This window comes from Sulfidibacter corallicola (genome assembly GCF_017498545.1).
In the GTDB taxonomy this organism is placed as follows: Bacteria; Acidobacteriota; Holophagae; order Acanthopleuribacterales; family Acanthopleuribacteraceae; genus Sulfidibacter; species Sulfidibacter corallicola.
On the sequence record NZ_CP071793.1, the window covers coordinates 2422198 to 2479868 of the forward strand.

At 67.9% G+C, this 57671-nt stretch carries 7 protein-coding genes (2 of these 7 only partly in view); all 7 read right to left on the reverse strand.

Going from position 1 to position 57671, the window contains the following annotated elements; translation table 11 throughout:
• A protein-coding gene (locus J3U87_RS07210) for a non-ribosomal peptide synthetase (RefSeq protein ID WP_237382361.1) crosses the window boundary here: on the reverse strand, positions 1 to 5480 show its 5' portion. Its footprint begins 6604 nt before the window's first position; only the first 5480 of its 12084 coding nucleotides appear in the window; its start codon is at positions 5478 to 5480; its stop codon lies off the left edge, out of view.
• Positions 5477 to 22246, reverse strand: coding sequence for a non-ribosomal peptide synthetase (locus J3U87_RS07215; RefSeq protein WP_237382362.1), 16770 nt, complete (start codon positions 22244 to 22246; stop codon positions 5477 to 5479). Before J3U87_RS07215 ends, J3U87_RS07210 begins: the two co-directional genes overlap by 4 nt.
• Before the next feature lie 9 nt (positions 22247 to 22255).
• The gene (locus J3U87_RS07220; protein WP_237382363.1) at positions 22256 to 23338 is read right to left on the reverse strand and encodes a TauD/TfdA family dioxygenase; all 1083 of its coding nucleotides are present in this window, start codon (positions 23336 to 23338) and stop codon (positions 22256 to 22258) included.
• 61 nt (positions 23339 to 23399) lie between these two features.
• Entirely contained in the window at positions 23400 to 39464 is a 16065-nt protein-coding gene (locus J3U87_RS07225; RefSeq protein WP_237382364.1) for a non-ribosomal peptide synthetase/type I polyketide synthase, read from the reverse strand.
• 223 nt (positions 39465 to 39687) lie between these two features.
• Positions 39688 to 45078, reverse strand: a complete 5391-nt coding sequence (locus J3U87_RS07230) for a type I polyketide synthase (protein WP_237382365.1) — start codon at positions 45076 to 45078, stop codon at positions 39688 to 39690.
• A 1264-nt stretch (positions 45079 to 46342) separates the two neighbouring features.
• A complete protein-coding gene (locus tag J3U87_RS07235) occupies positions 46343 to 53128 on the reverse strand; it encodes a type I polyketide synthase (protein WP_237382366.1) in 6786 nt (2261 codons plus the stop codon).
• 71 nt (positions 53129 to 53199) lie between these two features.
• Positions 53200 to 57671 carry the end of a type I polyketide synthase gene (locus J3U87_RS07240; protein WP_237382367.1) on the reverse strand. The gene runs 5410 nt beyond the window's last position, so the window shows 4472 of its 9882 coding nt (coding positions 5411–9882); its start codon lies off the right edge, out of view; its stop codon occupies positions 53200 to 53202.

Here is a 57671-nt window from a genome sequence, read left to right on the forward strand (position 1 = left end):
GGCGTCGCGAAGTCCCGTGGCAGCTCGAGGAAGGGCGGCGCATCGGCCAGCGCCCCACGCCAATAATCGAATTGTTCGGCGAGCACCGCATCGGCGAGGTGGCGGCGCTGCCACAACGCGTAATCCGCGTATTGAAGACCCAACTCCGGCAAGGGGTCGGGTTTTTCTTCACGGAACGCCAAGTACAACTCGCGCAATTCGGCCGCCAGCACTTCCAACGACCAACCGTCGGAGACGACGTGGTGCAGCACCAACGCCATCAAGTGACGTCGCACTCCGAGACGAACCAGCACGACGCGCAACAGGTGGTCGCAGGCCAGGTCGAAGGGACGCGCCAAGACTTCGCGCGCCAGCCGAAGCGCTTCCTCGTCGCGTCGCGCCTCGGCGATCGCATCGATGGTCATCAAGGTCACCGGATCGTAACCTTCGGGATCGATCGCCTGGTAGGGTTCTCCGGCTTCGTCGTCCTCGCGGAAGCGCGTCCGCAACGACGCGTGCCGCTCCGTCAGCGCCAGCCAGGCGCGCCGCAGGGCGTCTACGTCCAGTTTGCCGTCCAACCAGAGCAAGACCGGCATGTGGTAGCGCGAAGAGGGTGACTCCAGGCGCTCCAGGAACCAGAGACGTTGTTGGGAAAACGAGAGCGGAATCCGTGCGGGCAGGGGTTCTCGCCCCAGGGCCGGCAGGGACGCCCGCTCCGCCGGTCGCGCCGCGTCGATCCGGCACGCCAGATCTCCCAGGCGCGATGCCTCGAACACCACCTGCAGGGGTAACCGAACCCCGAAAAAGCCACGCACCCGCGCCAGGACCCGCGTCGCCAACAGCGAATGGCCGCCCAGCTCGAAAAATTCCGAATCGCCGTGGACCATGTCGACGCCGAGCACCTCACGCCAGATCCCGGCCAGGATTTCCTCCGTCGGGGACGCGTGGGGCCGCAAAGGCGCCGTCTCCGAAGGGGGCACGGGCTCCGGCAGGGCCCGCCGGTCGACCTTGCCGCTCGGCGTCACCGGCAAGCGGTCCAACATCACGAACAGGGCGGGCACCATGTGTTCCGGCATCGCGGCAGCCAACCGTTTGCGGATCTCCGCGACCCCAAGCCCATCCGCCACGACATAGGCCACCAGCCGCTTTTCGGCGCTCTCGCCATGAACCGCGACCACCGCTTCGCCGACCCCGTCGAGCCGATTCAGCGCCGCCTCGACCTCGCCCAACTCGATGCGGAACCCACGCACCTTGACCTGTTGATCGAGCCGGCCCAGGAATTCGAAGCTTCCGTCGGGCAGCAACCGCGCCTGGTCGCCGGTTCGGTACATGCGCGCACCGGGTCGATCGTCGTAGGGGTCGGGCAAAAATCGTTGGGCCGTCAGCGCGCCGCGATGCAAATACCCGCGCGCCACGCCGAGCCCGCCGACGAACAGCTCACCCGGCACGCCCACCGGCAGCAGCCGCTGGGCTTCGTCCAGGAGATAGAGCCGCGTGGTGGGAATCGGGCCGCCGATGTTGCCGGCGTTGCGGGTGATGTCCTCGGTGGAAACCTGGCGGAAGGATGCGTGCACGGTGATTTCGGTGATGCCGTACATGTTGACGAGAACGACCGCGGGGAAGCGCTCGTGGAACGGGCGCAGCAGGGCCGGCTGCAGGGCCTCCCCACCGAACACCAGGTACCGCAGGGCGCAGTCGTCGTCCAGGGCCGCACACTCGCGAATGAACTGGTAGAACGCGGTCGGGATCTGGCTGAGCACGGTCACCCGCTCGCGCCAGACCAATGCCGCGAAGGCCGCGGTGTCGCGCGCGACATGGCGCGGCACCACCACCACGCGCCCGCCGTAGAACAGGGCGCCGTACATCTCCCAGACCGAGAAATCGAAACAGTAGGAGTGGAACAGGCTCCACACGTCGTCCGGCCCGAAGGCAAAGGGAAGCTTGTCGTTACACATCAAGCGAACCACCTGGCGGTGTTCGACGAGACAGCCCTTGGGTCTCCCGGTGGAGCCGGAGGTGTAGATGCAATAGGCCAGGTTGTGGGGGTCGACCGTGACGTGCGGCGCACTGTCGAACTGGGCCTCGATGTGCGGGGCGTCGCGGTCCAACAGCAACCGGAGCATCTCGCGGTCGGTGGCCAAGTTGGCCTCCGCGTTGGTGACCAGATGGCGCACGCCCGAGTCGGCCAACATCGCGGTCAGCCGTTCTTCGGGATAATCGGGATCGAGGTTGAGGTAGGCACCGCCGGCCTTGAGCACGGCCAGCATGGTCACCACCATCTCGATCGAACGCTCCAGGCACACGGCCACCAAGGTGTCCGGGCCGACACCCATCTCGCGCAGGACATGGGCGATCCGGTTGGCGCGGCGGTCCAGCGTGGCATAGGTCAGGTGCCGGTCGTCACAACTCAGGGCGATGCGTTCCGGCGTCCGCGCCACCTGGGATGCGAACAACCCGTGAATCGTGGCGCCGGAATCGAAGGCGGCTTCGGTCCGGTTCCAGGTCTGCGCTTGCCGCAACCGCTCGGCCTCGTCCAGCAAGGGCACCCGATCCACCAGGGCACTCGGCCGGGCCACCATCTCCCCCAGCAGGCGTTGGAAGTGACCCACCATTTGGGCCATCGTAAAGCTGTAGAAATATTCGCGGTTGAAGACCCAAAAGCCCTCGTAGCCGCCATCGCGATCGGCCTTCAACAACAGGTTCACGTCGTATTTGCCCAGACCGTAATTGGTCTCGTGAACCTGAAGCGTCCCACCACCCAAGGCGTATTCCGGCCAGGGATCCTCTTCCACCTGAAAGAGCACGTCGAACAGGGCCGTGCGGCTCATATCCTTTTCCGGGTTCAGGCGCGTCACCAGCAGGTCGAACGGCATCGCGCCATGGGCCCGAGCGCCGCGTTCGACCGCATCCACCTGACCCAGCAGGTCACCGAACGCGGTCGATTCGTCCAAGAAGAGGCGTAATACCAACAAGTTGGCCAGCGGCGCGATCATCCGGGCGCCGTTCCGGGCGCGTTGGTCATCCAGGGTCCCGACGACGATCTCGCGATGCCCCGCATAGCGCCGCAACAGCGCCGAAAAGGCCGTCAGCAACGCCGCGAACGGCGTGGTGCCACGGCCCTTCGCCCACTCGCGAAGGCGCACCGCCATTTCGGGCTCGATGCGGAACCGCTCGCGGGCCTCGCCATAAACATGGACCCCCGCGCGCGGCCCCACCGTGGGCAGGACCAGCGGTTGCAAGCTGCCGTGGAGACGGTGACGCCAGTAGAACATCTGGCTCTCGAGAACCTCGTCGCCATAGGCGCGCTGGTGGGCGGCGAATTGGCGATAGTCCATCTCCAGAACGGATGGAAGCGCGCCGAGACCGTCGCGGTAGGCGAGCGTCCATTCATCCAGCAGAAGCGCCAGGGAACGGCGATCGACGGCGATGTGGTGCGCGGCCAGCGCCAGCACGGCCATTTGCGGTGCCCCGGTATCGGCGTCCGAAGAGGCGGGATCGACGACCGTCACCACGAAACCCCGCACCAGCGGCGCGGACTCCAGCTCGAAAGTGCGCCGCGTCGCGGCCAGCGCCTCGGCCAACAGTTCCTCGGCAGAGGGTTCACCCGCCAGCGCGATCGATTCGAAGTCGACCTCGGCCCCTTCGACCGGCACCTGGCCGCGCTTGTCGCTTGGGAATCGGGTGCGCAGGCCCTCGTGACGGTCGACCACGCCCTGGAGGGCCGCACCCAGTCGGGCCACATCCAGCCCCGACCCGCGCGGGTCGTCGCTTCGCCACAGGGCCAGCAACGGCACGTTGTGGTACGTGGGATGTCCCACGTAGACGTTGCCGGTCTCGAAGGCATCGATAAACCACAGGCGTTCCTGGTGATACGACAGCGGCGCCAAACCTTCCTCGCGATCGTTCCCCGCTTCCGGCGAAAAGGGCGGTACCGCGACCTCACCGGACAGGACCAATTCGGAGAGCGCCGTTCGAGGCGACGCCACCACGGCCGAGGCCAGACGTGTCAGCCTTTCGACCAGGCGTACGATGGTTTCCTCATGGAACAGATCTTCGCGGTAACACACGAAGCCCCGCACCCCGGTCTCGCTCTCGCGAAAGTAGATGTCCAAATCGGTGCGGGCGCCCAGACCGCTGACGCGATCGCCCTCGAACGGCGTCACTTCCGCCGAGCCCAGCATCGGCTCGTCGCGTCCTTCGCGGGTGTGGGTCAGGATGGTGCGAAACAGCTCGCGATCGCTCCCCGACGCCACCGCTTCCACCACCTTCTCGAATGGCGCTTCGGCGTGGTCCTGAGCCTCGGCCACCACCTGTTGCACGTGATCGACGAGGTCGCTGAAGGTGGTGTGCCACGAGAGCTTGGCCCGCAGGACCAGCGTATTGACGAAGAAACCGATCAACGGCGCGACCTCGGCACGGTCGCGACCGGCGATGGGGGTACCGATCGCCAGGTCGCCGCGCCCGTCGTAGCGGTACAACAGCGCCGCGTAGAGTGCCACCAGGGTCGCGTAGCGCGTGACGCGTCGTTCCCGCGCCAACGCGTCGAGGCCCTCGAAGGTCGCGTCGCTCAGGGAAAACGGCACCACCCGGCCGCGTTGACGGCTGCTGGCGGGCCGTTCGAAATCGTAGGGAAGGGCCAAGTCGGGCCGCGAGCCGGCCAGGGCCCGGCGCCACCAGTGCAGGTGCGGCTCCAGACGATCGGACGTCAGATGATCCACCTGCCAACGCGCGTAATCGGCATACTGAATCGGCAAGGGCGGCAGCGGTGAGGAAGCCCCAGCCGCGTAGGCGTCGTACAGCGCGTTCAATTCCTTGACGAACACGTCGACGGACCAGTGGTCGGCCACGATGTGGTGCATGTTCAGCAGCAGTACGCGATGGTCGGGGGCCAGAACCGCCAGCACCGCGCGAAACAGCGGGCCCTTCGCCAGGTCGAACCTGTGCAACGCTTCGTTTTGTGCCAAGCGCTGGGTCTCGTGTTCGGCCGAGGCCGGCTCGCGATCGCGCAGATCGATGCGATGCAGGACGTCACTCGGTGGCGGCGCCACGCGCTGTACCGGCCTGCCGTCCACCTCGACGAATCGGGTGCGCAACACCGCGTGTCGCGCCACGATGGCGGCCACCGCCCGCGCCAGGGCCTCTTCGTCCAGCGGGCCGCGCAAACGCAAGGCGCCGGTGATGTTGTAGGCCGCGCCGGATTCGCTGAGCCGACTCACGAACCAAAGCCGCGCCTGCGCGAAAGAGAGCGGGGCCCGATCCGCATCCGGTCGCGCCTCGATCGTCTCCCGCGCGGCGCGGAGCCGGCCCAGGTGCGCCACAAGGGCCGGCTTCACCGAACGCAACAGCTCCTTGAGTCGGGCATCCAGGGCTCCCTTGGGTGCACGCAGGCGCAATTGATCGCCTTCCAGCGAGACATGCACGTCGCGGCGACGCAACATCGCCAGAACCTGATCGAGATCGGCCGGTTCCGAGGGCTTCGGAGTGGTATCGTGCGGGCTCATAACAGGAATTCCTCTTCATCGTCGTTCAGCGGTTCATCGGAAGGTTCGGGCGCTTGGGCGGCCCAGGCGCGGGTATCGATCAGTTCGGCCATGTCGCGCAGCACCGGCTCGCGGAACAGGTCGAGCAGGGTCAGCTCCACTCGGAAGTGTTCCTGAATGCGGGCGAAGAGCCGCATGGCCAGCAGCGAATGGCCACCCAGCGCAAAGAAGTGGTCGTCGGCAAAAATCCGGTCGCGCCCCAGCAGGTCGCACCACATGGACGCCAGCTCGGTTTCGGTCCCGGTTCGCGGCGGCGTCCCCTCGGCCCGTGGCGGCTCCGGCAGGGCCCAAGCGCGCAGCGCCTTGCGGTCCACCTTGCCGTTGGGCATCTTGGGCAACACTTCGTGGATCAGGATGGCCGCCGGAACCATGTATTCCGGCAGGACCTTGCGCAAGGCGACCATCATCGCGTCCGGATCCAACGAAAGCCCCAACTCGGGCTGGACGTGGGCCACCAAACGAAGGTCGCCGCCTTGCCCCGCGGCCAGGTCTCGGGTCGCGCCGGCCTCCACCGGGATCGCCAACACCACCGCATCGCTCACGCCGTACAGGGACCGCAGAGCCGTCTCCACTTCGCCCGGTTCGATGCGATAACCGCGTAACTTGAGCTGATGGTCGACGCGGCCCAGGAAATCGAGGCGCCCATCCGCACCCAGCCGCACCCGATCGCCGGTGCGGTACAGTCGTGCACCGGGCTGGGTGCCGAAGCCGTCGGGGACGAAGGCCGCCGCGGTCTTGGCGGGATCGCCGTGGTAACCGCGGGCCAGGCCCGGTCCTCCCAGGTACAGCTCCCCGGGCAATCCCACCGGCACCGGTTGACCATGGGCATCCAAGACGCGCACGGCGACGTGGTCCAACGGCCGCCCGACCGACACCCGTCGCTCGCCGGCGTAGTGGCCACAGTCGAAGACACTGCTCCACACGGTGCCCTCGGTCGGCCCGTACTCGTTGAACAGCCGCACCTGGGGCCAGGCTTGGCGATGGCGCTCGATCAACGCGGGCGGGCATGCCTCGCCGGCCACGATCACGGTATCGAGCGAGGCCCAATCCTCGCGGCCGGCCAGGTCCATCAACACCGCGTACAGCGATGGTAGGCACAGCGTATGGGTGACCTGACGCCGTCGCATCGCGGCCAACAAGGCGTGGACATTGCCCACCTGATCCTCGGTCGGCAGCACCAGCGTACCGCCACCGCACAGGGTGTGGTAGAGCCCCACCACCGAACTGTCGAACGCGATCGGCGAGAGCAGCAGGAAAGCTTCCGGCGGATCGCCGTAGACGTCGTCGCGGGCGGCGTTGGACGCGGCCAGGCTCGCGTGCGAAATCGCCACGCCCTTGGGGCGGCCGGTCGAACCGGAGGTGTAGATCACGTAGGCGCGCGCATCCGCGGGCGGGACCAGACCCGGATTGTCGGCCGCGCCCGGATCGTCGTTGGCTTCCACATCGTCCAGGGCGAAGCAGGCGAGGTCGCCGCCAAGGCGCGTCTCCAGCTCCCTGGTGGTCACCATCAGGGTCGCGCCCGAATCGGCCAGCACGGTCTCGATTCGTTCGCTTGGGTAATTGGGATCCAACGGCACGTAGGCCGCACCCGCCTTCAGAATGCCCAACAGGCCGACCAGGAGTTCCGGCGAGCGCGGCAGGCACAAGGCGACGAGGTCGTCCACGCCCACACCGGCACCGCGCAGGAGGTGGGCCAGGCGATTTGCCGCGGCGTTTAATTCGCCGTAGCGCAGGACGCGATCGCCGATCTGCAGGGCCGGTCGATCGGGATGCGCCGCGGCTCGTGCTTCGAACGAAGCGATGACCCAGGGTTGGGGTTCGGCGGGGGCGCGGGTTGCGCCTTCGCGAGGTGTTTGGCTTTCGTGGATCGATCGTTTCGTTGGGTTCAGCGGGCCGCTGAACCTACCGGGCACCACGCCGCTTTCGGCTTCTCCCCTACTTCCTTCCGATTCGCTTCGGTTCACGGTTTCGGCTTCGCGCTCGTGGGGCTCTCCGCTTTCGTGGACCGATCGCTTCGTTGGGTTCAGCGGGCCGCTGAACCTACCGGGCACCACGCCGCTTTCCGCTTCTCCCCTACTTCCGTCCGATTCGCTTCGGTTCACGGTTTCGGCTTCGCTCCCGTGGGGCTCGCCGCTTTCGTGGATCGATCGCTTCGTTGGGTTCAGCGGGCCGCTGAACCTACCGGGCACCACGCCGCTTTCCGCTTCTCCCCTACTTCCGTCCGATTCGCTTCGGTTCACGGTTTCGGCTTCGCGCTCGTGGGGCTCCCCGCTTTCGTGGATCGATCGCTTCGTTGGGTTCAGCGGGCCGCTGAACCTACCGGGCACCACGCCGCTTTCCGCTTCTCGGGTACTTTCGTTCGATTCGCTTCGTTCGGGGCCGTCACACAGGTTCAGGGCGCTCAGACGGCGTGTGGGCGCCGCCGCCATGGACTTCCACAATGCCTGGAGGTGGGCGATCATACAGGTCATCGAGGACGCGTCGAAGATGTCGGTGTTGTATTCCAGCACCGCGTCCAAGCCGCCACCCGACTCGGACTCGGCGAGCGAAAGCGTCACGTCGAACTTGGTCTCCGCCAACACGCGTTGCACCGGCTCGAATCGCAGGCCCGGCAAGCTCACTTCGCGCATCGGCTGGTTGTGGAACACGAACATCACCTGGAACAGCGGCGCGTGAGCGGGCTGGCGGCGCGGCTGCAGCTCGGCGACCAGGCGTTCGAAGGGCACGCCCTGGTGGGCCAGGGCCTCGAGGCAGGTGCGGCGCACCCGCGTGACCCACTGGCGCACCGAGGGATCGTCTTCGAGGTCGAAACGCAGGGCCAGCGTGTTGACGAAGAAGCCGATGAGGTGTTCCAACCTGGCGTCGTCGCGGTTGGCGACCGGGGTCCCGATGACCACGTCGCGCTGGCCACTCCACCGCGACAGCAGCGCGGCGAACCCACCCAGCAACACCATGAAGAGGGTCGCGCCCTGATCGCGCCCCAAGTCGCGCAGGGGATCTACCAGTTCGGCGCCCAACGGGAAGCGCAGAGCGGCACCGTGGAAACGCTGCACCGGCGGCCGCGGACGATCGACGGGCAGCTCCAACAGGGCCGGCGCGCCGGCGAGGCGGTTCCGCCACCAGTCCACCTCGCGGGCCAGGAAGGCACCGTCCCAGGTGCGCCGCTGCCAGAGCGCGTAATCGGCGTATTGCAGCGGCAAGGGAGCCAGCTCGGGTTCTCGGCCCTGACTGAAGGCCCGGTACAGTTCGGTCACCTCGCGCAACAGCACGCCCATGGACCAGCCGTCGGAAACGATATGCTGCATGGCGAACAGTAGCAGCGAACGGTCCTCCCCGGTGCGGTAGAGCGCGGCGCGAATCGGTCGCTCCTCGGAGAGCGACCAGGGCCGAGCCAGCTCGACCCGCGCTCGTTCCAGTGCGATCGCGGTGTCCACCGGACCCTCGGTAGCCAGGTCGACCACCCGCAGGACCGCGTCCGTGGCACTGGGCGGCGCATCGACGATTTGGTAGGCCACGCCGTCCTCCGCGTCGAACCGCGTGCGCAGCGCCTCGTGCCGGTCGACCAGGGCCTGAAACGCCTGAGCCAGCGCGCGCTCGTCCAGTGCACCCTGGACCTCGAGCATCGCCGGAATCAGGTAGGCGGTGCCCATGTCGTGCAGGCGATGAAGGAAGAACAGACGCTCCTGGGAGAAGGAAAGCGGCAGGCGCGCCGGTCTCGGTTCGTCGTGCGCGATCTCGACGTGTGGCAGGACATGACCCGAGCCCCCCTGATCGGCGACGCGACGGTCGATGAATTCGGCGAAATCCGACAATCGCGGCGCATCGAACACCGCGCCCAAAGCCACCGAAACACCGAAGCGGTCGCGCACACGGGCTGCAAGCTGCACCGCCAGCAAACTGTGGCCTCCCAGGATGAAGAAGTCGTCGTCCACGCCCACCGGCGACAGATTCAACAAGTCTTCCCACAGGCACACCAGTTCGCGTTCGGTCGCAGTGCCGGGAAGCGCGGAAGCCCCCTCGACGCCGCCGCGAATTCCGGGGTGATCCCAGTCCATCGTCACCAACGCCTTGCGATCGATCTTGCGGTTGAGCGTCAGCGGCAGTTGCGCCAGGAAGATCAGGCTGCCGGGAATCATGTAGCTTGGCAGGACCTCGGTTACATGCAGGTAGATCCTCCGCCGGGCGGCGCCGGCCGCAACCGGATCGTCCAGCCAGGAAACGGCGGTGTCGTCGGGAACCATGAAGGCCGCCAGATCGCGTTGGGTGCCCGAGCCGCCGGGCCGAGCCAACACCAGGGCCTGCTTCACGCCGGGATAGGCCATCAAGCGGGCTTCGATCTCGGCCGGTTCCACCCGGAACCCGCGGATCTTGATCTGAGAGTCCATGCGATCGGCGAAGACCAGGTGGCCATCGGCCCGAAAGCGCCCAAGGTCGCCCGTCTTGTAGATGCGATCGTCGGGATCGACGCTCGCCGGGCTGGCCAGGAACCGGGCACGCGTCAGGTCGGGATCGTCCAGGTAACCGGCGGCCAGGTGGGGGCCGCGAATGTGGATCTCGCCCAACTCGTCGACACCGGCCAAGCCCATGGCTCGGTTGAGGACCAGGACCTGAACGCCGTCGCCGGTCCCCCGCCCCAGCGGCAACACGGCTTCCCGGGCCTCGCGGTCTTCGGGATCGCGCGCGTAATCGTCGGGAACCAGGTAGCCGGCCACCGAGCGCTGGGTCTCGGTCGCCCCGTAGAAATTGACGATGCGCACGTCCGGCGCCAATCCACGCAGCGCGGTCACATGGCGGCCCAGAAGGCGGTCGCCGGTCAGGAAGACCCGGCGCAATGCCGGCAGCAACACCGGTTCGCGGTTTTCGGCGAGGATGTGAACCATGGGCGGGGTGACCAGCGCGACGCTGATCTCCCGGGCCCGCATCCAGGCCGCCAACCGATCCGGCCCGAAGTCCTCGGGGCTGGGCACGAACAGCGAAGCGCCCAGACACAGTGGGGTGAAGATGTCGCGCTGCAAGGGGTCGTGGGCGATACCGGACAGCATGCTGAAGCGATCGTCCGGGCGCAGATCGTAGGTGCGCGCGGTCCAGGGCAGAAAGTGGGTGAGCGATCCGTGGCGACCCAGCACGCCCTTCGGCTTTCCGGTCGACCCGGAAGTGAACGTCAGAATGGCGGGATCTTTGGGCCCGATCTCGAGTTCGGGTGGCTGCAGGCCGCTGGTGCAGGGACGGTCGTCCCACTGGCGCGGCAAGCCGTCGTCGGCGATGCGCAGACGGCCGGCAAGCCCGGCCCGATCCAGGTAGGCTTCGAAATCGGCGCCGATCGGGCCGGCCCGATCGAGCTGAATCCAGCCGCGCGCACCGGAAGCCTCCAGGAGATCGATCAGCCGCGAGTCGGGATAGTCGGGGTCGAGCAGGAGATAGACCGCGCCGGCGCGGAAGGTCCCCAGCACCGCAGGTACCACCGAAGCGTCGCGCGCGCCCAAAATGGCCACCACGTCACCCGCCACGATCCCGGTTTCGGCCAGAGCCGCGGCCACCGCCTCGAAGCGCGCCACCAGCTCGGCGTAGCGCCAGTGCTGGTGGTGGCCGATCACGGCCGGTTCGTCGGGCGTTTGCCGCGCCTGACGGGCGACCCACTCCACCACCGAGCCGCGCCAAGTGGCGTCCAGGGCCTTGCCCAGATCGGGCAGGCACACCCGCGCCTCGTCCGTGACCAGACTGAACGCGTCAATCGGCAGTTCGGGCGCCGCCGCGACTTGGGTCAACAGGTGGCGATACTGATCCAACAGGCGCACCATGCGATCGCGATCGAACAGGTCGGCGTTGTACGACAGGTCGAGCTGCAGGCGGTCACCCTCTTGACCGGCGTAGAGCGTCAAATCGAATTTGGCGCCGATGTCCGGCGTCTCGACCACCTCCAGACTCAGGTCAGGAAGGTCCACTTCGGGATCGGGCATGTTCAGCATGTTGAACATGACCTGAAACAGCGAGGTTCGCCCGCGGTCCCGTTTGGGCCGCAAGACTTCCAGCAGTCGTTCGAACGGCACGTCCTGGTTCTCGTAGGCTGCGAGCGTGGTCTCGCGAACGCGCGCCAGCAGCTCCACGAAGCGCGGATTGCCGCGCAGGTCGGTGCGCAGCACCAGGTGATTGAGGAAAAAACCGATGATCGGCTCCAGCTCCCGCAGCCGACGACCGGCGACCGGCGAGCCGATCGCGAAATCGTCCTGGCCGCTGTGGCGCGACAGCAGCAGCTTGAACGTCGCCAGCAGCACCATGAACAAGCTGGCTCCCTCGCGGCGCGACAACGCCTTGAGATCGGTGGTCAGCTCGGCGGACAGCAGCAAGCCTTGACGGGCGCCGCGGAACGAGAGGCGCGGCGGGCGGGGTCGATCGGTAGGCAGGGCCAGGACCGGGATGCCGTCGCCGAGGCGATCCTTCCAATAGGCGAGCTGGCGTTCCACCACGTTCCCCTGCAACCACGCCCGTTGCCAAACCGCGAAATCGGCGTAGGCCACGGAAGGCATGGGTAACTGGGGCGGCTTGCCGGCTCGGGCCGCGCGGTACAGTTCCATCAGGTCGCGGACCAACACGCCCATCGACCAGCCGTCGCCGACGATATGGTGCAGGTTGAGCAGCAGGCCGTGTTGCCCATCGCCCATCGCAACCAGGATCGCGCGGAACAAGGGGCCTCGCTCGAGATCGAAGGTGACCAGCGAGGTGGAGCGCACCAAATCGCGCCAGGCCGCCTCGCGCGACGCCGCCTCATGTCGACTCAGGTCGCGCATTTCGAGGTGGCCGGTCGTGGGTGTCAGGATGCGCTGGCAAATTTCGTCGTCCACCGACACGAAGATGGTGCGCAGCGACTCGTGGCGCGCGACAAGCCCGTCGACGGCGCGGGCCAAGGCGGCGCAATCCAGGTCGCCACGCAGGCGCAAGGCGACCGGCATGTTGTAGGTGGCGGAGGGACCTTCCAACCGGGTGAGGAACCACAAGCGCTGTTGGGCGAAGGAAAGCGGCAGCGGTTGGTCACGCGGCACCGGACGCGGACCCTCGAGCGCCATCACCTGCGGCGCGGTCCCTTCCCCAGCCAGCAGCACCGCCTGCTCGGCGACGGTCGGTTTGCCGAAGAAGTCGCGCAAGCCGAAATCCCGACCCAACCGTTCCCGAACGCGGGCCACCACCCGCGTGGCCAACAGCGAGTGACCGCCCAAATCGAAGAAATTGGCGTGAATGCCCACGGCCGGGCACCCGATCACCTCGGCCCAGATCTCGGCCAGTTTCCGTTCACCGTCGTTCCGCGGGGCGGTTTCGTCCAGGGCCACACCCCAGACTTCGGGCGCCGGCAAAGCGCCGCGATCGATCTTGCCGTTGGGAGTCAAGGGCAACGCCGCCACCTGCACGTAGGCGGCAGGCACCAGGAAGTCCGGCAGACGGCTGCGCAACCACACCCGCAATTCCGCGGCCGAGATCTCCGTTTCGGGTCGGGTCACCCACCAGGCCACGAGCTGGGCATCGCTTCCATCCCCGCCCGTCGCCCGCTCGGTGACGCCGACCACGCAGCTCGCCACCGCCGGATGACGGCGCAGCAGTGCCTCGACCTCGCCGGGCTCGATACGCACGCCGCGCAGTTTGACCTGATGATCCACACGCCCCAGGAACTGGAGACACCCGTCGCCATCCAGGCGCACGCGGTCACCGGTGCGGAACAGGCGCGCCCCTGGCCGGGACCCGAAGGGATCGGGTACGAACCGTTCGGCGGTGTGGGCGGGCATGTGGGCGTAGCCGCGAGCCAGGCCCACTCCGCCGAGCCACAGCTCACCCGGCAGGCCCGGCGGCACCGCCCGACCGCGCCCGTCGAGCACGTAGGCCCGCAGGTGACTGATGGGCGCGCCGATCGGAACCGCGTCGCGCGTCTCGTCCACAAGTTCGAACCAGGTCGCGTCACCGGCGACTTCCGTCGACCCGTACAGGTTGAGCAAGCGTACGCGCGGCAGGCGTCGTCGCAAGGCCGAGGCGGTCTCGCCGTCGAGCGTCTCGCCACTGCTCACGCAGATCCGCAGGGCGGGCAGCGCGCGGTTCAAATCCAAACCGGTCTCCAGCATGGCCCGCAGCAGGGAGGGCACGGCCGTCAACCGCGTCACGGACGCCTGCCCCAGGTACCGCAACAGCTCGCGCGGATCGCGAACGGCCCAGTCCGGCAGGATCCGCAGGGAGGCACCGTGCAACAGCGGCGCGAAGATCTCCCAGACCGAATCGACGAAATTGAGCGCCGTTTTCTGGGCGACCACCTCGTCCGGCGTCAGCGCGACCCGCGCCTGCATCCAATCGATGCGGTTCAAGGTGGCGCGATGCGTCCCCACGACGCCCTTGGCAGAACCGGTCGAGCCGGAGGTGTAGAGCAGGTAGACGGCCATGTCGCCGTGGTCGAGGCGGGCCGGATTGGTCGTGGCCCGCGCCTGAATGCGGTCGTGATCGGCGTCCAGGCAAAGCAGCGGCACCTCGCTTTCCGGCAGGGCGCCCGCCGAGGCGCGCCGCGAAATGACGGCCGCCAAACCGGCGTGGCCCATCATGTAGGCCAGGCGCGGCCGCGGATAGCTGGGATCGAGCGGCACACAAACCGCACCGATCTTCAGGATCGCGATCCAGGCCGCCACCATCGGCGCCGAGCGGTGAATGCACAACCCCACCGGCACTTCGGCCCCGACACCCAGCGCCCGCAGCTCGTGCGCCATCCGGTTGGCCTCGGCGTTCAGCTCGGCGTAAGTCCAAGACGCTTCCTCACACCAGATCGCCATCGCGTCCGGCGTGCGCGCGGCCTGGCGCTCGAAGCGGCCGGCCAGGGTTTCCTCGCTACCCGGAAGGGGCGTCGTGCGATCGAAGGGCACCGCCACCGCGAGGTGATCGCGCTCGGGATGCAGGTCGGCGGCGCTCACCGGTTGTTCGGGTGAAGCCGCCATGAAGGCGAGCAGGACCCGATACCAATGCGCGAAGCGGCGAATGGTCTCGGCCTCGAACAGGTCGGCATCGTATTCCCATTCGGCCTCCAGCTCCTGCGCACCGTCGGCGCCGGTACCCTCGTGCAGCGCCAGGGAGAGATCGAACTTGGCGTCCGTGGCCTCGCCATCGAACGGTCGCAGGGTCAGGTCGTCCAGGGCCAAATCGCCCAGACCCATGTTCTGGAACATGAAAACGGCCTGGACCAACGGCGTGTGGGCCGCATCGCGGTTGGGGGCCAACGCTTCCACCAGGCGCTCGAACGGGAGGTCCTGATGGGCGAAATCCTCCAGACCGGTATCGCGCACGTGGGCCAACAGGTCCGCCGCGCTCGGGTCGTCTTCGAGGCGGATGCGCATCGGCAACATGTTGACGAAAAAGCCCAACAGCGGTTCCAGCTCGGCGCGGTGGCGGTTGGCGATCGGTACACCGACCACGACGTCGTCCTGGCCGCTGAGGCGCTGGAGCAGGGCCGTGTAGGCCGCCAGGCAGGTCATGAACAGCGTGGTTCCGTGCCGACGACTCGAGGCCTGGAGATCGGCGGTCGCGGCGGCGTCCAATCGGAACCGATACAGGCCACCGCGACGGGCCGCCCCGGCCTGGCGTCCGTGGTCGAGGGGCAGGCGCAACAACGGCGGGGCCCCCAACAGGCGGTTGCGCCAGTATTCCAGTTGGTGTGCCAGTACCGGCGCCAGGTGGCGGCGCTGCCAATACGCGAAATCCGCGTACTGCACCGCGAGCGGCTGAGCGTTCGGCGCCCGGCCGGCACGCAGATCGGCGTACATTTCGGACAGTTCGCGGATCAGGAGACCCACCGACCAACCGTCGGAGACGATGTGGTGCATGACCACGCCCAACAGGTGCCAGGCGCTGTCGAGCTCCAACAGGACGACCCGCAGCAGCGGATCGCGCTGCAGGTCGAATTTACGCGCGGCCAATCGCGCATAGCGGGCGCGTGCTTCGGCCTCGGGCACGGTCGGATGAGCGTCGCCCAGGCGTTCGAAATGCCAATCGAATCGGGGCTCGGCCGCAATCACCTGGACCGGCTCCCCGCTGTCGGCGTCGAACGCGATATTCGTACGCAGGATCTCGTGGCGGGCCACCAGGCAGGCGAAGGCTTCGCGCAGGGCGCTCGGGTCCAGGACACCGTCGAGCATCCAGGCCCCGTGGATGTGGTAGGCCGAGCCCAGGCCCTCCACCTGCTCCAAAAACCAGAGCCGGTTTTGCGCGAAGGAGAGCGGTAGGGCTCCATCGCGGGGCACCGGCTGGATTCGAGGCAGCTCGTGCGGATCAGCCTCCGCCGGAACGGAGTCCTCGGGTTCCGCGGTCCCTATCCGGGACGGTTCTTCGGAGGACGTCGGATGGGTTTCCCGCTCCGAGCGAATGCGGTCGGCCAACTGGGCCGGAGTCGCGCCCTCGAACAACACCCGCACCGGCAGGGAAACGCAGAACCGTTCGCGCACCTGCGACATGACGCGCGTGGCCAGCAGGCTGTGGCCGCCGAGCGCGAAGAAATCGTCGTCCCGACCCACGTCGGCCAGCGCCAGGACTTCGGCCCAAATTTCGGCCAGTACGCGCTCGTCGTCGTCGCGCGGCGCCTGTCGCGACGACTCTTCTTCCTCGCCCAAATCCCAATTCGCCAGCGCCTGGCGATTGATCTTGCCGTTGGGCAACTGGGGAAAGCCGTCCAGGAACACGTAATTGTTGGGAATCATGAAATTGGGCAAACTTTGCTTGAGGAAGTCGCGCAGCTCGGTTCCGGCCGGCGCACCGTCCACGGCCGCATCCGCCACCAGAAAGGCCGCCAGGATCTCCTCCTCTCGCCGGCTCCTGCGCGGCAGGACCACCGCATCGGCGATCGCTTCGTGACGACACAGTACCTGCTCGATCTCCACCGGTTCGATGCGGAACCCGCGCACCTTCATCTGCTGATCGATGCGACCCATGAAGACGATGTCGCCGTCCGGCAGGTAGCGCACCAGGTCGCCCGTGCGGTAGAGACGGCCACCCCGATCGTGGCCGAAAGGGTCGGGAATGAACCGCGTCGCGGTCAGCTCCGGGTGGTTGCGGTACCCGCGCGAGACCTGAACCCCGCCGATCAGCAGCTCGCCCGGCACGCCCACCGGCACCAGGTTCATGGCGCGATCGACCACGTAGCAGGTGAGGTTGGCCACGGGGCCGCCGATCGGGTAGGCCCGCTCGCCATCGTCCTCTCGAACACGGTAGAAATTGGAGACGACCGTCGTCTCGGTGGGCCCGTAGCCGTTGTAGACCACCCGCCCGGGCTGCAGCGGTTCCAGCATGCGTCGCGTGAAGCTGGCACCGGCCACGATCATGACCTTCAGGTCCAGCCCGTCCAACGGCCCCATCGCGGGCAGGACGAACGGCAGGATCATCATGTGCGTCACGCCCTGGAGCTTCAGGTAGGCGGTCAGCTCCGGGCTGGGCATCAGCATCTCGGCGGGGCCCAGGTCCAACGTGGCGGCCCCGTAGAAGGTCATCGCCAGCTCGCCGACCGACATGTCGAAATTGAACGAACTGGTTTGGTACACGTGGCTGTCGGGTTCGAGCCCGAAGGCCTCGCCGAAGACCATGGCGTGGTTGGCCACGTTGCGGTGGGTGACCTGCACGCCCTTGGGACGGCCCGTGGAACCGGAGGTGAACAGCACGTAGGCCAGTTGATCGGGGTCGATCCGCAAGGCGGGTGCGGTTACGGGCCGGTCGGCGGCGGCCCGGTCCAGGTCGGCGGCCGTCAGCGCGGTGCAGGTCGCCGGGTAGCGTTCGATGGCGGCCGCATCGACTACCAGTACCAGCGCCGCACCGGCATCCTCGACCATGTAACGCAACCGCTCCGCCGGGTAGTCGGGATCCAGCGGCAGGTAGGCACCGCCGGCTTTCATCACCGCGAAAATCGCCGTGACCATGTCGATCGAGCGCGGCAGGGCGAGGCCCACCAGATCTTCGGCACCCAGCCCGCGACGACGCAGCTCGTGGGCCCAACGGTTGGCACGGGCCTCCAAGGCTTGGTAGCCGATCCGCGCATCGCCGTGGATGACGGCCGTGCCCGCACCGTTACGGGCCGCCGCCGACGAGAGCAGGTCGTGGAAATGGTCGATTCGAGGCACCGGGCACGCATCGTGTCGCCACTCGCGAACCTGGTCCCGAAAGGCCGCCACGTCGAAAAGTGCCTGATGGGTGGGCGGGTGATGAGGTGTTCGCGCCATTTCCGTCAACAGGCGGGAAAAATGAGCGAGCATGCGTTCGATCGTGTCGCGCTGAAACAGGTCGAGGTTGTATTCCAAGAGCAAACGGGTGCGCTCGAGGCCGTGTTCGGCCGTGAGCAGCAGATCCCACTTGGCCAGACCGGTCGGCTGTTCGACGACTTCGACGTCCAGGTCGGGCAATTGAATGCTATCGCTCAGGTCGTCGACCAGTTGGAACACCACCTGGAACAGGGGCGCGTGGCTCAGGGTTCGCTCCGGACGCACCGCCTCCATCACGGCATCGAGCGGGACCTGCTGATTGGCGTATCCTTCCAGGAAAATTTGGCTGACGCGATTCAGCAGCGTCGGCGTATCGCGAATGCCGCTCAGGTCGAAGCGCAAGGCCAGGGTATTGACAAGACAGCCGACCAGGCCCTCCAGCTCCATGCGACCGCGATTGGCGACCGCGGTCCCGATCACCACGTCGTCACTCCAGGCGTAGCGACCCAACAGCGCCGCATAGGTGGCCAGCAACACGGTGAACGGGGTGGTGTCGTAGCTGCGACAAAGCTGGTCGAGCGCTTGGCGCTGGGATCGATCCAGGGTCACGACACAGGTGGCGCCGCGGTGGCCCAGCACACTGGGACGCGGCAGGTCGGTGGGCAGCTCCAACAGTTCCGGGGCGCCCTCGAGCGCCTCGCGCCAATAATCGAGCCGCCGTTCCAGGACCTCGCCACGCAGCCAACGGTTCTGCCAGACGGCGACGTCGGCATACTGCAGGGCGGGCTTCGGCAATTCCGGTTCGCGCCCCTCCCGCAGGGCGGCGTAACATCGACTCAGCTCGCCGATCATGACCTCGATCGACCAGCCGTCGGCGATGATGTGGTGCAGGTTGATCAGCAGGCGGTGATCGCGCGCGTCGAGCCGCACCAGCACGGCGCGGAACGGCGGCGCCTCGGTCAGGTGAAACACGTGGGCCGCTTCGGCGGCGACCAGCTCGTCGAGGCGGCTCGCGCGCGCTTCGGTCGGCGCCTCGGCCAGATCGACGAAGGTCAGCGGTTCACCCGCGGTGGCCTCGATCACCTGCAGCGGTCCATCGGGCCCGACACGGAACCGGGTCCGCAGGGCCTCGTGCCGATCGATCAAGCGCCGAAAGGCCTCGGCCAGCGCCTCGCGGTCCAGGTGGCCGACGAGTTTCAGTGCGCCGGGGATGTTGTACAGCGACGAGGCCCCTTCCTTCTGATCCACCAGCCACATGCTGAGCTGGGCGGGCGAAAGCGGTGCCTCACCATCGTGGCCGCACGGCTCGATCGGCGGCAGTTCGGTCGATTCGGCGGCTTCGATGGCGGCGGCCATGTCGGCCAGAACCGGGACGTCGAACAGGGTCCGCAGCGAGAGCCCCACGCCGAAGCGGCCCCGAATGCGGGACACCAGCCGCGTGGCCAGCAGCGAGTGGCCGCCCAACCGGAAAAAGTGATCGGCGCGTCCCACGCTCTGGCAAGCCAACAGGTCGCGCCACAACTCGGCGAGACCGGCTTCGACCGGCGTTTGCGGCGATTGGTAGCGGGCGCGCCGGCCGGCATCGGGCTTGGGCAAGGCGGCGCGATCCAATTTTCCGTTGGCGGTGAGCGGCATCGTCGCCAACGGCACGAGCGCGCTGGGCACCATGTAGTCCGGCAGGCGGTCGGCCAACCATGCGCCAATCGCCTCCAGGTCCAACGCGTCCGCGGACCCTGCCGCCGGGGTCAACCAGGCGGCCAGCCGTGGCTCGGCCTCCCCTTCCCCGCTGAGCGCCGTGTGGGCCTCGGCGACGTCGTCGCGCCCGCGCAGCAGCGCGGACACCTCGTCGGGCTCGATCCGGTAACCGCGGATCTTGACTTGATGATCGCGCCGGCCGAGAAATTCGAGCGGCTCGCAGGCCTCGCCCTCGCGCAGGGGAAACCGCGCGAGATCGCCGCTGCGGTACATGCGGGCGCCGGGTTCGGTGGCGAACGGATCGGGCAAGAACAACGCCGCCGTTTGCCCGGGACGCTCGAAATAGCCGCGCGCCAGACCCGGCCCGGCAATGTAGATCTCGCCCGGCACACCGCGCGGCACCGGCTGCAAGGCCTCGTTCAGGAGATAGAGCCGCATGCCCGCGAAGGGAAAGCCGATGGGAACCGGCCCCGTCAAATCGGCGCCTGGCGGTACTTCGTGGACACAACAGCCCACGGTCGCCTCGGTCGGTCCGTACTCGTTGAACACCCGGGTCGCCGGAGCGGCCGTGCGCCAGGCGCGCAGAGCCGGTCCCAAAAGGGCCTCGCCGCCCAGGATCAGGGCGCCGGCCGCGGTGGGCGACGGACCCGCTGGATCCAGGTGCCGGAGCGCATCCAAATGGGCCGGGGTCATTTTGACCATGGCGAACGCTTCCAGGCCGTGCAATCGGTCGGCGAGGACTTCGAGCGTATGGTCTTCGGGAAGCAGGTGAATCGGTTTGCCCGCCAGCCAGGGCGCCAGCAGCGTGGTCAGGGTGGCATCGAAACCAAAGGCGCCGAATACCGGCGCGCCGCCGTCACCATCGGCGCGATACAGCGCCACGGCCGCCTCGAGGTAGTTACACAGGGCGCGGTGGCTGATCATGACGCCTTTGGGCACGCCGGTCGAGCCGGAGGTATACATCACGTAGGCCAGTTGATCGGGCGAATGGTGGCGCTCACCGGCGACCACCGCGGTGCTCGCCGGAGCACCGGATCCGGCGCCGCCCCAGGTCAAGTCGCGACCCAGAACCAGCATCCGAGCCGCGGTTCCCTCGAGCGCGGCGGTACTCGGATCGCAGATCACCAGCTTGACCCGGGCGTCGTTCACGAGCGTGCTCAAACGGCCGGGCGGCAGGCCCGGGTCCAACGGCAGGAAGGCACCGCCCGCGCGGAGTACGGCCAGCAGCGCCACCGGCAGATCGACCGAACGCGGCAACATCAGGCCGACCACCACGTCGGGGCCCACGCCCAACCGCCGCAGCCGATCCGCCAACAGGGCCGATCGGGCGGTGAGCATGCCGAAACGCAGCACTTCGTCATTCCGACAAACCGCCGGCGCGTGCGGTATGCCGCCGGCCCGGTCCAAAACCAGGTGGTGGAAGCAGGACGGTCGGGCCGGTTCACCGGTGTGCCGGTTGAAGTCGTCCAGAATCCGGGCCCGTTCTGCCCCATTCAACCCGGTCAGCATGGCCAAATCGGCATCGGGCATGGCCCGCGCTTCGGCGATCAGGCTGGCCAATTGCTCGGCCAACAGGCCGACGCGTACCGAACCGAAACGGGCCTCGTCGAACGACAGCGCCAGCGATACCGCCTGGTCGCAAACGGCCACCCGCAACTTCAATCCGAATCGTTCGCCGGGAAGATCGCAGTCGACCGTTTCGAAGACCAGGTCCGGGCGCACGCGATTGGCGTGCAGGTCGACGCTTTCGAAGGCCGTCGCGAAATAGCCGCGAGCGGGCAGGCCCAGCCGGCTCCAGTCGTAATATTCGCCGTGATCGTCGGCGGCCCGAACCAGCGCCGCGAGGTCCTCGACCCACCCGGACAGGGCCCGTTTCGCCGGAACCCCGGGCCGAATCGGCAGGTACTTGGCCAGCAGCCCGGACACGCACTCGAGCCCGTCGTAGGTTCTCCCTGGCCGGCACAGGGCCACCACCGGTTCGCGCCCCTCCCCGTGACGGTGCAACATCAACACCCACAGACCCAGCAGCAGGGCATCCCGGCTCGCCGGATCGGCCGCGGTCCGACGCATGAGCCAACCCTGGGTTTCCTCGTCCATCGGCACGGGACACACGCGGGTGTGCAGTGCCTGGTCGTCGGTCGGGCCCCCGTCGAAGGTCAGGCCGGAGGTCAGCCCGTCGGACCAGTCGGCCCCCGTCCAAAAGCGAAGGCCGGCTTCGCGACGGGCCCGATCCTCGGCCGTTTCGCCCTCGACGGGGGTCAGGATTTCGTGCATCCACTCCGCGACATCGGCGTATTGCAGCTCGCCTTCCTCGGTCTCGTCCTCGTCGGTCGCATCACCGTTTGCCGGCAGCTCACCGCTGTAGATCGCCACCAAATCGTCGACCAGAATGGCGAAGGTGGTGGCATCGGCGTGGGTCGACGGCATGATCAGGCTCAAACGCCAGTGGCCGTCGCCCATGCGCGCGAGGAAGGCGCGGAAACTCGAGGTGTGCATGCCTTCGCCCTCGCGGAGAAGGTGCGCGTCCAGGGCGGCATCGAACGTCTGGCCGTCGGCCTCGTCGACCACCAGGCGATCGAGCACCGGATCCAGCTCGTCGGCCACCACCTGGAGCGGCAGCGCGGCGGTCTCGGCGCGAGCCAGGTGGGTGCGCAGAATTTCGTGGCGAGCCACCAGAGCGTGCAGCGCATCGACGAGCCGCGGCTCGCTGAGCGCGCCGCGCACGTCCAGGTCCCAGCGGGCCATGGGCACCGCCTCCGGAACGTCGTGGGCCAGGTGGAGAAGTCGAAGCTGCTGGGGTGAAGCGGTAAAGCCGTCAAGTGTGGTTTGCGACATAAGTTTTTCCTAACGTGATACTTGTGTGGTGCGGCGCGCCGAAGTCGCGGTCTCCCGGGCCAGTGGTGCGCGGTGCGGTCGAGCCATGCCCACCAGGACGCGGCGCCGGCCCTCGAAGGGATGGCGGCCGTGGGCGGTCAGCATGTTGTCCAAGATCAACAGGTCGCCGAGGCGCCAGGGAAAGGACCGCGACGCCTCGGCAAAGGCCGCGCGAATCGCGGCGAGGGCCTCGTCTTCGATTGGGCTGCCGTCGCCGTAACGGGCATCGCGCGGCAGGCCCTCGGAACCCAGCGCCTGGCACAGCCCTTCGCGGACTTCCGCCGCCAAGGCACTGGGATGGAACAGGTGGGCCTGGTTGAACCAAACCGGGTCGCCGGTCACCGGGTGTTGGGCCACGCCCTGACAGATCTGCCGGGTTTGGAGCCGATCCCCGGCGCCCCAGTGCCATTCGATGCCGCGGCCGCGACAGAAGGTCTCCACTTCGTCGCGCGCCTCGGTCTGGAAGGCCACCTGCCACGGCAGGTCGATCTCGCCGTAGTTGCGGATGTACATCACGCCCCTGGTCGCGAATCGTTCGCGGACCTCCGGCGGAATCGCACGCCATACCGCGCGGCTGTCGGCGATCGGCGTCGCGCCACCGCGATCGGCCGTCACCGCCGCGAAGAACCAGATCCGCAGCGGCCACACCGAGGCATAGGCGTTCTCGTTGTGGAGCGGAATCTCCTGATCGGCGGGGTACTCGGTGGAGGTGTACAGATGGCGATCGCCAACCCGGGTGCGGGGGGTGGAGCGATAGACGTAGGGCAGCAGGTCACCGTCGGCCAGGACGTCCGAGACGGCTTCGAAGACGCGCGTATCGCCCGAAACCAGGCCGGGGAATCCACGCAGCAAGACCGCACCGTGGCCGTGCAACCATTTGTCCAGGTCGGCGCGGTGGGTTTCCAGCCAGCGCACCAGGTCGAGTCCGGGAAAGGCCGGTTCCAGGACCAGCGGCAGTGCTTCAAGGCCGGGAATGAAGGATCGACGCACCAGTTCGCGATCGTCGCCCACCTTGCGGCGACGCCCTCGTGTCAATGACTTCGATTGTTTCATGGTGTGACTCCCGTGGATGTGCGGCCATCCGAATCGCGCGTGGACATCGGTATCGTGATCGTCACGAGCGGGCCCCCGTGCGGCGACGCGCCCGGCGCCCTTTCAAGGCTTTCTGGTTTTTGGTTTTGGCGGCGCGTTCCCGCGCCACCCGCTCCTCTTCTTCGCGGTCGTTCAGGGCGGCGCGCAGGTCGCGCAAGGCACGCTCGGGGGCCTTGATCACCGCATCCAGGAGCCAATCGACGTGCGCCAACAAGCGCTGCATGCCGGCTTCGCCGTAGCGGGCGGCATTGAACTCCAGGATCCAGTCCAATCCGTCGCCGGTTTCCACCGCATTCAGCAGCAGGTCCATCTTGGCCACACTCGCCCGGCTCTCCAGGAAGGTGGCGCTCAGGTCCTGCAACACGAAAGGCCGCGGCTGATGCTGCAAGACCAGCTTGATCGCGAAGGGGGCAGCGGACACGCCGTCCCTACGGCTGCCCAGCTCGCCGACCAGCAGGTCGAAGGGCAGCTCCTGGTGGTCGTAGGCCGCCAGGGTGGTTCGTTTGACCGCACCCAACAGATCGCGGAAGTGACCCTCGGCGTCGAGCCGCGTCCGCAACGCGAGCTGGTTCACGAAGAACCCGATCAGGCCTTCCAGCTCGGCCCGGTCGCGCCCGGCCACATCGGTGCCCACCACCAGATCGGTGCGACCCGTGCGCTGCCAAAGCAGCAGGTCGAGCACCGCCAGGAGGGTCATGAACAGGGTCACGCCCTCGCGCCGATTGAAATCGCGAAGGGCCGTCCAGGTCTCGTCGGGCATGCGCCTCGACACGAAACCGGCCGGAGCGGGTGCGAAGGCCGATCCGGTCCGCTCGGGACTCGCCGAAACCGGTGTCACATCCGGTTCGAGCAGAACCGGGTCGGGCAAGGCATCCAACGTCTCCATCCAGAACGCCAGCAACGCATCGCGCACCGAACCCTCCAACAGGCCACGCTGCCACACGGCGAAATCGGCATACTGGATCCCTGGCGGCTCCAAGCGTGGCACTTCGCCGAGGCTCGCCGCCCGATAACATTCCGCCAGCTCGCGAACCAGCACATCCACCGACCAACCGTCGGCCACGATGTGGTGCAGGGTGGCCAACAGCAGGTGGCGGTCGGGTTCGAGGGCGATCAACGTGACACGGATCAGCGCGCTACCGGCCAGATCGAAGGGACGGTCGGCCTCCTCGTGGATGCGTGCGGCCATCTCCGCCGCCCGCACATCCGGCTCGAGGCCACTCAGGTCGACCCGTTCGAGTTCGAAAGGCACGTCCTCCAGGATGACCTGATAGGGTGTCCCGTCTTCGTCGGTGAATCGGGTCCGCAGGCTTTCGTGACGATCGATCGTCATCGCAAACGCCCGCGCCAGAGCCTCCGCATCGAGCGGGCCGGCCAGTTGGATGGCGGCCGAAATGTTGTAAGCCGAGTGGGATCCTTCGAGTTGATCCACGAACCAGAGCCGTTGCTGGGCGAAGGAGGTCGGCATCAAGGTCCCGCGCGTCACCGGGACCATCGGTGTGTCCACCCGAGTTCGTGCCTGACGGAGCCTGGCCGCGAAGGCGCGCGGCGTGGGGGCATCGAACAGGGCGCGCAGGGGCAGCTCGATCTCCAGCAGGTCGCGACAGCGGGCGATCACGCGGGTGGCGGTCAGGGAATGGCCGCCCACCGCGAAGAAATCGTCGTCGAGGTGCAGGGTGTCCAACGCCAGGACCTCCGCGAACAGGTCGATCACCCACCGTTGGGTTTCGGTCAACGGTACCGCCGCGGCGCCGGTCTCACCCCGCCCCGCATCGTCCCAGCGCGCACGAGCCAGCTCGGCCAGAGCACGCCCGTCGACCTTGCCGCGGGCATTCAGGGGCAGGGCATCCAGGCGAACCCAGAGTTCGGGCGCCATGTGACGCGGCAGGCGCCGTTCCAGCTCCGTTCGCCAGGTTTGGGGCCCGTGGGATTCGGGGTCGGAGGTCACGACACAGGCGGCCAGGTGGGCCTGACCCCGGGCGTCGTGGACCACCGTGGCGCGACCCTCGACAACCCCGGAAAGACCGGGCAGGGCCTGGGTCAATTCGGCCGGTTCCACGCGAAAGCCGCGAATCTTGACCTGGTCGTCGCCACGCCCCAAGTACTCCAGCACCGCGCCGCCGTCGGGACTCGTCAGCAAACGGCAACGGTCGCCGCTGCGGTAGAGGCGCGCGCCCTGCTCTTCGCCGAAGGGATCCGGAACGAACCGCTCGGCCGTGGCTGCGGGACGACCCATGTAACCGCGGGCGAGCTGCGCGCCGCCGATCAACAGTTCACCGGGGCAACCGGGCGCGACCGGGCGTAGATCGTCGTCGACCAGGTACAGGCGCAGTCCCGTCAGGGGCACCCCGATCGGCACCGATTCGCCCTCGGTCTGGGCGCCGTCGTAAGTCCAGGCGGCACAGCCGACGACCGTCTCGGTGGGGCCGTATTCGTTGACGATCGCGGTGCCGGGCAGGCGCTCGCGCCAAGCCCGTGCCGAGGCGGCCGGGAGCGCGTCGCCGCCGACGATCAGGGTACCGATCCGGCATGCGGGCAGGCGGTCGCCCAGCAGTCCCGCCAAACCTTCCAAGTGTGCGGGCGTGACCTTGAGGAAGCCCAAGTCGACGGGTTGCAACATCCAATCGGTCAGCGCGCTGAGGGTATCCGTTTCGGAGATCAGGGTCAGTGGCGCCCCCACGAGTGTCGCCACGAACAAACTGGTCAGCGTGGCGTCGAAACCCGGCGCACCGTGGACCAGGGTGCCGCCTTCGGGCGTGTACCGAGTTCGGGCGTAGCCCAGGTAGTGCTCGAGGCTGGCATGGGTGACGGCGACGCCCTTGGGTTTTCCGGTCGAGCCGGAAGTGTAGAGCACATAGGCCAAATCATCCGGGTGCACCAAGGTCGGGGCCGAGGGTTCACAGACCGCGTCCATCATGGCGGTACCGGCGTCGAATGACAGAGTCGCGGCGATTTCGCCGAAGCGATCGCCCACGCGGTCGTCTCCCAGGATCAAGGCGGCGCTCGCGTCGTCCACCAGGAACCGCAATCGTTCGGGCGGATCTTCGGGATCCAGCGGCAGCCAAGCGCCGCCGGCCCGCCAGACCGCCCACATGGCGATCACCAACTCGGGAACCCGACCGAAGCAGAGTCCGACCACTACGCCGGGCCGTACACCCTCGCGCTGGAGCGTGGTCGCCAAATGGGTGACGCGGCGCTCGAGCTCGGCGAAATCGATGGTGCGGGCGCCGGCACGAATCGCGGGAGCCGTGGGATCTACATCCGCCGGCCAGGTAGGGATCGACATCTCACCGGTGACGGGTGCGGCGGGCACGGGGCTGGCGGCCTCGATCGGTGGGGTCCACCAGGCACGCGATCCTGGCGAACCGAGCGGCCAATGGCGCACATCGCGCTCGCAACCCTCGACCATCGCGATCAACGCGGCGCGGTAGACCTGCGCGGCCTGGGCCAGCCAACCGCCGTCCATGCGATCGGGGTCGTAGCAGAGGTTCAGCACCACCGAGTCCGCCTCGCGATCGCGAATGAAATTGGCGGTCAGCGGGAAATTGGTGAGCTCGTGGTCGCGCGTCTCCAGCAAACGCATCTTGCCCAGCCGCGCAACGGAGGCGTAGACGTGAAAGTCGACGTAGTTGAACACCACGTGGCACAGCGCGGCCCCGTTGCGCCCGTCGAGGCGCTGCAGGTCGAACAGCGGCACGCGCCGAACGCCCAACAGGGCGCGTTCCTTTTCGAGCACGCGACGCACCATGGCGCGTCCGCTCTCGGCCTGGATGCGGAACCGGAAAGGCAAGGTGTTGAGGAACAATCCCAACACCCGCTCGGCACTCTCGCGCTCGGGTCGACCATTGGCGATCAACCCGGTGACCACCTCGCCCCTGGGACCGAGGAGGTGGGCCAGGGCGCGCAGGTGCACGGCCAGCAGCACGCTTTTGAGTGGGCAACCCAGCTCGTCGGCCAGCACCGACAAACCGCGGGACACCGACGCCGGCACCTCGACCGACATCGAACCCGAGGGATCGGCGGGGCGTCGGAACCCGGTCGGGAAGCGTGGCGGGCGCGTGATGGGCACATCCGTCAGTTCTCGCGACCAAAAGGCCAAGGCCACGGCATCGCGACGCGCGGCGGCCTCCAACGCCACGAATCCCCGGAAGCTGAGCTCGGGCGACGGAGTCGGCGGTTCGACGGCCACATCCAGCATGGAGAGGTAGCGACGAAACAGCTCGGTCACCATGGAAGCGAAACTCCAACCGTCGAGGATCGCGTGGTGGAACGCCACCAGGAAAAAGAAGCGGTCGTCGGCGAGCCGCAGCACCTCGAACGCCAGCAAGGGCGCTTGGCGCCAGGAGAAGTTCCGGCGAAGGCGATCGGCACGGCGACGCTCGATTTCGTCCTCCTGAGCCTGACTGTCCATGCCGCGCAAGTCGATCACTTCCAACGGCGTGGGCACTTCGCGATAGACCAGTTGCAGTGGCTCGCGATAGGCGGACGTTTCGAAAGTGGTCCGCAGCACGGGATGGGCCGCGATCAGGCCGCACAGCGCCGCGTGGAAGGCCCGCTCTTCGAAAGGGCCCTCGAAGCGGAACCCGAACAGATCGCGGTACATGGCCTGGTCCGACTGGAGATCCCCGTGGAACAGCATGCCGAATTGGAGCCGCGTCAGCGGATAGGCGTCCACCACTTCGGCGGGCAGGGCCGCACGGGTTTCGGCATCCACCAACGCGAAGGGACCGGGCTCGCCGGGTCTCTCCGACTCGGTCTCCACGATTTCGGTCGCCGCCGCCATGGCGCCCAGGTGCGGGAACCGGAACACGTCTTCCAGTTCGAGTTTCAGGCGATGCTTGGCGGCGCGGGCCACCAGGCGAATCGCGCGAATCGAGTCGCCGCCCATTTGGAAGAAATTGTCGTTGGTGCGCGGCGGCCGACAGTCGAGCACCTCGCGCCACACCGAGGCCAGGGTTTGCGCCGCAGGCGTTTGCGGTCGCTCGGCGACTTCGTCCTCCTCGACCGGATCGATGTCGGGCAACGGAATCGCGTCGAGCGGACGACGATCGATCTTGCCGTTGGCGCTGAGCGGAATTTCCTTCAGCCACACGAAGCGGGCGGGCACCATGTATTCCGGCAGGATCTCCAGGAGGCGGTGGCGCAGCACATCGGCGCACAGCGGCTCTTCCGGATCGGCTCCGTCGGGAGAAGCCATGCCCTCTTTCGTCACCAGCCAGGCGACCAGCGACGCCTCACCCGCATCGCGCCGCAGGGTCACCACCGCGCGACCTACCTCCGGCAGTCGCACCAGTTGGGCTTCGATTTCACCCAACTCGATGCGGAACCCGCGCAGCTTGACCTGAAAGTCCAGCCGACCCAGGAAAAGGATGTTCCCGTCGGGAAGGAACCGGGCCAAATCACCGGTTCGATAAACCCGATCTCCGGGAGAGCCGAACGGATCCGGCACGAAGCGCTCGGCGGTCAGGTCCGGTCGGCCCTCGTACCCGCGCGCCAAGCCCACACCGCCGATCAGCAGTTCGCCGGGTGCCCCGATCGGCACCGGTTGCCCGCGGCGATCCACGATGTACAGCCGCAGGTTGGCGATGGCTTTGCCGATGGGCACCTCGTGACGCCCGTCGTCCGGCCGGCAGGTCCAGTGACTGACGTCGATGGCCGCCTCGGTGGGTCCGTAGAGGTTGTGCAGGTCCACCTTGGGAAAGGCGTCGTGGAACCGGAGTTGGAGATCGCGGGCCAGAGCCTCGCCACTGCAGATGACGCGCGCGAGGGAATCGCCGGACTCGAAATCGGCGTGGGCCTCGAGGAAGGCGTCGAGCATCGACGGCACGAAGTGCAGCGTCGTGATGCGTTCGGCGTCGATCACCCGCATCAGGTAATAAGGATCGCGATGACCGCCCGGTTCGGCCACGACCAGCGCGGCGCCCACGGCCAGGGGCCAGAAGAACTCCCACACCGAGACGTCGAAACTGTAGGGCGTCTTCTGCAACACGCGGTCGGAAGCATCCAGTCCGTAGGCGGCCTGCATCCAGGCCAGTCGGTTGCAAATGGCGCGGTGGGTGTTCATGGCACCTTTGGGCTTGCCGGTGGAGCCCGAGGTGAAAATCACGTAGGCCAGGTGATCGGGCTGAACCACGGGAGCGCGCGACGACCGAGAGAGCTCGGAAACGGTCGCGGGCGGATCCCCGTCCAAGGGCAACAACGGCGTGCCCTCGATCGCGCTCAGGGACGACAACCGCGCAACCAGGGCCTCCTGGGTCAGGATCAAGGCGACGCCGGCGTCCTCCAGGACAAAGCCCAACCGCGAATCGGGGTATTCCGGATCCAGCGGAACCCAGGCCGCACCGGCCTTGACCACCGCCAACAGCGCCACCACCATCTCCACCGAGCGGAAGGCACATACGCCCACCCGCGACTCGGGGCCCACCCCCAGGCCGCGCAGGACGGCGGCCCAACGGTCGGCTTCGCCGTGCAGTTCGCCGTAGGTCATCTCCGAACGCGAGGCGCCTTCACCCCACACCAGCGCGACGGCGTCGGGCGTGCGCCGAGCCTGTGCCGCCAGCACGCGATCCAGCGTCGGCGGCCAGTCGAAGTCCACATCGGTTTGGTTGAAATGCACCAGCAGGTGCCGCTTCTGGGTTTCGTCGAGCACGTCGAGCGTCGCCACCGAGGACTTCGGCTCGGCGCACATCCGCTCCAGCAGATGGACGAAGGTCGCCACCATGCGCTCGGCCGTGCCGCGATCGAACAGGTCCGTCGCGAACTCCAGCTCACCGACCATTTGGTCGTCGCACTCCTCCAGGGTCAGGGTCAGATCGTATTTGGCGGTGTGATGGGCCACTGGAACGGAGGAGAAGGTCAGTTCGGGAATATCGAGCTCGATCGGCGGCACGTTCTGCAGGACCAAAACGGCCTGGAACAAGGGCTCGCGGCTGAGATCGCGCTGAAGGTCCAGCGCATCGACCAGTCGCTCGAACGGCAGCTCCTGGTGGGCATAGGCCTCCAGGCAGGTTCGCCGCACCTGGGCCAGCAGCGCCGCGGTGTCCATGTCGTCGTCGAGCAGCAGGCGCAGCGGCAACATATTGACAAAGAAGCCGATCAGATGGGCGGTCTCGGGTCGCTCGCGATTGGCCACGGGAGTCCCGATCACCAGATCGGCGCTACCCGAAAACCTGGCCAACAGGGTGCCGAAGCCCGCCAGCAGGGCCATGAACGGCGTCACTCGCTGGCTCTGGCACAGGTCGTACAGCGCGGAAGCCTGGTCGCAAGAGATTCGGATCGGGACCCTGTCGCCTCGATGGCTCTGGCGCGCCGGTCGCGGCCGGTCGGTCGGCAGGGCCAGCGATTCGGGTGCTCCGGCCAATTTGGTCCGCCAGTAATCGAGGCGCGCGGCCAGGGCCGCCACCACCTCGGGACGCCGCTGCCAACGGGCCACGTCGGTGTAGTGCAGGACCAGCTCGGGGAGCGCGGGCCGCTCGGGCCGGGTATAGCAAGCCGAAAGTTCGCGCACCAGCAGACCCACCGACCAGCCGTCACCGGCGCTGTGGTGCAGGTTCCCCAGCAACATCCACTCGGTTTCGCCCAACCTCAGCAAATGCAGCCGGATAAGCGGGCCCTCGGCCAGATCGAACGGGCTGCGGGCATGGGCCTCGGCCATCTCGCCCACGCGACGCAGTCGTGCCTCGCCCGTCAGCTCGCGGAGATCGGTCACGGGAATCGTGGTATCCACCTGGCCCATGTCCCGAATCACCTGGACACCTTCGCCGTCCACCTCGATGAACGCGGTGCGCAGGGTGCGTTGGCGCGCGACGACCGCCGCCAGGGCACGTTCCAAGCGAGCCGGATCGAGCCGACCGCAGAGGCGCACGGCCCAGGGCATATTGTAGACCGCGCCGGGCCCGTTCAAGCGATCGAGGAACCACAACCGTTGTTGGTTCAGGGACAACGGGGCCGACTCCGTTTCGGGTGCCGGACGTAGCACGGGCAATGGCTGAACGTCGCCGCGCGTCTCCGAACGCAAGGCGTGCAGGAAACGGCGCGGCGTGGGCGCGTCGAACAGGTGCTTCAACGGCACCAAAACACCCAGCTCACGATGGACGCGACCAATTAGTTTGGTCGCCGAAAGCGAATGCCCCCCGCATTCGAAAAAGTTGCTGTCGGGGCCGAGTCCCTTACGCTTCAGAATCTCGCACCAGATGCCCACGAGCAACGCCACCTCGGGTTCGTCGACCTCGACGCCGATCATGGGTGCCGGCTCCGATGACGGCGATTGCGCCAAAGCCATGAGACGCAGGGTGTCGCGGTCGCGCTTGCCGTTGGCGGTCAACGGGAGCCGTTCCACGATCAACCACCGCGCGGGCACCATGTAGTGGGGCACCCGTTCGCCCAGGGCTCGCGCCAACCGAGACCCATCGATGCGAGTTCCACCGTCCGGACTGTCGATAGCGGGCACTACGGCCGCGGCCAAACAGTGCCCTTGGCCATCCGGGCGGATCGCGAAGACCATCGCCTCGGCCACGTTGTCGAGCATCGTCAAGGCAGCCTCGACTTCGGCGGGCTCCACACGATAGCCCTGCACCTTGACTTGACGATCGATGCGATCGAGGAACACCAGTTCCGCCGGGCCGCCATCCAAGGAGGGCATCAGCCGCACCCGATCGCCGCTGCGGTACAGGCGCGCGCCCGGCTCCTCGCCGAACGGATCGGGCACGAAACATTCGGCCGTCAGCGCCGCCCGCCCGGCATAGCCGCGCGCGACCTGCTCGCCGCCGATCAAGAGCTCGCCCGGCACACCCGGTGGCAGCGGGCGCAGGGCGGCATCGACGACGTAGAGGCGACAAGCGGACAGCGGGCGACCGATCGAAACGACCGGGCTTCGTTCGTCGGGAACGGTGAACCAGTGAGCGGCGCAACCGACGGTCGTCTCGGTGGGCCCGTACTCGTTGACGATCGGTGTCGACCCGAGACGCGCTCGCCAATCCTCCGCCAAGCGTCGGCCAAAGGCTTCGCCACCCACGATCAGGCTGGCGACGGAAGCGCGAACCGGCCGGTCACCGAGCAAGCGCGACAGCGATTCCAAATGCGCCGGCGTGACTTTGAGGAGGCCCAATTTGTGCGGTTCGGAAAGCGCGTGGCAAAGCGCGTCCAGTTCGGCGCCGGGCGGCACGATTTGGAGCGTCCGGCCGGTGAGCAGGGGTGCGAACACGCCGGTCAGGGTGGCATCGAAACCGACCGCGCCGTGCAACAACGCGAGCCCGTCCGAATCGTAGCGCACCACGGACCAAGTGAGATAGGTCAGCAGGGCGCGACGCGAGACCGCGACACCTTTGGGTCGCCCGGTAGAGCCGGAAGTGTAGAGCACATAGGCCAGTTGCTCGGGGTGAAGTTCGCCGGATCGCCAGCCCGGCTCGATACCGGGTTCGGCGGCGAGGAGCTGGGACCAGGCCAGCCAGGGGACGCGGTCGGCGGCGAGCAGTCGGTCGTCCTCGCCCAATACCAGCGTCGGCGAGGCGTCGTGCAACAACTGGGTCAGGCGTGCTTCCGGCCAGGCGGGATCCAGCGGCAGCCAGGCCCCGCCGGCTCGCAACACCGCCAGCAGCGAAACCAGCCAGGCGCGCCCGCGCGGCAGGCACAGGGCCACGACCGATTCGGAACCCACCCCCCGGTCGCGCAGCACGGAGGCCAGACGCGCCGTTTGGGCCTCCAGTTGGGCGAAGGTCCACTCGGTGTCGCCGTCGCGCAGGGCGACGCGATCGGCGTGACATGCAAAGCTTTCCTCCAGCCAGGCACCCAAGGCGCGGTGCGGTGGATGGAGCCGCTCGGTGCGGTTCCAGTCCACCAACCAGGCTCGCGATTGGGCCTTGGTGAGCAACGGCACCTGGGAGAGTCGAGGATCCGACTCGGCTCCGGCGATTTCGACGAGCACGCCGCGGTAGGCGTCGAGAAACGAGGCGATGAAGGTTTCGTCGAAGAGATCGCTCTGGTAATCGCACTCCAAATAGCAGGTGCCGCCCTTGGCCATCACGCTCAGGGTCAGATCGAAGGCGGTGGCCGTCAGCGGCGTTTCGAACGCCGCGATCTCCAGCTCGCCCATGTCCGGCACATCGGGCACCTCGAAGTTGAACACCACGTCCAACAAGGGCGCGCGGCTGGGCTCGTGCTCCGGTTCGAGCATGGCCAGCAGCTCGGCGAACGGCAGTGCCGCGTGATCGAAAGCGTCCAACAAGGAGCGCTTCACGCCGGCCAGGTGGGCATCGAGACGGGGATCGCCGTCGTGTTCACTGAGGATCGGCAGGAGGTGGGTACAGTAGCCGACCATGTCGTCCATGCCGGTCTTGTCGCGGTTGGCCGTCGGGGTGCCCACCACCAGGCGAGCCTGGCCGCTGAGGCGATGGAGCAGCGCCGTAAAGGCGCCCAGCAACAGGAAGAACGGAGTCATTCCCTTACGCCTGGCCGTCTGGCGCACCTCGGCCAGCAGATCGGCGGGCAATTCGCGAATCAGCCGTGCGCCGTGCCAGGATTTGTTGGCGGGACGGGGACGGACCGTGGGGAGCTGCAGCGGTTCGGGCCGGTCGCCGAAACGAGCCGACCAGTAGCGGCGGTGATCGTCCCAGGTCCCGTCGGAAGCAGCGGTTCGCTGGGCCGCCAAAAAGGAACGGAAGCCCGACGCGGGCGGCAGCTCCGGGGCCTCTCCCGCGGCCAGGGCCTTGTAGATCCGGCACAGATCGCGCCAGACGACGGCGATCGACCAGCCATCGCTGAACAGGTGATGGGCCGTGTACACCAGCAAGTGCCGGGTCTCGTGAAGGCGCAGCAGGGTGAACCGCCACGGCGTCGCGGTCGGGTCGAGGCCCCGTTCGCTTTCGGCGAGTAGCCAGGCGTCGGCGGCCGCGTCCGCCTCCTGGGGACCGGCCTCGCTCAGGTCGATCATCGGCAGGTCCACCGGGACCTCGTCGAAGACCTCCTGAACGGCCTCGCTCCCCTCGACGAGGATGCGCATGCGCAGGGCCTCGTGACGGGCGACCACCTGCCGCAGGGCATCTTTCAGGTGCGCGACCTGGAGGGGCCCGCGCAGTTCCATGACCGAGGTCTCGTGATAGGCGCGCGAGCCGGCCTCGTCCAGGCAGGCCACCAACCACAGTTGGCGCTGCGCCTCGGAGAGTGCCACCTGTTTGGGAGCGGGTTCGGCCGGCTTTGCCGCGACGCGCGGTGCGGCGGCGACCGTTCGGGTCTGGAGTTGCCAGAACCCCTGGGCCACCATGACACGGCAGGTCTCGCGCACCGCCGCGACCACCCGATCCAGATCGGCATCGCTGTGGCTCGTGGCCACGAAGCAGGAGCGACCCTCGCAGATGAACACGCCCAAGTGATTGAGATGGTAGTGGAACAGTTCCAGATCCGGTTCGCCGCGGAACAGGAACCACGATGCGAACGAGACGGCCTCGACCGCCACCCCACATTCGGCGAACACCCCGTTGAGTCGCGCCACCAAGTCACGCGTGCGCCGCGTCAGGGTTTCCTGGAGTTCGGGTCCTTCGTCCTGTAGGTGCTGCAGCACCGCGCGCGCGGCAGCCATGATGTGCGGATGTTGGCAGAAGGTTCCGGCGAAGTAGGTCTTCTCCGCGCCGGGGAAACTGGTGTCGCCGTATGCCCAAAGGCCACCGTCGGCGGCGTCCAGGTAGCGGGCCTTGCCGGCCAGCACGCCGATCGGCAAACCGCCGCCGATCACCTTGCCGTAGGTCACCACGTCGGCCTCGACACCCCACAGCGCCTGGATCCCGCCCGGGTGGGTGCGGAAGCCGGTAATCATTTCGTCCAAAAGCAGCGGTGTGTCGGCCGCGCGGGTCAGGGCGCGCAACTCGCGCAGAAACGCGACCGGCTGAACGTCGGGTCTGCGGCTCTGGACCGGTTCCACCAGGACCGCGGCCAGCTCGCCGGCGTGCCTGCGCAGGTATTCCAGGGCACGGTCGTCGTTCCAGGGCAGCACCACCGCCTGCTCGGCGAGCGCGTCGGGAACCCCTGGCGCCATCGGCCAGGCGTGCGGCTCGCCGGACATCATGCGCCCACCGATGAGGGTGGTGTCGGCGTGGCCGTGGTAGGCGCCCTCGAACAGTGCGATGCGGGTCCGGCCGGTCACGGTGCGCAACATGCGGATCGCGGTCATGACGGCCTCGGTTCCGCTGTTGGTGAAGGCGACCCGTTCGACGCCGGTCAAGGACACGAACCGCTCGGCGACCTCGGCCATCAAGCGCGAGCGGGGCCCGACCTGGGTGCCGCGCCCCATTTCCTCGACCACCGCGCGGTGGACGAATTCGGGATGGTTGCCGAACAGCAGGCTGCCGAAGCCCATGGTCAGGTCGACGTATTCGTTGCCGTCGATGTCGGTCAGGTGGGCGCCGTCGGCGCGGTCACCGACGATCGGGTACAGCATCTCCTTGGTCGAAAACCGAAAGCCGAAGGAAGCGCGACTGTCGGCCAGGCCAGGGCGGCAGCGCTGGGCTTCGGCCTTGGATCGCGCCGTGCGGGCGGTGTACTCGCCGACGAAGCCGTTCAGCCAGGACTGTTGGGCTTCGGTGAGGCTCAGCCCGCTCGCCGGTTTGGCCCGCAGCGCCCGCAGCGGCGATAGACGGGCCTCCTCGCCGGTCTCGCCGGCGCCCGTCCCGATAGAAACGGGCGCACCGTCACCGGTGTGTGGGGCGTTCGATGGCGTCGAAGGCGCGGGTTCGGTTCCGCCGAGCGCGACCGAAGCCTGTTCGAGTGCCGTGTGCATGGCCGTCGAACCGGCATGGCCGCCCAACATCGTCAGTTGCTGGCGCATCAGGGCCAACTGCTCCAGGACCACCTGAGCCACCGGATCGCCTCCGGCCGCACCTGTCGTGGAAGTGACCGAGGCCTGAACGGAGGTCGGTTGGGCGACGGACACCGTTTCGGGAGCGCGGGTCGCTTCGACCGATCGGCACCGGGCCGGAACACGCGCTTCGATGTAGGCCGCGAGGGCCCCGGTATGGGTCACGTCCTCGAAGAACTGGCGCATGGTCAGTTCGATCCCGAAACGACGCTTGATCACCTGGATGGCGTCCATCAACAACAGCGAATCCGCGCCCATCTCCAGGAACTCGGCTTGGGGATCCAGTTCGCCCGGCTCCATGTGCATCAGCTCGGCCACCAGCTCGATCACCTCGGCCCGCAGATCCCGGTCGGATGCCCCCCGCACACCCGACTCATCCGGCGCGGAATCGACGGCTTGCGTCACCGGATCGGCCGACGATGCGACCGAATCGACAGGAGCCGAAACAGCCTGCCTCGCGTCGGGCGGAGCGAGCCCCGCGTCGGACTCGGGCAACCAATGGCGTTTGCGCTGAAAGGGGTAGAGCGGCAAATCCATGCGCGGCGCGGGCGCGCCGTAGAAGGCGTCCCAGTCGACGGCGACCCCGTGAGCGGCCATGGTCGCCAAACCGCGCGCCATCACCAGATCGTCCGGTTCGCGCGGATCGAGCGACGGCAGCCAGCAGGCCGGATCCAGACCACTTTGCCGACCCAGTGCCAGCAAGACCGGTCGCGGCCCCAGCTCGACGCAGAGAGTGGTGGCGGCTTCATCCGGTTCGCCCAACGCGGCCCGCAGGCCCGGAGCGAAGGCCACGGGCGCGCGGCAGTGATTGGCCCACCAGGCGCCATCCGGCACGCGCCATTCCTCCAGAATCAGGCCGTCTTCGTTGCCCACCAGGGGGATGCGCGGCGAACGGTACTCGATCCCGGCAGCGAACGCCCGAAACGGTTCCAGCATCGGCTCCATCAGGTGGGAGTGGAAGGCGTGCGAGGCCTTGATCTCGCGCACGGTGATGCCGCGTTCCTTCAGGTCGCGGGTCAACGCCCGGACGGCTTCGGATTCGCCGGACAGCACCAGCGCGGCCGGCGCATTGCGGGCGGCGATCTCGATCCTGCCTTGGTATGCGGCCAGCAGCGGCACAATCTCGGATTCGGGCGCCATGACCGAGGCCATGCAACCCTCGCGCGGCAAGGCACTCATCAGGGCCCCTCGGCGCGCGATCAAGCGCAAACCGTCTTCGAGGGAAAACACGTCGGCCACCCGCGCGGCGGCGTACTGGCCGACACTGTGGCCCAACACCACGTCGGGCTCGACGCCCCAAGCGCGCCACTGCGCGGCCAGTGCCGCCTGCAAGGCGAACAGGGCGGGCTGGGCGGCGCCGGTATCGTGGATCGCTTCGTCGCCTTGCGCGGCGAACAGGAGGGCCGACAACGGTTGCGGCAGCAGTTCGTCGAGCACCGCCGCACAGCGGTCCAGGGTTTCGCGGAAGACGCCGTTCATCTCGTAGAGGCGGCGCGCCATGCCCGCGAACTGGCAACCCTGACCCGAGAACAGGAACAGCAGGCGCGGCAGGTGGTTCTTGCCGAGGCGGATCGGCTCGGGAGCGCCGGGCGCGGCGGCGGCCAAGGCCCGTAATTGGGCCACCATCGACAGGCGGTCGCAGGCGGCCAGGGGGACGCGCACCTCGAAGGCGGTGCGGTACCGACTGGCCGCGTGGCACAGGGGGCGCCACGTCGCGTCGTCGGTGGCTTCGAGGCGATCGGCGTAGCGGGCCGCCAGGTCGCGGACGGCGCCCTCGGAACGGGCACACAGCAACAGCGCCGCGGCTCTTTCGTCACCCGGCGAGGCGGCGGGTGCGGCGGCGTCTCGAGCGATGGGGGCCGCACCCACGGGCGGCGCCTCGGCCAGGATCAGGTGGGCGTTGGTACCACTGACGCCGAACCCGCTGACCCCGGCGATGCGCGGACGCGAACCGCGCGGCCAGCAACGGGCGGCGACCGGAACCTCGATCGGCAGGCGCGACCAGGCGATGCGTGGATTGGGCTCGTGGAAATGGAGATGGGGCGGTACCGTCTCGTGTTGCAGGGCCAGCACCAGCTTGATCACGCCGGACACGCCGGCCGCCGATTCCATGTGTCCGAAGTTGGTCTTGAGCGAGCCGACGACCAGCGGCCCGGCATCGCCGCGATCGGCGAACACTTCCCCCAGCGAACCCATCTCGATCGGATCGCCCAGGGCGGTACCGGTGCCGTGGGCCTCGATCAGGTCCACCTCGTCGGGGCGCAGGCCGGCCTGGGCCAGGGCCGCGCGAATCACCCGCACCTGGGCCGGGCCGTTGGGCACGGTCAGGCCGCCGCTCGGGCCGTCCTGGTTGATCGCCGAACCGCGGATCACGGCCAGGACCCGATCGCCGTCGGCGCGCGCGTCACGCAGTCGCTTGAGCACCAGGATGCCGGCACCTTCGCTGAGCGCCAGCCCATCGGCGGCGCTGTCGAACGTCTTGCAGCGGCCGTCCGGCGCCAACATGCGCGCCTGACAGAAGTTGACGTGCAGCTCGGGACGCAGCAAGAGGTTGACGCCACCCGCCAGCGCGAAGCGGCATTCGTCGCGGCGCAGCGCGGTGCAGGCCTGGTGCAGCGCCACCAGGGACGACGAGCAGGCCGTGTCCACCGCGAAGCTGGGGCCGGTCAGGCCCAGAACGAACGAAAGTCGCCCGGCCGCCACGCCCAGCGCGCTGCCGGTTCCGGAGTAGGCGTCGATGTGGCGCGGATCGCCGCCCAGGAGCTGGCTCATGCCGTAGTCGACGCGGGTGATGCCCACGAAGACACCGCCCACTTGGCCGTAGAGACCGTCCGGCGGCATGCAGGCGTGTTCCAAGGCCTCCCAGGCCACTTCCAGCAACAGGCGCTGTTGCGGATCCATGGCCTCGGCCTCGCGCGGCGTGATGCGGAAGAACGACGCGTCGAATCGGTCGACCCCGTCCAGGAACCCGCCGCGGCGCGTGTAAAACTTGCCGGGCCGTTCGGGCTCGGGATCGTAGAGATGGGCGTCCCGCCAGCGTCCGGCGGGCACTTCGCCGGTGGCGTCGACGCCGCGGATCAGGAGGTCCCAAAGGGCGCTCGGATCGCGGGCACCTCCCGGTAGACGGCACCCCATGCCGACGATGGCGATCGGTTCGCGTTCGCGCCGTTCGGCTTGGGATAGGCGTCGTTCCAGATCCTGAATTTTCAACAGGGATTTCTTCAAAAGCTCGCGGTGGTCCATATGCGCAATCCAAACAATAGATTCGGTGTGGGCGAAGAGGGGAAATCAGGGGTGGTCGGAATCGATAAAGGCTGGGAAGCGAAGGTTGGGGAGACGGAGGACAGGAAACGGATCGATGTAAGGGAAACGCGGTGGGTCGGGGACCATGGGCCGGGAGACCCGTGGGCTTCGGGTCTACCCGTGAGGTTGGGAACGGCGCCTTGCCGTTCCACCCCACCCACGGCTAAAGGTCGTCCAACTTGTCGGCCAACATCTTGGCCAGTTCGTCGTCGGACATCCGGTCGAGCGTGCCTCCCTCGTCGGCGCCGTCGGTCTGCTCCGATGGCGTGGCGAGAAGGGCGCCCAGCTCGTCTTCGGCCAGGTGCGCGACCAAGGCCTCGACCGTTGGGAAGTCGAAGATGATGGTCGAGGACAGCGAAGTGCCGAGCCCGCTCTCGATGGCGGACTGCAGTTCGAGCGCCATGATGGAATCGACGCCCAGATCGAAGACAGGATCGCGCGGACCGACCTCGTCACCGGAGGTCAGGCCCATCACCCGCGCGATCTCGTCACAGATCAACTTGGAGAGCAATGCACGCCGCCGCGTGGGAGCGGCGGCTTCCAGCCGGGAAAGCCAGCCGGATTCGGGAGTGTCGGTTTCGGTTTGGGATCCGCAGAGTTCGGCGAGGAAGGGTGCGCCGGAGGGGCCGGGATGCTTGTCGGCGTAACGCGGCCAGTCCACGTCGATCACCGCCAGGTGCGCGCTGGAATCGGCGAGCGCCATCGCCAGGGCGCGCCGGCCGTCCTGGGGCTCGATCAACCGCAGGCCGACCGCCTGCATCCGTGCCCGTTGGGCGTCGGCCAGTTCCGCGACCATGCCGGTGTCGGCCCAGGGCCCCCAGGCAATCGCGGGACCGGGCAGGCCCCGCGCGGCGCGCGCCCGCATGAAGCCGTCGAGAAAGGCGTTGGCGGCGGCGTAGTTGGCCTGGCCGGGCAGGCTGACCAGGCCGACCATGGAGGAGCAGGCCACCATGAAGTCCAGCGACAGATCGCGCGTGAGCAGGTGCAGGTTGGCGGCGCCCAGTACCTTGGGTGCCAGCACGCGCTCGAACTCGCCCCAGCTCTGGTGGCGAATCAAGCCGTCGGCCAGGACCCCTGCGGCGTGGACGACACCACACAAGGGCGCGGCCGCCTGAGCGCGGTGCACGACCTCGGAGATGGCGTCGAACGAGGTGATATCGGCGCGGTAGACGTCGATCTGGGCGCCCATCGCGTGCAACTCCTCGAGCACGGCCTGAGCCGCGCTGCCGGGATCGCTGCGTCCCACCAGGCTCAAGTGCCGGGCACCGCTTAGAACCAGGGCGCGAGCGATCTGCAGGCCGAAAGCGCCCAGTCCGCCCGCGACCAGGTAGTTGCCGTCCTCGCGTGCGCGGAACCCGGTGCCGTCGACGCGGCGCGAGCGGCGCACCAGACGCGCGGCATGGCGAACGCCGTCGCGCCAGGCGAGTTGGGTCTCACCCGCGTCGGCCGCCAACTCGGCGGCCAGCGGACCATCGGCCGCGCGACTGTCGGCGGGATCCAGATCGAACCGCAACAGGCGAAGCTCGGGATGTTCGGCGGCCAGCGTGGCCCCGAAGCCCCAGAGCGCGTGCTGCACCGGATAGATGGCTTCCTTACCCAGCGCGCACGCCCCTTCGGTCACGATCGCCAGGCGGGTCTCGCGAAGGGCGATGCCGTGACGGTTCCGTTGGGTCCCGAGCGCCTGGACCAGGTGCAGCAGGCTGCCGCAGCCGCGGGCCAGCGCGGTGCGCAGCGCGGCGGGCTCGGCATCGAGCTCCAACGCCAGGTCGGCCCCCCAGAGGTGGACGATACCGCGCAGGACACGCGTCTCACCGCACCGCTCGACCGCGTAGTCCAGCAGCCGGGTCCAGTGTTCCGGTTCGAGCGGATCGAGGCGTACCCGATCGCGATCGTCGATGTCGAAGGTCCCGTTGCAGCAGGCCACCAGGACACCGGCTCCGCCGGCCTCCAGCGTGCGGGCCAGCGCCTCGCCCCGGCCGCCGTCGTCGGCGCAGATCAACCACAGGTCGCGTACGGAGGTCGCGGTTTCCGTCTCGGCGGCGATCGGCTGCCAAGAGAGTTCGTGGAACCAGCCGCTCAAATCCTTCTGGATTCCGCGACGCAACACGTCGGGATGGGCCTCGCGGCCTTCCAGCCCGAGGATTTCGCAAATCAGCGCGCCGTCCTCGTCCACCAGGCGGATGTCGCCGATCAATTTGCCTCCGGAAGCGGCGGCGTCGCGCGTGCGCGCCTGGGCCCACAGGTGCCGGCCACGAGGGCGGCGGTAGAAGGCGAACGTCTCGGCACCGAAGGGGACCAACACGGTTTGGTCGTCGATGCGGTGGGTCATGACCATCAACCCGACACAGGCATCGATCAGGCCCGGGAACATGGGGTAGTGCTCGAGCTGCGGCACGTTGTCGGGCACGCTGATCTTGCCGAACACGTCGTTGCCGGACACGCGGATGGCGTCCAACCACCGATAGACCCGTCCGAGGTGGATCGGTCCGAGCACGTCGGGATGGTACAGCGTCTCGTGGTCCAATTCGCGATCGAACTGGTCCCAACGTTCGGCGATCGGACGTCGCCCGAAGGTCTCCACGGAGGGGTTGGGTCCCTCGCCGACCATGAAACGACCGGTGGTGTGCAGGACCCCTTCCTCTTCGAGCTCGTCGGCGGTCAGGCTCATGAGCCGGAAGGCCGCGCGGCCTTCCTCGCCGGGTTCGATGCCGATCTGGACCAGCCGCCCGGCGCCGTCGGGAATGGAAAGGGCGCGCAGGAACTGGAGATCGGCGAGATGGACCGGCTCGCGGCCAAAGGCGTGCTGGCCGGCGCCGAGCAGGGTGGCGATCTGACAGGCCCCTGGCACGACCGTCACGCCGAAGAGCAGGTGATCTTCGAGAATGGGGACGCGGGTGCGGCTGAAGTGACTTTCGTAGATGCGGGTAGGCGACATGGGACTGCGAATCACGTGGCCCAGGAGCGGATGGTTCAGGCCCGCGGTGCCCACGTCGGTATGGTGAGGATCGCGCTCGGCGACGGCGACCACCGGGGGCGGGGAAGCCGGTGCCACGCCGTAGGGCTTGCGGCGGAAGGGATAGCCGGGCAGATTATCGCGCAGGCGGGTGCCGGCGGATCCGAACCAGGCCCGCCACTGCGGGGTGGCGCCCGCCACGAAACAACGCGCGAGCAATGCGGCGACGAGGCTACCGCGGCTGGCGGGCACCTCGGCGGTGTCGCGTCCTTCGATCGCGGGCATGCGGGGAATCACCGGCACGGCCAGTCCGGCCAGGGTCGCGTTCTCGGCCGGTTCCACCTGACCCTCGAGCAGCCAGTCCACCCAATCGGTGGTCGTCACGAAGGATGCGCGCACATTTAAGAGGGGTACCACCGCGGTGGTGAGGTCCAGCTCGGCGGCCAGCGGGCGGATCGCGTCGGCCAGCGCAGGCGAGGGTTCCGGCAAGGCATCCCAGCCTTCGGCTTCCAAGTGCTCACCCAGGCGCTGCATCCACGCCAGGCCGCGCTCCCAGGAGAGCATTCCGGCGGCACAGGTGGCCGCGACGCGACCCCAAGCCTGACCGGTCACGGCATCGGGACTGAGGTTCCAGTTCTCCCATACCGACCAGAAGGCGTGATGGCACTTGAACAGCGCGGGCAGGATTTGGGCGGGTCGATCGCTTTCCAGCGCCTGAACCATGTCGCGGCGTCGATCTTCCACGGGAAGCACGGCGGTCGTTTCGTCGAGCCAGTGATCCCACGATTCGCGGAAAGCGCATTCGTCGTCGAACCAGCGGGCGGCGACGCGGCTCAGGCCGGTTCCGGCGCCGTCGAAATGGAAGCGACGCGGGGCGGGCACGCTTTGGCAAGTGTCGCCAAGCCAGGCATGTTCGGGCAGGTCGCGATCCTCGGCGAGTGCCTGCAGGGCGGTGATCAGATCGTCGCGGGTCCGGCCCACACAGGCGAAGCGCCATGGCAGGGCCGAGCGGGCCGCGGCCAAGGTGAAGCAGATGTCGTCGAGCTCGGCAGGCTGGGTATCGCGCACGACCTTCAGGTGGTCGGCCGCCATGGTCCTCAGCGATTCGGGATGGGCGGCGGAGAGCACCAGCAGCCTGGCTTCGCTGCGCAGGGCGGGCGGTTCGGCCGCGAGCGGGGCCTCTTCCACGACGGCGTGGGCGTTGGTGCCGCTGAACCCGAAGGAGCTGACGGCGGCCAGACGGGGCCGGTCCCCGCGCGGCCAGGGCCGGCTTCGGGTCACCACTTCGATCGGCAGTTCGGACCAGGGGATGTGCGGGTTGGGTCGCTGGAAGTGGAGCTGTGGCGGCATGACCTGTTTGTCGAGGGCCAGGACGGCCTTGATCAGGCCCGCGACGCCGGCAGCCGCTTCCAGATGGCCGATGTTCGTCTTGACCGAGCCGACGCGCAGCGGATCGACGGCCTGGCGACCGCGTCCGTAGGTGGCGGCCAGCGCGTTGATTTCGATCGGGTCACCCAGTGCGGTGCCGGTTCCGTGCGCCTCCACGTAGTCGACCTGGTGGGGCTCGACGCCGCCGTCGGCCAGGGCGCGGCGAATCACGTCCTGTTGGGCCGGCCCGTTGGGGACGGTCAGGCCGCTGGTGTGGCCGTCCTGGTTGACCGCCGTGCCGCGAATCACGGCCAGGATGCGGTTGCCGTCGGCGCGGGCGTGGCTGAGGCGTTTCAGCATCACCAGGCCGCAGCCCTCGCCGCGGGCGAAGCCGTCGGCTTCGGCGTCGAAGGCCTTGCAGCGGCCGTCGGGCGAGAGCATGTGGTTTTTCGAGAAGTTGATGCTCAATTCGGGGGAGAAGATGCGATTGACCCCGCCGCAGATGGCGGTGCGGCATTCGTCGTGGCGCAGGGCCTGGACCGCCAGGTGGACGGCCACCAGCGAGGACGAGCAGGCGGTGTCCACGGCCAGGCAGGGGCCGCGCAGGCCGAGCCAGTAGGCCAGCCGACCGGCCGCCACGCTGTGGGCGACACCGGTGGCCATGTAGGCGTCGATGTGTTCGGGTCCGCGCGCGGCGAGGCGCAGCGAGAAATCGTTGTTGCAGATGCCCAGGTAGACACCGGTATCGCTGGTGCGCAGGTCGTCGCGGGTCACGCCCGCGTGGTTCATCAGCGACCAGCAGACTTCCAGCAACAGGCGCTGCTGGGGATCGATCGACATCGCCTCGCGCGGCGCGATCCCGAAGAATTCCGGATCGAAATCGCCCGCGTCGTCCAGGAAGCCGGCGCGGCGGGTGATCATCTTGCCGGGACGGGTCACGTCGGGATCGAAGTAGGCATCGATGTCCCAACGGTCGACCGGGACCTCGGAGGTCGCATCGACGCCATCGCGGATCTGCGACCAAAAGCGTTCGGGCCCATCGGCCTGGCGCGGGAAGCGGCAGCCGACACCGATCACGGCGATCGGCTCGGCGCGGGCTTCGCGCAGGGCGTCCAGTTGGGCACGGGTCTTTTGTAGCGCGTAGAGGGCGCGCTTGGTCGGTGAAAGGGCTTCGGCGGCGGGATCAGGATCCATTGCGTGGAGCGGATCACGCTCCTCATGATCGTGTGTCATCTCGTCCTCACGACATCAAGGGCGCATCGCGCCCGGGGATTTGGGTGGCGGGCCGAAAGGGCGCCCATCAAGGTTGTGTGATCGGTGGTTCCCGCATGGGGTCCCGGGGAACGAGCGGAGCCTTCCCTTTTCGCGGGTGGGCTGTGCATCGACGTTTCCTGCCCGGCGGTTCCCGCATGCGGAGGGTGCCGTCGTTGCGGTAGGTGCCGGGCCCGCCTAGGGGGCTGGGCCGACGCTTCGAAGCCGATATGTTGCGCATTTCGTATTCGCGGAAGAGCGGAGCCTTCCCTTTTCGCGGGTGGGCTGTGCATCGGCGTTTCCTGCCCGGCGGTTCCCGCATGCGGAGGGTGGCGTCGTTGCGGTAGGTTGGGCCGCTGGCCCGACGCTTCGAAGCCGATATATTGCGCATTTCGTATTCGCTCAAGAGCGGAGCCTTCCCTTTTCGTCGGTGGGCTGTGCATCGGCGTTTCCTGGTCGGCGGTTCCCGCATGCGGAGGGTGGCGTCGTTGCGGTAGGTTGGGCCGCTGGCCCGACGCTTCGAAGCCGATATATTGCGCATTTCGTATTCGCTCAAGAGCGGAGCCTTCCCTTTTCGTCGGTGGGCTGTGCATCGGCGTTTCCTGGTCGGCGGTTCCCGCATGCGGAGGGTGGCGTCGTTGCGGTAGGTTGGCCCGCTGGGCCGACGCTTCGAAGCCGATATGTTGCGCATTTCGTATTCGCGGAAGAGCGGAGCCTTCCCTTTTCGTCGGTGGGTTTGCGGGGCTGGCTTTGAATCGCTCAGGGTTTGGGGTTTTTCTGGCTTCGCTCTTTGGTCGTTCACACATTTTTGGCTTGGGTTGCTTCGATTTGTCGGGCCGGCGGCCCAACCTACTGGCTTGCGTTCTCTCTTTGCCTGCGGGCTCTTCGGGGATTCGCTCTTCAGGGAGGATCTGCCGTGCGAGCGCTTGGGCTTCGCTCTTTGAAATCTCATGTACTTCGAGCCTGAGTTGCTTCGATTTGTCGGGCCGGCGGCCCAACCTACTGGCCTGCGTTCTCTCTTTGCCTGCGGGCTCTTCGGGGATTCGCTCTTCGGGGAGGATCTGCCGTGCGAGCGCTTGGGCTTCGCTCTTTGAAATCTCATGTACTTCGAACCTGAGTTGCTTCGATTTGTCGGGCCGGCGGCCCAACCTACTGGCTTGCGTTCTCTCTCCGCTTGCGGGCTCTTCGTGCTTTTGCACTTCGGCAGGGGCGGAGGTTGCGGTCGCTGTCGCCATCGAATCCTCCCTCACAGGTCCAGGTCGGCCAGCTCGGCCAACAGCAGGGCCTCGGCCTCGCTCTCGCTCATGTTGTTGAGTTCCTCCACCGTCGCCGGCGCCTTCGACGCCTCTTCCTCCGCCGACACCTCCGCGATCTCCGCCGCCTCGACGCCCGACCCGGCGAATCGGTCCGCCATATGCGCCGTGAGGTCCTGCACCGTAGGGAAATCGAAAGCCACCGTCGAATCCAACGCACAACCCAGCCGCTTCTGCAGACGGTTGCGCAGTTCCACCGACGTCAACGAATCCATGCCCATCTGGAAAAAACCCAACTCGGGATCGATGCGCTGGTCGGCATCCAAACCCAACACGCGCGCCAGGAGCTGCTCGACCTCGGTCTTCAAGCGCTTGCGGCGCAACTCGGGCGCGAGCTCCATCAGCACGTCGCGCAGGCTCTCTTCGGCGACGCCGGGCTCTTCCTCGCGATGGAATCCCTCGAGGAACGGCGGCGCGATCTGTTGGGCCAGGTAGGCCGGCCAATCGATCGGCACGACCGCCAGTTGCACGGCCTCGCTGTGCCACAGGCGCAGGAAGAGGTCCAACGCCGGTTCCGGCGCCAACGAGTCGACGCCCTTCACCCGCAGCATGCCGCCCTTGCCCCCGCGTGCCGCGGCCCCGATCGACGCCCAGGCGCCCCAGTTCAGCGACAGGGTCTGCAATCCCTCGGCCGCGCGGTAATGCGCCATGGCGTCCAGGCAGGCATTGGCCGCCGCGTGATTGGCCTGGCCCGGTGCCGGCAGCACCGAGGCCGCCGACGAGAACAAAATCAGCGGACAATCGGGTTGGCGTCGGAGATGACGGTGGACGTGCCAAACCCCGTTGAGCTTGGGCTGCAACACCCGCTGGAACCGCTCGCGGTCCTGGTCGGGTAACGAGGCGTTGTCGACCACCCCGGCGGAGAACACCACGCCGGCCAACGGCGGCATGTGCCCCAGCACTTCGGCGAACAAGGCATCGACCTGACGGGCGTGACAGATATCGGCCTGCATCACACGCACCCGCGCGCCGGCGGAACGCAGGCCTTCCAAAGCGGTCGCACGACTGGGCGACACCGTGCGGCGGCCCACCAACACCAGGTGACGGGCACCGCCCTCCACCAGACGCCGTGCCACCGCCAGACCCAGGTCCCCCAATCCGCCGAATACGAGATAGGTTCGGTCGGCGCGCGCTTCGAACGACGCACCCGCTTCCGTCAACGCGTCGCGCGCGCGGGTCAGGCGCGCTACGTAACGACCGCCGCGACGAAGGGCCAACTGATCCTCGCGATCGGGCACCAGAAGCTCGTCGCAGAGGCGGCCGACGAGCCCCTCCTCGGGACCGTCGAGCTCGGGTTCCACATCGATCAGGCGCACACCGCATTCGGGCAGCTCGGCGGAAATGGTCTTGGCCAGCCCCCACAAGGGCGCACCCGCCAGACCACGCGGCTCTTCGTCGCCGACGCGCACCGCGCCATGCGTGACCAAGGTCAGGCGCGGCACCTGCGCGGCAGGCAGGCGCTTCAGTGCCCGCGCCAGGTTGAGCGCTCCGCACCAACCGGCGCGGACCACCGATTCGGGCTCCTCGCGCGACCAGCGGGCCATGTCGTTGCCGTCCATGCCCCAGAGGAACACGATCCCCTCGATCGGGGCCGATGTGCCGAACGATTCGATCAGGTGTTCGAAGGATTCGCCGTCTTCGGGGTCGAGCGTCACCAGGCCGCTGTAATCCATGCGCGGCCCCTCGGGTAGGATCATTTCGCAGGTGGCGCCCCGCTGTTCCAAGGCCTCCACCAACGCGTGACCGAACCCGACGTCGTCGGCGAAGACCAGCCAGCGCGGCGCATTGGGTCGGGCCGCTTCGGATCGCGCCGCGATGGGACGCCGCGGCACACAGGCCGCCAGGACCATTTGGTGCCAGGCCAGCTCCGGACGCCCTGGCACCGCCGGCAACGAAACCACCGCCTCGAAGCCCTGACGCGCCAGCGCCGTTTCCCAGGTGGCGACCGGCGCCATCGGACCCGTGGCGCGATCGCGTGCATCGGCGAAGCGCCACCAGCCGTCGGTCAGCCCGAACGTCAGGTCCATCCAGCGCACCGGCGCGGTGCCTTCCAGAACCAGCATCATGCCGCCAGGGGCCAGCAGGCGGCGCACCCGCGCCAGGCTCTGTTCCAGGTCGGCGGTGGCGTGCAGCACATTGGCCGCGACGACCAGGTCGAAACTGGCGGGCTCGAAACCGAAATCCTCGGGCTCGCGCTCGATGTCCAATCGAGCGCACGCGAAGCCGGGCGTTGCGGCGAACCGTTCCCGGGCGGCGGGAAAGAAGGCGGTCGAAATATCGGTGAACGTGTAGTGGACGCAATCGGGTGGAAGTTCGGCCAAGACCGCCGCGGTCGTGGCCCCGGTCCCCGCCCCGATCTCCAGCACCCGAAGCCCGCGGTTACGGGGCAACGCAGCGATCAATTTGTGCAACAGCAAGGCAAGATGGGCGTGCAGGGCCACCGCCGCGGGCGAATCCGCGTAGGCTCGGGTCACGTGCTCGGCACGGCCGGGTGCGAACAGCACTTCCGCCAGCGGATCGCGCCGTCCCTGCAACACGGCGCCCAGGTGGGGCGCCACCTGGTTCAGCAGGGCCAGCTCGCAACCCAACGCGGGGTAGCGCGCGGCAAGCAGATCACACTGTGGTGCAAACGCGTCGACCCGCGGCACCATCAAGACCCGATAGCCGTCGGCCGCGGTCTCGAGCAGGCCGTCCTCGACCAACATGGTCAACATGCGCGCCAGCAAAGAACGGTACCGCGGCACCACGGCGAGTTTTTCCACCAGGTCGGAGAGCCGGAAGAACCGATCGATCTCGAAGGGTGCCCCCAAGTCGTCCAAGGTCGCCACCACCAAATCGCGACAGAGACCGTCGAGACGGGTCACCGCCGCGGGGTCGACCGCATAGTCGGCCTTTTGCGATTCCACCCGAAGCCGCCATTGGTGCAACAGATCGGGCATTGAGCCGGGCAGGCCCAGTCCGCCGAGCGCCCGCTTCATCCAAGTCACGCGGTACAGCCAATCGGCGCCGTCCCCTGCCCTGCCAACCAGGCCCGCGTCGGGTCCGGCGACCAGGGTTCGGAACCGATCGGAGCCCACCGCCCGGCCGGCAAGGCCTTTCCACAGGGCGATCACACGACCGGTGTCGTCCACCAGGCGCACATCGCCCAACAACTGATCGGGTCCGGACGGGCGCCGCTGGGCCTGGGCCCAAAGTGGACCGGCCGCGGGTCGGCGATACAGATGCAACTCGGCGATGCCCGTGGGCACCAGCGTTTGCCGGGGATCGCCATCGGCCAACGCGACCAACAGGCCGAAGCAGGAATCGATGAGCCCGGGGTGCAGCAGATAATCCGTCAAGGCGTCGTCGCCCGGCGGTACCAATCGCCCGACGGCGCGGTCGCGATCCAACCACAGTTCGTCCAGCCAACGGTAACTCGGCCCCAGATCGATGGACCGGGCGGCTTGGGCTCGATAGATGAAGGCGCCTTCCTCATGACGCGTGAAAAGAGAGACGTCCGGAACCGCAGCTTCGCGTCCCGGAATCCGGTCCTCGGGACCTCGAGCCAGTCGCCCTTCGGCATGGCAGATGGCACCGTCTTGCCGGCGCCCGTCCAAACTGAACAAGCGAAACCGCGAAGCCTGGTCGGCCGTGTCGGTGGTGACGCCCAACTGGATGTGACCCGCTTCCGGATCGTCTACCGGCAGGGGCCGCAGGAACCGCACCTCTTCCAACCGCAGCGGTCCTTCGCCGTGCATCGTGGCGGCCGCCTCCAGCGCGGCCGAGACCATGCAGGCCCCGGACACGATGTAGGACCCGAACACGCGGTGATCCTCGAACAGCGATCGGCTGCGCGGGTGCCAGTCGGCCTCGAACACGACGCCCTCGAGAAAGGGCGACACGAGGCGGTGGTCCAACAGCGCGGAAAGTGGCCGATCCTCGGAGGCCCGAACGGGCGGTGCCGGTTTGGGCGGCGCACCATGGTTGTCCAGCAACCAGTAGCGACGACGTTGGAACGGGTAAGGGGGCAAGGCCACCCGGAACCCAGGTCGCTCGAAGAGACGGCGCCAGTGGGGTGCGGCGCCGGCCGCGATCAGCTCGGCCAAGGCGCGGCGCACGGCGCGGCGATCGTCGAGGTGTTTGCGCAGGCTGAACACCTGGCCCCGTTCGGCCAACTGGGGAAGGTGGCGCGCCATGGCCAGCAGGTCCGGGGAAGCACCGACCTCCAACAGCAGCTCGGCCTTGGGCAGCGCGTCGCCGGCCAAGCAGTGAAGCGCGTCCACGAAGCGAACCGGCTCCGTGATTTGGCGGCACCAGTATTCGGGATTCGTCAGTTCCTCGGTCACCAAGCGCCCGGTCGTGCTGGAAATGTAGGGAATGCGCGGCAGTCGCATGTTCACGCCGAGCAACTCGCGACGGAAGTCATCCACCATCGGCACCATCAGCGGTGAATGAAAGGCGTGGGAGACCTCCAACGCGCGGGTCTTGACGCCATCGCGCGACAGCGCCTCGAGGACCTGCTTCACGGTCTCGGCCTCACCGCTCAGCGTGCAGGAGGTCGGGGTGTTGTAGCTGGCGATCGTCAGCGGGGCCGAAGCCCGCGCGCACAGCGCGTGCAGGCGCGCCGGCTCGCAAAAGGCGACAGCCATGCTGCCGCCGGCCGGCAATTCCTGCATGAGGCGCCCGCGAACGGCCACCAGGCGCGCTGCATCTTCGAGCGAAAACACACCCGCCTGGCAGGCGGCGACGTATTCGCCCAGGCTATGGCCCAGCACGACGGCGGGCCGCACGCCCAGGCCGCGCCACCATTCGGCCAGCGCGTAACCCACCGCGAAAATGGCCGGCTGGGCATGGGCCGTGGCGGCCAGCGCAGCACAATCGGTTTCCGCCGCGATCAACGCTTGCAAGGGCCTGTCGAGATACGGATCCAGCAAGGCCGCGCAGCGTTCGAAGGCCTCGCGGAAGCGCGGCTCGGAAGCCAACAGCGCGGCAGCCATGCCCGGGTATTGGCTCCCCTGACCGGTGCAAAGAAAGGCGACCGCCGCACCGCCGCCGTGGCACGACGCCCGGCTCGTCTCGGGATGGTCTTCACCATCCAGGAACCGCGCGAGGCGTTTGTGGGCCTCGGCCGTCGATTCGGCCACCAGCGCCACGCGATGCTCGTACAGGTCCCGTTGCCGTGCGGTGGCGGCACACCAGGCGGGCCAATCGGGCGACGACTCGGCCGACAGGCGCTCCAGGTTCAGCCGCGCCAGTTCGCGCAGCGCTTCCTCGGAGCGTGCGGACAGGACCAACAGCTCCGCTGAGGCCGGTTTCGGCTCGGCACCGGGTTCCTCGGCAGGGGCCGCCACCGGCGGTCCACTCAAGACCACGTGGGCGTTGGTGCCGCTGAACCCGAAAGAGCTGAGCCCGGCGCATCCGGGTCGATCGGCCGCGGGCCAGGGCTCCAGTGCGGTGGGCACCCGGACGGGAAGCTGGCTCCAGGGAATGTGCGCGCTGGGCTTGGTGAGATGGAGATGGGGCGGGATCTTGCGGGCCCCCATGGCGAGAACGATCTTGATCAGGCCGGCGATGCCCGCGGCGGGTTCCAAATGGCCGATGTTGGTCTTGACCGAACCCACCAGCAACGGCCGGGCGGGATCGCGATCGGCCAACAGGGCCGAGGCGAGGGCCTCCATTTCGATCGGGTCGCCCAAGGCGGTGCCGGTGCCGTGGGCCTCGACGTAATCGATATCGGCGGGGGTCAGGCCGCCATCGGCCAGCGCCGCGCGAACCACCGCCCGCTGGGCGGCACCGTTGGGCGCCGTCAGGCCGTTGCTCTTGCCGTCCTGGTTGACCGCCGTGCCGCGCACCACGGCCAACACCCGATCGCCATCGGCCAGCGCCGCATCCAGCGGCTTCAGCACCACGACGCCGCAACCTTCGCCGCGCACGTAGCCGTCGGCGGCGGCGTCGAACGTCTTGCAACGGCCGTCCGCCGAAAGGGCCTGCAGCTTGGAAAAACAGACGTGGAGCTCGGGCGCCAGCATCAGGTTGACGCCCGCCACCAGGGCGCAATCGGTTTCCCCGGCGCGCAGGCTGCGACAGGCCAGGTGCAAGGCCACCAATGAAGAGGAACAGGCCGTGTCGAGCGCCACTGCCGGCCCTTCCAGACCCAAAAGGTAGGCCAGCCGGCCGGCGGCCGTGCTGAAGGTCGTGCCGGTGATGGCATAGGCGTCGATGCGCTCCGGGTCGCCGTGACGATGGGCGCGGGCGTAGTCGTCGGCCGAAATGCCGACCCAGGTGCCGGTTTTGGAACCACGCAACGATTCGGGCCGGATCCCGGCGTCCTCGATCGCTTCCCACACCACTTCCATCAGCAACCGCTGCTGGGGGTCGAGCGCGCGGGCTTCCACCGGGGCGATGTTGAAAAATCCCGCGTCGAACCCGTCGACCGGCACATCGAGGAACCCACCCCGCGCCGTGCTCATCTTGCCGGGCGCCTCGCCGTCGGCATCCAACCAGCGATCGCGGTCCCAACGGTCGGGCGGCACCTCGTCGACGGCATCGACCCCGTCGCGCAACAGGTTCCAAAAGGCGGCGGGCCGATTGGCCCCGCCCGGGAAGCGGCAACCCATGCCGACGACCGCGATCGGCCCGCGCTGACGTAGGTGCTCGACTTCGCCCAGCAGGCTCTTGATTTGCACGGAAGCCCGACGAAGGGCCTCCTTTAACTGTGTTTCCAGGTTTTTTTGATTCATGGTGACTCGAAAAATGAAGATGGCACAGGTCGGCGCGGCAAGCCCGAATGGCAGCCGCCGCGCGCGGGAGCTCAGTCGAGCAGGTCCTCGATTTCGGCGAGCACGGCGCGAGCCGTGTCGGCGACAGGGGGCCGGTCGGATCGGAGCGGTTCGGAGGCGGTTGCGGATGCGTCCAGAACCTCGTCCAACAGGAAGCGAGTGATGCGGTTGAGTGTGGGGTGATTGTATACCAACGAGACGGGTAGGGTGCGTCCGAGTTCGCGGCCCAGACTGTTGCGGAACTGAACGGCGGAAAGCGAATCCAACCCCTGTTCGGTCAGCGGGCGATCGGGATCGAGTCGCACGTGGCCGCCGAAGGAGAGCACCTGGCCGGCGACGGCGGCGATGCGATCTTTGAGCAGGTCGGCGCGTGCCTCGGCGTCCAGGGCGGCCAACTCGGCCACGAAACGGGACGGCGAGACGGCCGACTCCGGTGCCGGTGCGGTCAGGTCGCGAAGCAGGGCGCCGGCGGGCGGGTTGGCCTGGAGATATCGGTCCCAATCACAATCGACGACGGCGACCTGAGCGGGCGGATCGGCCAAGAGCGCGTCGAAGACGGCGAACCCATCGCGGGGCGGCAACCCCCGGAAGCCCTGACGAGCCATTTCCGGGCGAATCCCGTGATCGACGGCGGCGATGCCCACCTCCTGCCAGGGACCCCAGTTGATGGAAAGTGCGGGCAGCCCCATGCTGCGGCGGTAGTGGGCCAACCCGTCGAGGTAGGCGTTACCGGCGGCGTAGTTGGCCTGGCCCTGGTTCCCCAGCACGGATGCCGCCGAGGAGAACATGACGAAGAAGTCGAGCTCCAGGTCGCGGCAGGCTTCGTGGCAGGTCCAGGCGCCCAGGGCCTTGGTCTCGAACACGCCGCGGAACTGTTCCCAGTCCATGTCGGCGATCATGCGGTCGCGCAGGAATCCGGCGGCGTGGATCAGGCCGCGCAAGGGTCGCGCTTCGGTACGCAGGCTCTGGATCAGAGAGGCCATGGCGGCGCCGTCGCGGACATCGGCTTGGGCAGCGGTGACGTCCACACCCTGCGCGCTCAGGGCTTCGATGCGTGCGGCGGCTTCGTCGTGCGGCCGACCTCGGCCCACCAGCACAAGACGACGGGCACCCCGTGCCGCAAGGTGCTCCATGAGGGCCAGGCCCAGTCCACCGGTTCCGCCGGTGATCAGGTAGGCGGCATCTTCGCGGATCGGCAGGGACGCGGGCGAATCCGGAAGCGACACGACATCGTGTTGCAGCCGGGCAACCAAAAACCGACCGTCGCGCAGCATCAGGCGCGGTTCCTCATCGCCCAACCGCAGTGCCGGCAACAACCGATCCGGCGCGGTGGCGCCATCCAGATCCAGCCAGGCGCAATGCAGTTCGGGGTGTTCCAGGGCGATGGCGAGGGCCATGCCCGAGAGCGGTGTCTGGTTGAGCGCAAAGGAACCGTCGGCGGCCACCGGTCCGGCGGCGCGGGTGAGCACCGTCAATCGCGGCGGTTGGGGTCCATTGCGCTCGATCAGGGCGCGCGTCAATTGCAGCAGGCCTCGACAACCGCGGAAACGCGCCTCGGGCGAGGACGCCGGCACCAGGGGTTCGTCCAGAGCCCATCCGTAGAGCACGCGTTCCAGCCGGGACTCGCCGGGCAGGGCGTTCATCAAGCGCGCGAAATCGGCGCGGCCGTCCGCAGGAATCGCGAATCGATCCTCGCCGAGGCATTCGAAGGAGAGACCTTCGCACACGGTCACGACTCGCGTGCCATGGGCACGCAGCGCCTCGCGCAGCTCGGCCAGTTCGCCGTCCTCGTCTTCGAAGATCAGCCAAAGCCCACCGGAAGGCGATGCGGCGGGCGGGGTGACGGGCTGCCAGGCAACCGAGTAGGTGTGTGGCGAGGAGGTGACCGCGGTGGGCCGATCCATCGAGGCGACGCTGGCCTCGCGCGCTTCGAGCCCGGTGATCGCGAGCATCATGCGCCCGTTACCGTCGAACAGTCGTGCGTCGCCCACGAGACGACCGCTGCTGCCGTCGGCGTCGGGTCGCAGGCTCAGGTAACCCCAAGCCCCCGCGCCGGTGAGCCTGGCCAGAACCTGAACGCGTTCGATGGCGAAGGGCATCCAGGTGTGGGTGGAGGGGCCGACGGCGGCCAGCAGCAGCCCGAAGCAGGCGTCGACCAACCCGGGATGGGCCTCTTCGGGAAGGCCTCCCAAGCGGGTCGGCACCCGCAGGCGACAGGCCGCGCGCCCTTCACCCAGTTGCAGCGTCTCGAACCAGCGGTAGGCCAGGCCCAGATCGATGCGGCGCTCGGCCTGATCGCCGTAATAGCGGTCCACGTCGTGCGGGGTGGGGCAGGCGTCGCGCGCCGACGGCCAGTCCTCGACCGCGTCGATGGGCGAAGCGGTGCCGGCGGCGGACGCGAACACACCGGTGGCGTGAATGCGGGAGACTTCGTTCGGATCGTCCGGATCGAAGTGAAGCAGTTGGAAGGCCGTCTCGCCGCGCGCCTCCGGCTCGCAAATCAATTGGACCCGGCGCCCTCCCGTCTCGGGCAGGATCAGGGGATGGGCGAAGTGGATCTCTCTCAAATCGCGGGACGAACCGGGACTGATCGCGCGATCGGCAGCCAGGGCCGTGGCCACGTGGCAGGCGGCCGAAACGACGGGCACATCGAAGATGCGGTGATCACCCATCAACGGCAAATCCTGCAAACTCAAATCCGATTCGAACACCCGTTGCTTCAAACCCGGCAAGCGAACGGGTTCACCCAGCAATCCTCGCGTCCGGGTCGTTTGGGTTCGACCTCGCGGCGGCGGTTCCAGCCAGCAACGCGTGCGTGCGAACGGGTAGGTCGGCAACGCCACGCGTTTGGGTGACATTTGGGGATCGACGGTGCGCGCCACGTTCTCGAGATCCAGCTCGCCCTCGTCGCCCTCGAGGCGACCGGCGACCAGGCGTGCGGCCCCGTCCAATGCGGCGGTCCAGTCGTCCACGCCGCGCTGGAGGCTGGAGGCCATGATCAAATCGTCACCGGGCAGGTTGCCGGCGGCCAGACCCAGCAGGGTGCGATGGGGCCCGATCTCCAGCAGGGCACGGCAGCCCTTGGCGTGGACCGAGCGCAGCCCGTCGGCGAAGCGCACGGGGCGCCGCAGGTGACGCACCCAATACTCGGGCGTGCCCCAGCGATCGTCGGCCGGCGCACCGTCCAGGTTGATCACGGCATCCAGGGTCGGCGTGCGGAAATCGATGCGCCGCAGGCTGTCGCGGAAGGCATCCAGCGCGGGCTCCATGGCCGGGGAATGAAAGGCATGCGAGGTCTGCAGCCGGGTGACCTGTACGCCGGCCTCGGCCAGCTCCCGTTCCACCCGCGCCAACGCGGCCCGTTCCCCGGACAGGACGCTCCGATTGGGACCGTTGATCACGGCGACCGAAAGCCGGTCGGTGAAGGCGTCGATCGCCTCGCGGGCCCGGCTCTCGTCCAAGGCGACACTGACCATGTAGCCGTCGCGCGGCAGACTGCCCATCAAGCGGGCACGCTGCACCACCAACGGCAGACCCTGTTCCTCGCTGAACAAGCCGGCGACCATGGCCGCGCTGAACTCGCCCAGGCTGTGGCCCATGACCACGGCCGGGCGAATGCCCCAGGCGCGCCAGAGATCCACCAACGCCAATTGCAGCGCAACCAGGGCGGGTTGCGCGTAGGTCGTGTCCTCGACCAGACGCTCGACCGCGGAACCCTCGTCGGGAAAGAGAATGTCCGTGAGCGGCACATCCAGGTGGTCGCGCAAGATGTCGGCTCGGCGATCGAGCGCTTCACGGAAGACGGGATGGCTTCGATAGAGATTGCGGCCCATGCCCGGATAGGCATCGCCCTGACCACTGAACAGCATGGCGAGCTTGCGCGGATCGCTGTCGTGACCGGTGTGCAGGCAGGCGACCGGCTCGCGGCGCAGCCACGCATCCAGACCATCGGCCAGCTCGGCGTGGTCACGCCCGTGCACGGCCAGGCGGTGCGCCATCGGCTCGCGGCCCGTGGCGGCGGTGTAACAGATCTCGCTGGGCGAGGGCGCATCCTCGCGGCGCAGAAAGGCGACGTAGCGCTCGGCGGTGCGGCGCAGTGCCTGATCGTCCCGAGCCGAGAGTTGCAGCAGGTGGCGCGGTTGTTCGAACCGGTTGGCTCGATCCGCCGGCAACTGCGCCGTGTGAGGCTGACGGTCGTCGCGGGCCTCGGCGTCCGGTGCCTGCTCCAGAATGACGTGGCAATTGGAGCCGCCGATGCCCAGCGAGTTGACGCCGGCGCGCAAGGGCCCGCGTTCGGACCGCCAGTCGCACAGCCGATCGTTGACGTAGAAGGGCGTCGCTTCGAAGTCGATGGCCGGATTGGGGCGTTCGTAGTGGAGGTTGGCGGGAAGTTGACGGTAATGCAGACACAGGACCGTCTTGATGAAGCCGGCGATGCCGGAGGCGATCTGGAGATGGCCCACGTTGGTCTTCACCGAACCGATGGCGCAGTATCCGCGCTGAT

What these genes read in the sequence shown, in the direction of transcription:
- J3U87_RS07220 (WP_237382363.1), bottom strand. Translation starts at nt 23,338, where the DNA reads ATGAAACAATCGAAGTCATTGACACGAGGGCGTCGCCGCAAGGTGGGC.
- J3U87_RS07235 (WP_237382366.1), bottom strand. Translation starts at nt 53,128, where the DNA reads ATGAATCAAAAAAACCTGGAAACACAGTTAAAGGAGGCCCTTCGTCGG.
- J3U87_RS07230 (WP_237382365.1), bottom strand. Translation starts at nt 45,078, where the DNA reads ATGACACACGATCATGAGGAGCGTGATCCGCTCCACGCAATGGATCCT.
- J3U87_RS07225 (WP_237382364.1), bottom strand. Translation starts at nt 39,464, where the DNA reads ATGGACCACCGCGAGCTTTTGAAGAAATCCCTGTTGAAAATTCAGGAT.
- J3U87_RS07215 (WP_237382362.1), bottom strand. Translation starts at nt 22,246, where the DNA reads ATGTCGCAAACCACACTTGACGGCTTTACCGCTTCACCCCAGCAGCTT.